Source organism: Aminiphilus circumscriptus DSM 16581, from assembly GCF_000526375.1.
Lineage (GTDB): Bacteria > Synergistota > Synergistia > Synergistales > Aminiphilaceae > Aminiphilus > Aminiphilus circumscriptus.
Genome location: NZ_JAFY01000007.1, coordinates 976717 through 1023183, shown reverse-complemented (window position 1 = coordinate 1023183; position 46467 = coordinate 976717). Strand labels below are relative to the sequence as shown.

Below are 46467 nucleotides of genomic sequence, written 5' to 3'. Positions count from 1 at the left end.
GACCCCATAAGCCGAGAGGTGAAAGGGAGCGATCCGCTTCCGGAGGGACTCGCGGGCTATCAGCTGGTTGGTGGGGTAACGGCCTACCAAGGCGAAGACGGCAAGCCGGCCTGAGAGGGGCGACCGGCCACACTGGAACTGAGATACGGTCCAGACTCCTACGGGAGGCAGCCAGTGGGGAAATATTGGGCAATGGGGGGCAACCCTGACCCAGCGACGCCGCGTGGGAGGAAGAAGTCCCTCGGGATGTAAACCTCCTGTTGTGTGGGAAGAAGCGAGTGACGGTACCACACGAGGAAGCCCCGGCAAAACTAACGTGCCAGCAGCCGCGGTAATACGTAGGGGGCGAGCGTTGTCCGGAATCACTGGGCCGTAAAGGGCACCGCAGGCGGACCGACAGGTCGTTTGTGAAAGGCGAGGGCTCAACCCTTGTTTGCGGACGAAACCGTCGGACTGGAGTACCGGAGAGGGAAGTGGAATTCCCGGTGTAAGCGGTGAAATGCGTAGATATCGGGAGGAACACCAGCTGGCGAAGGCGGCTTCCTGGCCGGATACTGACGCTCAAGTGCGAAAGCTGGGGGGAGCGAACGGGATTAGATACCCGGTAGTCCCAGCCGTAAACGATGAATGCTAGTGTGGGTGCCGTCGGGCATCCGTGCCGGAGTTAACGCGATAAGCATTCCGCCTGGGGGAGTACGGTCGCAAGACTGAAACTCAAAGGAATTGACGGGGGCCCGCCACAAGCGGTGGAGCACGTGGTTTAATTCGATGCAAACCGAAGAACCTTACCTGGGTTTGACATGCACGTAGTACGGAACTGAAAGGTGAAGGACCCTCATTTCGGTGAGGGAGCGTGCCACAGGTGCTGCATGGCTGTCGTCAGCTCGTGTCGTGAGATGTTGGGTTAAGTCCCGCAACGAGCGCAACCCCTGCGCCGAGTTGCCAACGCTACGGGCGGGAACTCTCGGCGGACTGCCGGCGACAAGCGGAGGAAGGTGGGGATGACGTCAAAGTCATCATGGCCCTTATGTCAGGGCGACACACGTGCTACAATGGGCGGCACAACGGGAAGCGAAGGGGCGACCCCTGAGCGGATCCTAAGAAAGCCGTTCCCAGTTCGGATTGGAGTCTGCAAACCCGACTCCATGAAGCTGGGAATCGCTAGTAATCGCGGATCAGCCAAGCCCGCGGTGAATACGTTCCCGGGCCTTGTACACACCGCCCGTCACACCACCCGAGTCGGGTGCACCCGAAGCCGGTGGCCTAACCTTTTTTTAAGGGAAGGAGCCGTCGAAGGTGTTGTCTGGTGAGGGGGGTGAAGTCGTAACAAGGTAGCCGTACCGGAAGGTGCGGCTGGATCACCTCCTTTCTAAGGAGCCCCGTATGCACTCTCTGCGCCTTCGGACTTGTAGGGTATAAGAGAACCCGAAGCATCTTGGACAACCGTAGCAGCAGCAAGAGGGAGAGGTATTCAAGGGCACGCGGGGGGATGCCTTGGCGCTTATGGCCGAAGAAGGGCGTGGCAAGCTGCGAAAAGCCGCGGGGAGGAGCAAGCATCCCGAGAACCGCGGATACCCGAATGGGGCAACCCGCCTCGTAGAAGACGAGGCGCTCGCAAGAGGCGGCAAACCCGGTGAAGTGAAACATCTCAGTAACCGGAGGAGAAGAAATCGAAGAGATGCCCGAGTAGTGGTGAGCGAAACGGGCCAGAGCCTAAACCGAGTACGTGCCAAGCCTGCGGGCGTTGCGTAGTCGGGGTCGAGGGACCGAATGCGAAGATGCCGCAGCGTCTTCCCGAAGTGAGCAAGTTCGTTTCTAGCCGAAAGGTGTTGGGAAAGCCTGCCGCAGAGAGTGAAAGCCTCGTAGGCGAAAGGAACGGACCTTCGGAAGTCGGATCCCGAGTAGGGCGGAGCACGTGAAATTCCGTCTGAATCAGGGGGGCCCATCCTCCAAGGCTAAATACCATAAGCGACCGATAGTGGAGCAGTACCGAGAGGGAAAGGTGAAAAGCACCCCTGGCGGGGAGTGAAAGAGACCTGAAACCGCGTGCCTACAAGCAATCGGAGCGGCGCAAGCCGTGACGGTGTGCCTCTTGGAAAATGAGCCGGCGAGTTTTTTTTCGTGGCGAGGTTAAGGACTAGGAGGTCCGGAGCCGCAGGGAAACCGAGTCCGAAGAGGGCGTAGAGTCGCGAGGAAAAGACCCGAAGCCCGACGATCTATCCATGGCCAGGTTGAAGATCGGGTAAAACCGATTGGAGGACCGAACCGGTGCCTGTTGAAAAAGTCTCGGATGAGCTGTGGATAGGAGTGAAAAGCTAATCGAGTCGGGTGATAGCTGGTTCTCCCCGAAATGCATTGAGGTGCAGCCTCATGGGCAGAAGGTCACGGGGGTAGAGCACCGGATGGGTGCGGGGGTCGCAGGACCTACCAAATCCAACTGAACTCCGAATACCGTAGACCGGATCCATGGGAGTGAGACTGCGGGTGAGAAGGTCCGTAGTCGAGAGGGAAACAACCCAGACCGACAGCTAAGGCCCCGAATGGCAAGCTAAGTGTGACAAGGATGTGGTGACGCCCAGACAGCCAGGAGGTTGGCTTAGAAGCAGCCATCCTTGAAAGAGTGCGTAATAGCTCACTGGTCGAGCGTTGCCGCGCCGAAAATGTGGGGGGCTAAGCTTGCAGCCGAAGCTTCGGATCGAGATCGGAAGATCTTGGTAGTAGGGGAGCGTTCCGTATGGGGAGAAGTCGAGTCGTGAGGCTTGGTGGACCGTACGGAAGCGAGAATGCCGGCATGAGTAGCGCGAAACATGTGAGAATCATGTTCACCGGAAGCCCAAGGATTCCTGGGGAAGGTTGATCCGCCCAGGGTTAGGCGGGACCTAAGCCGAGGCCGAAAGGCGTAGGCGATGGCCAGCAGGTAGACATTCCTGCCCCGTTTGGTGGCCGTTATTACCGAAGCGGTGACGCAGCAGGCTAGGTGTGCCGGGTGATGGACGTCCCGGTGCAAAGGCGTAGGGAGGATTCGTAGGCAAATCCGCGAGTCCATAATCCTGAGACCTGACGCGGAGCTTCCACGGAAGCGAAGACATTGACGCCCCACTGCCGAGAAAAGCCGCTAGGGAGGACATCGAGCGCCCGTACTGTAAACCGACGCAGGTGGGCTGGCTGAGCAGGCTAAGGTGAACGGGAAAACCCTCGTTAAGGAACTCTGCAAGTTAACCCCGTAACTTCGGGAGAAGGGGTGCCACCCTGGTGAAGAAAAGACTTTTGGAGCTGAGGGTGGCCGCAGAACCCAGGCCCAGGCGACTGTTTACTAAAAACACAGGTCTCTGCATAAGCCGTAAGGCGACGTATAGGGACTGACGCCTGCCCGGTGCTGGAAGGTTAAGGGGAGAGGTCAGCGCAAGCGAAGCTTTGAACCGAAGCCCCAGTAAACGGCGGCCGTAACTATAACGGTCCTAAGGTAGCGAAATTCCTTGTCGGGTAAGTTCCGACCTGCACGAAAGGCGTAACGATCTGGGCGCTGTCTCGACGAGGGACCCGGCGAAATTGTGGTACTGGTAAAGACGCCAGTTACCCGTGGTGGGACGGAAAGACCCCGTGGAGCTTTACTGTAGCCTGATATTGGATTTCGGTAGATCATGCACAGGATAGGTGGGAGGCATTGAAGCGAGGACTTCGGTTTTCGTGGAGCCGACGTTGGGATACCACCCTTGATGTGCTGGGATTCTAACGGCGTCGCGTGAATCCGCGCGCCGGACAGTGTCAGGTGGGCAGTTTGACTGGGGCGGTCGCCTCCCAAAGAGTAACGGAGGCGCGCGAAGGTTACCTCAGGGCGAATGGAAATCGCCCGTTGAGCGCAAGGGTATAAGGTAGCCTGACTGTGAGAGAGACATCTCGAGCAGGAGCGAAAGCTGGTCCTAGTGATCCGGCGGTGCTGTGTGGAAAGGCCGTCGCTCATCGGATAAAAGCTACCCCGGGGATAACAGGCTGATCTCCCCCGAGAGTTCCCATCGACGGGGAGGTTTGGCACCTCGATGTCGGCTCGTCGCATCCTGGGGCTGAAGCAGGTCCCAAGGGTTGGTCTGTTCGCCCATTAAAGCGGTACGTGAGCTGGGTTTAGAACGTCGTGAGACAGTTCGGTCCCTATCCACCATGGGCGTAGGGAATTTGAGGGGAGCTGCTCCTAGTACGAGAGGACCGGAGTGGACGCACCGCTAGTGTACCGGTTGTGGCGCCAGCTGCATAAGCCGGGTAGCCATGTGCGGAAGGGATAACCGCTGAAGGCATCTAAGCGGGAAGCCCACCCCAAGATGAGATTCCCCACTGGAGAGCCAGGTAAGGCGGCCTGAAGACGACAGGGTAGATAGGCCGGAGATGTAAGCGGTGAGAGCCGTTGAGTCGACCGGTACTAATCCGCCGAGGCCTCTTCCTCTTGAAATGCTGCGCAGGTTGTTGAGATGTTTCGGGTGCAAGAATTGGTTTCTGGTGGTCATGGCGGAGGGGACACACCCGGCTCCATGCCGAACCCGGAAGTTAAGCCTTCCAGCGCCGATGGTACTGCGGGGGGTACCCGTGGGAGAGTAGGTCACTGCCAGAAACCTAATTTTGAGTGGAGGGCCGGTAGCTCAGGTGGCTAGAGCACACGGCTGATAACCGTGAGGTCAGTGGTTCGAATCCACTCCGGCCCACCAGATTTGGTTGCCTTCGGAGCTGTCTCCGAAGGCAATTTTTTTTAATTTCCCTCCGCTAGGTGGCTTGCGCCGTCTGTCCATTTCTTGAATTATATGCTGTTTGGAGAGAGCGACACTGTGCAATCGCAAAACCCCATCTATTCATGAGGCGAATAACGTGCAATATCTTTGGTAGTGTCACGTATCTTTCGCAAAATGGAGAGGAGTGACTCTTTCCAAAACAGGAAGCAACTAGATGGGGGCACGGTCCGGTCCGATGGAAAGGCACCACTGCTGGCGTAGAACAGAGAGAGGTCGTTTCAGAAGAGGGAAGGCAGGAAGGGACGGCTGCTTTTGGCCGCCCCTTCCTGCCTTCCCTCTTTCTTGCGCCCGAATCTCTTCGCCACCTTCAGCAATGGTCTCCGGGACGGTTGGACATATTCGAGGGAGAAAACGCCTTCTTCCTGAGATGGATCACGAGGTGGAACGGCATGCTGCCGCGGGAGAAGCGGCAAGCTCCTTGTCTAGGCGCCGTGCAAGGGTCGTCAGAATCCATGTCAAGGGAAGTGCCTCTCCCGGGGAGAAAATCCCGCGGGTCTGTCGTACGGAAAGACCCGAAAGCGTGGTGACGGTGCCCTCCCGTTCTGTCCAATGTGCAAGGGGAAGCACGTGGGTGGCTTCTGCGAGGCTGGCGCTGTCGTGTGTGACTGCAAGTGCGAGGAGATCTGTCTTCGCGAGTTCCTTTGGTGAGAGTTCCGCTTCGTCGAGAGTTGTTCCGACGAACAGAAGTTGTTTCATCTCTCCCCTGGCGAGAGCGGCTTTGATCTCCGCCACGGAGACGGCGCCGGGGGCGTAGGTCAGAGCTGCGTGGACGTTCGTCCTTTCGTTGAGGAAGAGGTACCGTTTTTGTTCCAGTTTATGCAGCAGTGCGAGAAGACCTGCGAGACATGCCTCGACTCCGTAGGCGTTCTCTCCGATGAGGGTGACCAGGGATTTGCCTTCGGCAAGGATACGGGCCGCGTGCTCGAGAGTTTCCACCGAAACTCCCGTAAGCGCTGCGGTTTTTCCCGGTGTGGCGTCGTCGAGATCGCTTCCCGGTGTTTCACCTTTCGCGACGAGAAGCGCCCGAAGAAGTCCCTTGAAAAGCGCATCCGTTCGTTTTTCCCTCGGTGTCATCCGAAGAGCCTCACCTTTGAGAAGGGTGTTTTCACCGTTTCCCACCACGAGAACGCGGGCGTTCCTTTTTCTCTGGGCAAGGCGGATCCAGGAGGTGAAAACGGGATGGGTGAATTCCGTATCGGTTTCGACAAGAAGATAGGTGTCCGCGTTGCGGATCTCGTCGTAGGACGCGAGAGAGAATGCGTCAGGAATGGTCTTGGTTTGCATCTGTGCCGAGCGAAGTGCGTCGGCGCCGACAACGCCGAGGACGGTTCCGGGAAGCGCCTCCGCGGCAAAGCGATCGAGAAGACGATATTCTTCGTTGGAAAGATCGCCTCCGACGAGGATCGCTGTTTTTTCTCCGGCTTCCGCACCCTTGCGAAGCCTGGATGCCAGGTCGTCCAGAAGCGCTCCCCACGGTACAGGAGTTCCCCGAAGCATGGGCTCCTCGACACGGTTCGTCCAGTGACGTTCGAGATCGAAGCGTCCCTGGGCACAGCTGTTTCCGAAAGTGTGGGAAAGCGGATTGTCCAGGTCGGTGGTGACGCGGACGACCCTGCTCTGCGCTGCGTCGAGGTTCAGCGTGATGTCACACGCCACGGGACAGGCGCCGCAGGCGGTGGGGACGAGCCGAGGCTTTTCCGAGTGGGGTTTTCTGGGGGCTCGTTTTTCAAGCAACGCACCCACTGGGCAGAGTTGGACGCAGAGCCCGCAGGACGTACAGGCCGAGGTGTCCACGCTTTTCCAGTATTCCGTGTCGATGCTTCCCTCGAAGCCTCGGCGGGTGAAGTCGATGGCGTGGAAGCCCGCGATCTCGTCGCAGGTGCGGACACAACGCCCACAGAGAATGCACTTGTCCATGTTGCGCACGTAGTAGGTGTTGACCTCTTCTTCCTTGGAGATGTGCTCCCCGGCGACGCGGCCTGGCTGGACTTCGTAGTCGATGCCGTATTGCCGGAGCTTGCACTCGAAGAGATCGGGACAGCCGCATTCCATGCAGCGGGCAGCATCCCGAAAGAGTTGTTCCTCTGTGAGGCCGTGATTGTACTCCTCATAGGGGGTCTGGAGGCGGACGGCCGCTTCGTCATGACGGGCGTGTTCCCTGGGTGCTCTTGTCACGTGGGCGAAATCCGCCGTCGTCAGATCCGTTCTGACCACGTCGTATTCGAAGGGTCGTTTTGCCTTGCCAGTGGTAAGAGAGGCATGCACCGATTCCGCCGCCCAGTGGCCGTTGCCGATGGCGGCGATGGCGATGTCTGGACCGTGCTGCAGGTCGCCGCAGACGAAGACTCCAGGAAGGGGTGTGGCGTAATCCTCGTTGGAGATGATACCCCTTCCGTCGTGGATGTTCTTCGGCAGGGATGCAAGATCGGGAGCCTGGCCGATGGCAGCGATGACCGTATCCACCTCCAGGGTGAAGGTGTCGCCGGTGGGGACGGGACGCCTTCGCCCCGATGCATCGGGCTCCCCAAGGATCATGCGCTCGCAGAGGAGGCGTTCCACTTTGCCAGCTCCCTCCACAGCCGTTGGTGCCGCGAGGAAGAGGAATTCCACGCCTTCCTCCATGGCTTCCGCGATTTCCGTCTCCTCCGCAGGCATTTCATCCCTGGTTCGTCGGTAGACCACATAGACCTTGTCCGCTCCGGAGCGTTTCGCGCAGCGGGAGGCATCCATGGCGGTGTTACCGCCGCCCACCACGGCTACCCGCTTGCCCACCTGGACTGGTTTTCCCGTGTTGACGGAGTAGAGGAAATCGATGCCGCCAAGTACACCCGGCAGCTTCTCGCCGGGGCAGCGCAGAGGTGAGGAACGCCAACACCCCATGGCGAGGACCACCGCATCGTGTTCGTCCCGGAGTTGTTCCAGGGTGATGTCCTTGCCGAGTGCCGTCTCGGTCCTCGCCTCGACACCGTGCGCGAGAATCCAGTTGATTTCCGCCTGTAAAATGTCCTGGGGCAGGCGATAATCGGGGATGCCATAGCGCATCATTCCCCCGAGGAGCGGTTCCTTGTCAAAGATGGTCACCGCATATCCCTTGAGGCGCAGGAAATAGGCCGCGGAAAGTCCCGCAGGTCCGCCGCCAACGACGGCCACGGAACGTCCGTTCTCCTCGATGGAGGGAATGCCGCCGAGATCCCCCTCGGCGAGGCAGGAGTCCGCCACGAAGCGCTTGATCTCCCTGATTGAAACGGGTTCCTCGTCCACGAGGTTTCGTCGGCATTTCTCCTGGCAGGGAGCGGGGCAAACCCGGCCGATGGAGGCAGGAAGCGTGACGTTCCTGTGAAGGACCTCCAGGGATTCCGCGTATTTCCCCTGGGCGGCGAGGTTGACGTAGGCCTGGACATCACCTCTTGCAGGGCAGGCGAGTGCGCAAGGGGGGCGACAGTCTCCCACGTGGTCCGAAAAGAGGAGTTCCAGCCCGAGCTTGCGTGCCTTGCGGACCCGGTCTGTGTCGGTCCGGACGACCATGTTGGGGGTAATGGTGGTGGCGCAGGCTCGAGAAAGCGCCCGCGCGCCCTGGATGTCCACGAGGCAGATGGAGCAGCCTCCGTGGAGAGAAAGATGAGGATCGTAACAAAGTGTGGGAATTTCGATACCGCACTCCGCGCAGAGATCCAAAAGACGCTGTCCCGGCTTTCCGTAGACGTCGCGTCCGTTGAGGATGACTTTTACAGTTCGTTCGCTCATGACTGCACGAACCTCCTTATTCCACGGTAATGGCTTTGACGGGACAGGCGCTGATGCACTGGCCGCACCGGACGCAGGTCTCGTCGTCAATTACATGGGGCTGCTTCACCGAGCCACTGATGGCCTTTACGGGACAGATGCGGGCACATTTGGTGCATCCGATGCATGTAGTGGGGTTGATGGTGTAGTGGATGAGAGACGTGCAGGCCTTGGCGGGGCACTTTCTGTCGAGGATGTGCGTCTCGTATTCGGTTCGGAAATATTTCAGCGTGGTGAGGACCGGGTTCGGCGCGGTTTGGCCGAGCCCGCAGAGGGAACCGTCCTTGATCTGGGCGCAGAGTTCCTCCAGCAGGTCCAGATCTTCCATTTTCCCCTCGCCTTTGCTGATGCGTTCCAGAATCTCGAGCATGCGCTTCGTTCCGATGCGGCAGAAGGGGCACTTGCCGCAGGATTCCCGCTGGGTGAAGGAAAGAAAGAATTTCGCCACGTCCACCACGCAGGTCGATTCGTCCATGACGATCATGCCACCGGAGCCCATGATGGCCCCCGTCGCATTGATGGATTCGTAATCGACCGGCGTGTCGAGCAGCGCCGCGGGAATGCATCCTCCGGAGGGTCCTCCCATCTGTACGGCCTTGAAGGATTTCCCCCCGGGAATACCGCCTCCCACGTCGAAGATAACCTCCCGGAGCGGCATGCCCATGGGAACTTCCACCAAGCCGCCCTTGGCGATCTTTCCGGCCAGGGCAAAGACCTTTGTTCCGCGGCTCTTGCCGATGCCGTGGCGATTGAAGGCGCCGGCTCCGTTCTGGATGATCCAGGCGACGTTCGCGAGCGTCTCCACGTTGTTGATGTTCGTCGGTTTTCCCCAGACGCCGCTCTGGGCGGGGAAGGGAGGTCTCGGGCGCGGTGTGCCGCGCTTGCCCTCGATGGAGGCGATGAGGGCCGTTTCCTCGCCGCAGACGAAGGCTCCCGCGCCTTCCTTGATGTACATGTCGAAAGAGAAGTCTTTCCCGAGGATACGCTCGCCGAGGAAGCCTCGCTCCCGAGCCTGCTCGAGGGCGATGTTCAAATGCTTGATCGCCAGAGGATATTCGGCGCGACAGTAGATGATTCCGTGGGTCGCTCCGATGGCGTAGGCGCAAATGGCCATTCCCTCGAGAACGCTGTGAGGGTCACTTTCCAGTACCGACCGGTCCATGAAGGCACCGGGGTCTCCCTCGTCGGCGTTGCAGACCACGTATTTGTCACTGCCCTGAGCAGCTCGGGCGAATTTCCACTTGAGTCCCGTGGGAAAACCGGCGCCGCCCCGTCCCCGGAGACCGCTGTCGAGGATCTCCTGGATCACCTGTTCCGGGGCCATGCTGTCGAGGACTTTCTTGAGCGCTTCGTACCCTCCGGCTGCGATATATTCGTCGATCTTCTCGGGGTCGATACGTCCGCAGTTCCGAAGGACGACCCTGACCTGCTTCTCCACCATGGTATTTTCGGGGGCTGCTTCGCTCGTGGAGAAGATCAGTCCCTCGGTAAGGACTTTCCCCTGGTCCACATGGTCTTGCACGATCTGCTCCGCGAATTCCGGAGTCACCTTTCCATAGAGGGAACGCACACCCTCCCGCTCGATTTCCACGAGCGGTTCGGAAAAACAGAGCCCAACGCAGCCGACCTGCTTGAGGACGACATCGTTCCTTCCGTCGAGCAGGGCAGAGAGCTTGTCAAAGACGGGACGGGCTCCCGCAGCGACGCCGCAGCTCGCCATACCCACCTTCACGATGGTCTTCGTCATGATTCGATATCCTCCTCTGTCCTAGGACTTGGCCCGATAGGTTTCGAGAACGTCCACGGCCTTCTCCGGCGTAAGGCGTCCGTGCACTTCATTCCCGACCATCATGACGGGCGCGAGGCTGCAGCAGCCGAGACACGCGACGAACTGGAGCGTGAACAGCCCGTCCTCGGTGGTTTCACCCTCTTTGACGTGAAGATACCGCTGGAGCTGTTCGCCGATAAGGAGCGAACCTTGGACGTGACATGCCGTTCCACGGCAGAGACGGACCACGTAGCGTCCCTCCGGCTGAAGACGGAACATGGCGTAAAAAGTTGCGACGCCGAACAATTCCGCTGCGGGAATATCGAGTTTCGCCGAGGCGTAGCGGATCGCCTCTTCAGGAAGATATCCGAGTTCCTTCTGGATCTCCGCAAGCAACGGGATGGTATTGCCCCGTTTCCCCCTGTGCCGCTCCACGATGGGATCGAGCCGCGCAGCAGTGCCTGCTTCCACTGATGCTGCCGTCGTCATACAAGTCCCTCCCTGTGTTTTGTGCTATACTTCAAAAAAGCGGGTGCACGGCGTGCCAACTGAGAAAGCGCACACTGCACCGAAGCCCATTATAGACAAGAAACGGTCATTCTCGCACAGTCTGGGAAAGACATTCTTCTCATGTGATGTGGAGGAAGATCTTTCTCTTTTGGGTGAATTTCGGAAAAAATAGGTTTTTGCTGTGAACGCAGTGCTTTTCGACGGCCCGCGCGCCCATTCCTTCGGAGAGATCCGCTGTTCCGGACGGAGCACGGACGTGAACGACCTGAGAGGAGGAACCCGGAGTGTCCGTGAAAGTGTATTCCACTCCAACGTGCCCCTGGTGTACGAAAGTGAAGGAATTTCTCCAGTCCAACGGCGTCGCCTACGAGGACATCGATGTCAGCAAGGATCGGGAGGCGGCCATGGAGATGGTGAAAAACACCAAGCAGATGGGTGTTCCCGTGACGGTCATAGGGGACCGTTATATTGTCGGGTTTGACAAGGATTCGCTCCTGGAGGCTCTTCGGGGCGCGGGATTGCTCGCCTGACCGAGGTCCGACAGCAAAGGAGAGTGATGAGCGTGCTTTGTACGTTGAAACTCGATGGAATGCGTTTTCATGCATTTCACGGCTCGCTCGAAGTGGAGCGGGAGCTGGGGCAGGTGCTGGAAGTTTCGCTGTGCATCAGCTACGATGTCCCTCTGGCGGACCTGGGAAAGCCGGACAGCGTCTATGCCTACGCGGAAATCTACGAGACGGTCCAGAAGGTGGTCATGGGAACAAAGTTCGAGACGATGGAAGGACTGACGTTCGCCATCGCGAAGAAACTCCTCGACGAGTACGCGGAGACGGAAATGGTGGAGACTTCGGTGAAGCGGGGGCAGCTCTATGTGCCGGGTGTCCTTTCCTCCTCCGAGGTAACGCTCATGGTGACGCGGGAGGATCTCCTCGAAGAATAGGAACGGGGTGAGACCATGGATGACGAACGGCTCTTGCACCTCGCCTACGGTTCGGCCTATGCACGGTGGAGGGATGCCTTTGACGGAATGGAATCCGCCTGTGTTGCGACGGAAGCGCGTCTGCGCGAAGGCGCGGAGAGAGAGGAATCCGGTTTTGGCTGGCTCCGCCTTCCCTATGCGGACCAGGCGGAGCGCCGTGACGCTTCGCGATGGCTTGCGTCCTTCGAAGCGGTGGTACAGATCGGTATCGGCGGATCCGCTCTGGGGACGTTCATGTTGGCGGGAGCACTTCTGCATCCGTTCCATAACGAGTTGCCGCGGGAGAAAAGAGGAGGGCCTCGCCTTTATGTGGCGGACAATGTGGATCCCGGAGGACTTCAGGCCATCTGGGACGTGATTGATCCGGCCGAGACGGCGTTCGTCGTCGCCAGCAAGTCCGGGAGCACCGCGGAGACCATGGCGAATTTCCTGTGGTTCTACGAGCGCCTGCGGAATCGACTGGGCGAGGAGGCTGCGCTGGCACGGATTCTGGTGCTCACGGATCCCGAAAAGGGGACGCTCCGTTCCTTTGTGGCGGAAACACGCTGTCGGGCTCTTCCGGTGCCTCCCTCCGTGGGAGGACGTTTTTCCGTGCTCTCCTGCGTCGGGCTTGCCGCTGCGGAGGCGGTGGGCATCGATACGGAATCTCTTCTCGCGGGGGCGCGGGCTATGGATGCCCGCATTGTCGGTGCCTCTGGCCTCACCGACAACCCGTCGTGGATTTTGGCGGCACTGTACGTGCTTGCCTTTCGGAACGGACGAAATATGGCGGTTTTCATGCCCTACGCGGACGGCCTGCGTGATTTTTCTGAATGGTTTGCGCAACTCTGGGGGGAAAGTTTGGGGAAGGCGAACCAGGGAAGCACTCCCGTGCGTGCTCTCGGTGCCATCGACCAGCACTCCCAGCTCCAGCTGTATATGTCCGGTCCGGACGACAAGCTGTACACGCTCGTCGATGTGGAGTGCCACCGTCCCGGACTTGCCATTCCCGCAGGAGATGCGAGGAGCCTTGCGCCTCTTGCGTACTTGGAGGGGAAGGATTTCGGGGAGATGCTCCGCATCGAGGCGAGGGCAACGGCGTCGGCTCTCATCAAGGCCGGGCGACCGCTTCTGTGGCTTCAGATCCCTGTGCTCGACGCCTATCGTCTTGGAGCTCTGATCTTTCTCTTCGAACATGTTACCGCCTGTTCCGGATTTCTCCTCGGCCTTGATCCCTTCGATCAACCGGGAGTGGAGCAGGGGAAGCGGTACATTTACGGCCTCATGGGACGGAACGGATTCGAGGGTGAGACAACCCAGGTGGAACGGTACGAAGCGATCATGACGTCCAGAGTGTGGATGTAGTGGCGGAAGAGGCGTGAAAAAAGGGATCGTCGCGGACCCTGGTCCGCCGCGGTCCCTTTTTCCTTGAGGGGAGTGGGGGTGTTCCATGCAGGAATTGTTGTGTCGCCTTGTGGCGGAGTGTCGCGACGCATGTTCCTCCGGCGGTGTCGCCTCATACATTCCGGAACTTGCAAAGGCAGATCCTCGCATGCTGGGTGTGTCTGTCCTCACGACAGAGAGAACGTTTTTCCAGGGGGGTGACGCCTCTTTTCCCTTCACCATGCAGTCCATTTCCAAATTGATCTCTTTGGCTCTCGCCATCGAGGAACTGGGAGAGGATCACGTTTTCGAGAGGGTCGGCATGGACCCCACGGCGGATCCCTTCAACTCCATCATGCGCCTCGAAATGGTGAGGCCTCATCGTCCTCAGAATCCGCTCATCAACGCGGGAGCACTGGTGATTCTCTCGCTGCTTCCCTACAGAGACAGCAAAACCCGGATTGCGGTGGTACTCGCTTGGGCGAGAAGACTCCTCGGAAACAACGCCATCACCGTGCACGAGCCCACCTATATTTCGGAAAAGAATACGAGCGACAGAAATCGCTCTCTCGCCTTCTTCCTCCGCAGTGTGGGGAGCCTGAAAGGAGACGTGGAGGATCTTCTGGACACCTATTTCCGCCAGTGCAGCATGTCGGTGACGACCAAGGAGCTGGCTTTTCTCGGAATGGTCCTCGCCCTGGACGGAATCGACCCCTTCTCGGGGGAGCGCCTGCTGCGCCGCGCCACGGCGCGCGTGCTCCGGGCATTGATGGCGACCTGTGGTCTCTACGACGGCTCCGGGGAGTTTGCCGTTCGGGTGGGCATCCCAGCGAAGAGCGGTGTTGGGGGTGGGATCGTCGCTGCGGTTCCCGGACGGATGGGTATCGGCGTATTCGGCCCGGCCCTTGACGGAAAGGGGAATTCCGTGGGAGGCATGGCAGTGCTCGAACACCTCTCGGCACGGGGGAATCTCAGGGTTCTTTAGGAAAGGAGGCGTCGGAAGATGGCGCATGCGTTGCTGTCCGTCGAGGATGTTTATGTCGAGAAGGATGGATCGCCGATTCTTCGGGGGGTGACGCTTCAGGTCCGCCCTGGGGAGATCGTCGGAGTTCTCGGCAGAAACGGTGCGGGAAAGTCGAGCCTGGCCTATGCCATCATGGGAATAGGGCGATATCGTCCCTCCAGGGGGCAGATCCGGTTCAACGGAGAGGACATTTTACCCCTTTCTGTGACGGATCGTGCCCGGAGGGGTATTTCCTTGGCTTGGCAGCATCCTGCCCGGTACGAAGGGATTTCCGTTCGGGATTATCTGCGTCTTTCCTCGCAGCGCGTCACCGAGGGAATGATGGAGGACGCGCTCTCCAGAGTGATGCTCGATCCTCCTTATCTGGATCGGATGGTGGACAAGAGTCTCTCCGGAGGTGAACGAAAGCGCATCGAACTCGCGTCCATCTTCCTGATGCATCCAAGGCTTTCGGTTCTGGACGAGCCTGATTCGGGAGTGGATCTCCTTGCACTTGGGGAGATCATGACGCTTTTCAGAACCCTTTCCGAGGGGGGGAACTCGGTGCTCATCATCACGCATCGGGAGGATGTCGCCGCAGCCTGCGACAGGTCCTACCTCATGTGTGGAGGGAGAATGATTCTCGAGGGGAGCGCCGAAGCGGTGAAGCGTTATTTCCTCTCGCAGTGTTCTCCCTGCACGGAGCTCGAACCCGAGATCGTGAAAGAGGTGTGTTGACCATGGCCTTCGATGCAGCGTCGGAATACGCCACGCTGGTTTCCATCGCGTCCGAGACGGGAGGACACGGGGCCTCCGTGGGGAGTGCCGACGCGGTTTATGTGGTGGTCCATGCGAACAAGATCCTCGCGTCCCATCCCCTGCCTGGGGTTACCATCGACGCAACGGAGAAAGAGGATGGCATCGAGGCCTTCATTGCCGTGGACGACGGAGTGGTTCTGTCGAAGCAGGTGCATCTCTGTTTTGGGCATCTCGGAACGGAGGGGCGGCAGGTTATCACGAGTCATGTCTCCATCGGTGCCCGGGCCAGGGCGACCTTCCTCGCCCATTGCATTTTCCCCAATGCGGTGGAGTTTCTTCACGCCATGGAGGGAGACATCGTCGTCGGAGAAGGGGCGGAGTTCGCCTACAACGAAGTCCATGTCCACGGCCCGGAGGGGCGGATCTCGGTGAAACCCGTCAGCCGGGTCGTGCTTCACGATCGGGCACTCTACCGGGGAGATTTTACCCTCGTAGAAGGACGTGTGGGCGATCTGGACATCCTCATCGACGTGGACGCCCGTGGCGAGGGAAGCCGGGTGGAACTCACCTCCAAGGTCTACGGCAAAAACGACGACCAGTGTCGTGTGCAGGATTTCGTCCGTCTCAACGGCGCGGGAAGTACCGCCCTGGTAAAGGCCAAGGTGGTGCTCCGGGACGCAAGCTCGGGGATGTTTCACGGCTTAGTGGAAGGAGCCGCCGCAGGTGCCCGGGGGCACGTGGACTGTACGGAAGTCATCCAGGGGGCGGCGAAGGCGGAGGCATCCCCAGTCGTGCGGGTAACGCACCCCGAGGCGGAAGTGACCCACGAGGCCGCCATCGGGAGAATAGCCGACGACAAGATAGAGGGGCTCATGGCCAAGGGGCTCGACGAAGCTCAGGCGGTGGACGTCATCGTCTCGGGGTTGCTTCGTTAGGGTTAAAAAAAGAAGAAGGAACGAGGGAGAAACGAAGCGACGGAGCCGGAGTGCCTTCAGGAGCGCTCCGGCTCGTTGCTTACGCCGGTTCCGTTATTGTCCGCCAGGATGACACCCTCGTTGCTCTCTCCGTTCATGTAGACGGAGAAATGCCCCTTGTAGATGCGGATGGCATCGTGGGGTCCCAGTTCGAAGGGCATACTGTCAAACCAGCTTTCGTCGAAGATGTTTCGCTTCTCTCCGTCGTAGACGGGCATGTAGAGGACGTTGTCCACTTCCAAGTCCGAGAAGAAATGAGTTCCGTAGGAGAGTTCCGGCATGTACCCCAGTTTGGGAATGCCGAGTTCGACAATACAGCAACAGTTCGTCAGTTCATGGTACTGCACGGGAACGCCCAGTTCAGGATTGCTCGATCCCACGCGCCCTGGCGCGACGAAGATAAACCGGCTTCCGGAAAGCTGCTGGTTCACTCTTCCCACACTCCTCGCCACGGCGAAGAAATTTTCCGCCACGGCATAGACCCGATGATCCACGTAGACGAGGTAGGGAACATCGGGGATGGCGCCGTTAGTGACCATACGGTCCGCCTTGAGGATGACCCGTCGATCCGGCGTTTCGGGAATGTCCGTGCAGGGCTCGCTCTGGGCCTGCCACAAGGGGCGGGACTGGAGGAGTTCGAGGTGGTCCTCCTCCGGTTCGTAGGCGAACTCCACGTCTGCGGGAACGCCCATGGCTTGCTCCAGGAGGGCGAGAGTTTTCTTCATGCGGCTGAAGAAACGAGGGTATTTCCGGGGGAATTCCTCGAAGGTGAGGCATATCTTCGAGAAGCCCTCGGAAAGCTCCGAAAGGGGGCAGAGCGCAAAAAACGTTCCTCCGTATGGGTCCGGGTGGTACACTTGGGCATAGATGCTCAGGTCCCTATGGAACGGATAAATCTGCTTCCAGCACTTCTTCACGTCCAGCGTGGTCAGGTCGTCGGGGTGTTCCCGATCCACGACCTGAAAGTGCTCTTGAGCGTGGCGCATGATCTTGTACGGATTCTGTCCTTCGGGACGTAGATTCGGATTCGTGAGCGAATAAGTTCTGGCGTATCCTCTTTTGGTGCTCATGGTGCCGAGACCGAAGACCAGGCGCACCACTCCGTCCTCAACGCGAAGGCGGGTGGACCAGCGCCGGAAATTCTTCGAGTAGGCCACGCCTCCCGTGGTGGGGTAGAAATAACGGCCACGCCATTTCCCGGCCATGCGCATGACGATGATCCCCATCGCGTCCTCTCCCAGTCCGTGTTTTTCCCGATAACTCACGGCTTTCTGAAAGAATGTTCGTGCGTAAATGCGCTTGATGCTGGTCGTGACGGCGTTCATCCGCACATCGAGATCGCTGGTGACGTTTCCGAAGAACGTGCTGAGATATTTTCCCGCGAAGGAGTGAATGACCGAATCCTCAAGAATGCTGCTGCTGCGAACCACGAGGGGATCCTCGACCTTCGCGAGAAAGGTACGGAGGGCGAGGATGGCCTGTTCGGGCAATGGTGTGGCGAGAAAAAGCTTTTCGGTCTCCTCCGGGTGGAGGAGCGCCATCGAAGGCGAAAAATCAGGGATCTGTCGGAGAAAATCATAGAACGTGTTCACGGAGAGAAACAGGGAACGGGGCAACGCAGTTCTTGCAAGCGCCTCGTCACCGCTGTTGCGGAGTGTGTGAATGGCATAGAGCAGAGAACGCCCTTTGCCTCCCACATGGCCCTCGCCGACAACGAGGGGGGCGAATTCCGGATCACTGAGGGGATCCCACGCGAAGTATCGTTTTGTTGTCTTTTCCGTGCTGCTCATGGCGTCGTCCTTTCAGAACCGTCGCTGATGCGCCCTGATGGAACCCTTACGCTTTTTCCATCGCGTTTCTCTTGATAAAGAAAGAACGTCGTGCCCGCGAAAAAGTCGAGTGGATGTTGGGAGCGAGTCGAAAAAAGCCCGGAGAGACTCCCGCTCATGGCGAGGGATTTTCGATGATGACGCCGATCTCCTCCTCGCCGTCGAGAAAGACGTCGAAATTTCCCTTGTAGATGCGAATGGACGGATGATCCCCCAGCGCGTAGGGAGCCGTATCGAACCATGTTTTCGCGTAGATGTTGCCGCTCGCTCCGTCGAAGACGGGGAGATAGAGAATGTTGTCCACGTCAAGATCAAGGAAGAAGTGTGTTCCGTAGGAAAGCTCCGGAGTCATGCCGCGACTGGGAATTCCCAACTCCACAAGGCATCCGCAGTTGGAGATTTCGTTGTAGAGCGTGGGAACGCCGAGTGCCGGATTTGTGCTTCCCCATCGGCCGGGGCCGACAAGAATGTAGCGCTCTCCCTCGAGTTTCGCGTTGATCGCACCAATTCCCCGAGCGACTTCGTAGAAGTCCGCCTGTTGTCCGTAGATGTCTGGATCCACGTACACGAGATGGCTGACGTGCCGCAGAAGGCCGTTGGCGACCATGCGATTTCCCCGGAGAATGAGATGATTTTCCGGAATGTAGGGGGGGATGACGACGCGCCCCAGGTCCTCGAACGTTGAAAGTGGGCGGAGCTGGACCAGGGTGAGTTCTCCCGGATCCGATTCGTAGACCATCTCCATGTCCGCAGGCAATCCCATTTCCTGCTCGAAGAGGGCGAGAAGACGGCGGGTAGTCCTGAAAAGAGCGCCGCAGCGCCTGGGAAAATCCGCGAAGGTGAAGGCCGGGCGCGGAGTGTCCATGCCTCTGATGTCCGTGTGCAGCCAGTGGAACATATTCCCGTCGTACCATTCGATGAACGCCGGAGCGAACTTGTGATGTTTCATGATTTCCGCCAAGGCGAATTCCACGCGCCCCGTGAGGAAAAAACCGTGTTCCAGATCCACGTAGTCGAACTCTTCCTGGGAATGAGCGAAAATATCGCCCGGACGATTTCCTTCTGCGCGGAGATTCGGGTTCGTCAGGTAGAACGTCCGGGCGAAAACGCGGTCCACCGTGCGTGTTCCGAGGCCGAAACAGACGCGCATCACTCCGTCGTCCTTGTTGATTCTGGGGGAAGGGCGCCGGAAGACCTTGGAGTAGGCCGTGGCGGCGAATTCGGGATAGTACCAGGAACCGCGGCGCCTGCCGACGATGGGCTGAATGAGGACGGCCATTTTTTCGCGATGCGGTTCGATGCCATGTTTCCTCTGGTATTCCCGTGCCGAAGGATTGAAGGTGGAGGCGAAGACTTGTTTGATCGCACGCTCGATGCGTTTGAGCCGATACTCGGGAGAACCGGTGTTGCCGAAAAAGCGCGTGGCGTATTTCCCTGCGAAGGAAAGAATCGTGTCGTCCTCGAGAATGGAGGAAGAACGCACGGCAATGGGAACGGGGATGCGCTCGGAGATGGCGGCAAGCACGGGAGCGAGTGCCGGAGGAAGAAGTGCGTTCTCGAACTGTTCGAGGATGTCGTTGTAGTCGTCGCTTTGATCGACGAGTTCCCTCAGGTTGTTCATGGCCAGGAACTCGTCGAAGATTTCCGTGGAGACAACGTAGGTCAGCTCGGGAAATCCGACGAGCGATCGTACCTCCTCCGCTCCTTCCAGAGCGGCGTGGGCAAAGGCAAGCCCGCGGGCCTTGCCTCCCACCGCGCCATCTCCGATGAGCCACCCGCGCTGCCGGTAGAAGGGTTTGGGGTCGAATCTGTTGAAGGATTCCGCGCTCGTCATGATTTCCTCCTTAGTCGTTCTGTGTCCACATGTCGTTCGCCTGAAAGTGCGTCAGGGCATGAAGGATGTTGCTGCGCAGAGAGGGCTGTTCGCCGCAGAGACGTTCCACAAGCTTTTTCACTCCGGCCCGGCGGCTCTTCCCGGCGAAGGGGCAGCTCATGTCGAGAGGGTTCAGGCCGAGGCGCAGCACCTCCCGGGCGATGCGCGCTTCCTCCACGAAGACAAGGGGGCGGATGACCGTGATGCCCGTCCTGCTGTGCCACAGCTTCGGTTTGAAGCAACGGAATCGTCCTCCTTCCAGAAGGTTCAGGAAGACCGTCTCTACCACATCGTCCAGATGGTGACCGAGGGCCAGAAGATTACACGCTTCCTCCCTGGCTGCGGTGTTAAGCAAGCCCCGGCGAAGATGGGCGCAGAAGCTGCAGGGGGAACGCTCCTCCCTGGTGCGGATGATGCCGAAGATATCGTGTTCGACGAGGCGGAAGGGGATCTCAAGCCTTTTGCAGAGCGATGCAAGTGCGCCTGTGTCCAGGACCTCGCCCGTCGGGTTGACGGTGCAGGCTTTGAGCGAGAAGGAGACGGGGCTCCGTTGCCGCAGATGATGGAGGGCCAGCAGAAGGATCAGGCTGTCCTTTCCCCCGGAGAGGCCGACGAGAATACGGTCTCCCTCGGAAATCATGGAGTGGGTCGCGACGGCCTGTCCGACCAGGGAGCGGATCTTCTGCGAAAGATGCGGTTCCTCCTTCGGGGTTTCCAAGGAGTGGATCGCCTCCGCCGGAGTGGGAGCGCATGTCGGCACGTGGTTCCACCTCACAAAAAGAAGCGTGGTTGTGTCCATGAGACTTGAGACCTATACTAGATCCGGTCGGCAAGGATGCGGCAGACCGGAGGAGGTGCTTTCTTGGCGGAGCAGGAAGTGCTGAGTCATAAATTACAGGAAGTTCTCGATCATGTCGATAAGTCCTTGAACTATAGCATAGAGAGCGTGAGTATGATTCACGAGGAATCGCTGACACGCTATCAGGAGTTGCTCCAGGACCTGGACAGGGTGCAGCGGGACATTGAGGACGTGATCAAGGCCAATGACGAGGCGAACGCGGCGTACCGCATGGCGAGAAACCGTCTCGCCGAGGCGGCCGTCCGCAAAGATGAAGAGCGGCAGCGGAATGCCTACGACGAAGCGGAGCGGCTCATGCGGCTCAAGGGAAGTTTCGAGGAGCGGGAACGGATGCTCCGCGCTCGCCGGGAGGAATTGCAGCGAGATGTGAAGCACATGGAGAGCATCCTTCACCGGAGCGTGGAGATGATCCAGAAGATCCGTGTCGCCATGGAGATCATCCATTCCCGCATGGAGGATATGCAGGATGTCACGCAGAGCCTGGACGCAAAATCCCTCATGCTCGCGCTGCAGTTCGTCGAACGGGATCGCCTGCGCCTCGCCAGGGACATTCACGATGGTCCGGCGCAGCAGTTTTCCGGGGTGCTTCTCCTACTCGAGATGGCCCAGCGCCTTGAGGATCTCGGCGAGAAGAGCCGTGCGGCGGAAGAACTGGCGAAGGCGAGGAACACGCTGGGAGAGTCCCTGGGAGACATGAGAACGCTCCTGTGGCAATTGCGCCCCGTCGGCATCGGGGAAGGCCTGCGGGTTGTCCTGCAGCGATTCACCGATCAGGTGAAGGGGCGTTATGCCGTTTCCTGTGTGCTCCGCATGGAAGGAAACGATGCCCGCGTCGGCCAGCTCATCGCGGCCAATGCATTCCGGATTGTCCAGGAGGCGGTGTCGAACGCGGTGCTCAAGGGAAGAGCACGAAACATTGCTGTTTCCTGCAGCGTCGGAAATGATGTTTTGCGCCTCAAGATCGTCGACGACGGCTGTGGCTTCGATGTGGAGGCGGTTCTCGGAAAGGTCCGGAACCGCGAATGCTATGGTCTCGAGAACATGCAGGAACGTGCCCGCCTTGCGGGAGGCACGTTCCGGATCGAAAGCGAGCCGGAACGGGGAACGAAGGTGACTGTGGAGCTGCCGCTGTGGGGGGGGAACGACGATGGAAAAAATCCGCATAGTGCTTGCCGATGATCACAGGCTTTTTCGTGATGGTATGCGCCGTCTCCTGGAACTCGAGCCAGATCTCGAAATCGTCGGCGAAGCAGGTGACGGTATTGAGGCGGTGCGCGTCATCCGGGACGTGCAGCCCGACATCGTGCTTCTGGACGTCTCCATGCCCAAGTTGAGCGGTATCGACGTGGTCCGGGAACTCCGCAGCGTCCAGGAGATGAAGAAGGATCCCAAATTCGTGGCCATCACCGCCCATGACGACGAGGAATATCTCCGTTCCCTCTCGGCGGTGGGTGTGCACGGATATGTGCTCAAGTCCTCGGGAATGATGGAGCTGCTCTCGGCGGTCCGCTCCGTCGCCAGGGGCGAGCCCTACGTGGACCAGAAAGTGGCGGGGCGACTTCTCACGTCCTTTCATGCCCGGCGAGAGGAGGCGGACATCCTCGCCGATCTGACTCCCAAGGAGAAGGAAGTGCTCTATTGGGTCTCCCAGGGAATGAGCAACCAGGATGTGGCGAATCGGATGGTTCTTTCCGAGAAGACCGTCAAAAATCATGTGAGCCACGTTCTCCGGAAGCTCGATCTTCGTGACAGAACCCAGGCGGCGGTGCTGGCCTGGAAGCTCGGGCTCGCCCAGGCGGACCCGAGAGCCTTTGCCGTTGCAAGGGAGGCCCATGCGGGAGGAGAGGAATAGAACGGGCACCGCTGTCCCCCGACGGAGCCTTGTCCTGCGAGGATATCTCCAGAAGCGTTTTCGGAAGAGAGGGAGTGCACCTTGCCTCTTCCGCTGTGGGAAAAAGGCGGTCCCCCTTTGGAGCGGCATATCGCTCGCAAGGGGGACCGCCTTCGTTTTCGGGTCGTATCGGCGGATGACGGAAAAGGAGGAGACACTCCCTCGTCTGCAGAGGGGATGCCGCCGGTCTGCACTGTGGAGCAGGATCAGCTCGCGGCCTGTTGGTTTCCCGTGAGTGCCCCCAGTGTGCTTGCCAGCCAGGAATATTGCTGGTTGAGCTTTGCCAGGGTTACCTCCATCTGGCTGTACTGGTCGAAGAGACCGCGCTGTTTGATGGAAAGCTGTTGTTCGAATCTGCTGATGCGGTTGTCAATGTTGGTGATCTGCGAGTTCAGATGGCTGATCTGGCTGGCAACGCGTCCCTTGATGGTGACGGCGGAGCCGACGGCGATCTGGGAGCTGTCCACGAGGTTGCCGAAGTAGGTGTCCAGGTTGGTCATGGCGGCGGTGAGCAGGTTACCCACATAGGCAGACGTGTCCTGGACGTGGTGCGTCGCGTCCAGGGGATTCGACACGTCGATGCCGAGCTTCTTCAGGACACCGTCCGGATCCTGGAGGGTGATGTTCGCATCGATGTCCGTGCTCGCGATGGAGAGCACGTTGTCGATGATGGTGCTCCTGGCGCTGATGCGATTGCCGGACGCCTCGTCCTTGGCGAGGTTGATCTTGGCGTTGACGTCCGCCAGGGTGTCCGTGGCCTTGACGGTGATTCGGGCCTGCTTTCCGCCGACGCCGATGAGGAAGTCGCCTCCGGTGAAGTCCGTCTTCAGTTGATTGAGCGGCGTGGTGGAGCTGCCCAGGGCATCTGTCATCCACTGATCCATGAAAGGCAGGGAGCCCGGCGTGGCCGCGGCCATGAAGGCCTCCTTGTCGAAGACCAGCTTGCCGCTTTTGCCGTAATCCGTCTTTTCGGTGGAGATGCCGATCTGGGAGAGCTGCTTCAACGGGCCCAGGATGTTCAACGGGTCCGTCACGAGACGGCGGAGCTGGGACTTGGTCTGCCAGAGCAGGGAATCGCCGTGGAGAAGGCCGAATTTCTTGTAGAAATCGTCGCTCCGCTTGGGATCATCCTTGGCGAGGCTGTTCACCGCGGACTCCTCGGAGAGGCGGACGTTGATCCACTCCATGGCGTCGTTGTAGGCCGCGACGAATTCCTCGATGGATTTGACGGCCTTTTCCATGTCCGACACCACGTCCAGTGTAACTTTTCCCGGTCCCTGCAGGTTGAGGGTGACGCCGCCGATGAGATCGTCGATGGTGTTGCTGGAACGGGTCACCCGGACCCCTTCGACGAGAAGTTCCGCGTTCTGGGCGGCGGTGTAGTGGTCGGCGTCGTTGAGGTTGAGGCCGAGGGCGGCGATGATGTCGTCCCCCGTGCCGGGCTCCAGGAAGAAAACGTTCTGGTCCACCTTCGGGTTGCCCAGAGTCACCGTGAGGGCGGTTCCGTCCGCCGGGCCGGCGATCCAGGTGATCTCTCCCGTTCCGGCGTTGTACGTATAGTCGGTTCCCTCCTCATAAGTAGTGGAACCGTTGGTGATGGAGATGGACGACGGAAAAATTCCAGAGGATGGGAGCGTCAGGGTGTTCGTGGCGGCTTTAGTGATATTTTCCGTTCCGGAATACGTGACGTCATACTCGACGCCTGCGGGAGGAGTGTTTCCCCCAACGAGCCAGGTGATCTTCCCTGTGGACTGGTTATAGGTGAAGTCTGTGCCGGATTGGTACGTGACAGCGCCGTATTGGAGTTTAAGGATATCGGGAAAGGCGCCACCGGATGTCCGGAAAGGAATCTCGTCTACACTGCCGGAGCTGCTCCGGGTGAGTTTCCCTTCCGTAATGAGAGTCGTGTTCGTGCCGCTCTCTGCGCTGGAGAGGACGAGGCGGTTGTCGATAAGCTTTGAGGTGACACCCACGCTCGCTCCGCTCGCCGAATCGGTGGCCCGGGCGATCATCTGGTTGATCGTCCGCAAGCTGTCCGACGCAGCGACGCTGATCTCCGCCACCTTGTCCCCCACGCGGATGGAGAAGGTTCCCGTCAGGCCGAGCGCCTTGGAGGCGCTGTCGAAGCGCGTGCCGATACGGGTCTCCGCCACGGCTTTCTGGAGCACTTCGATGTTCCACCTGCCGATGTAGGCCTCTGTGCTGGCCGTGGCGGTGAGGATGGACGAGTTCGACACGCCCGGAGTGAGCGACGTGATTTCCGCCAGCTTCATCTTGTACGTGGAAGGCTGCTTCAGGATCGTGAGAGCGTTCCGTGTACCCTTCAGAACGGCGGAAAACTCCTCGTAGAGTTTCACCTTGAGGCGCAGGGTGTCCTGCTGAGTCTCCCAGAGTTCCACGGGTTTGCGCGCTTTTTCCATGATCTTGTCGATCATGTCTCCCCAACTGATGCCCGAGCTGACTCCTGGGATGGAAAAGAGCGGTTCTTTGTAATCTGCCATCGTGTTGTCCCTCCCCGGAAACGGCCTCGTCGATGTTTTTTCTCATGGGGGAGGCCGGAATACCCCCTATCATCCCTTGTATCGGTTACGGCGGGTCGGCTCTTGATTCGGGCGCGGGCGTTTTTCATGTCGTTTTCCCGATGTCGTTCCGTTCGCAAACTCTCGTTATTTCGGGCATGCACGCGTATTCCCGGTGCAGACATCGGTGAAAAGCCTCGGCCGTTTCCCCGAGAGGAAGTGTTTGTCTCGCGGACAAGGGTTTTCGGTTCCTTGTGGTAGAATAGTCCGCATGTCATCATGGGACATGCGGTGCGCGGAACAGACCGCCTGTTTCATGATGTATCGTGCAGGAACGAACGGAAGTTCGAGGGCGGTGTCGTCTGAGGAGGGGTGGCTTTGCGAATCTACGTGGATGACCAGGAGTGGACGGAGCAGACGTTCCCCGAAGAAAAGGACGCGCTCTGGAGAGAGATCGCCCAGCGGATCGGCCGCGAGGGACGTGTTCCCTGTGAGGTTCGGGTCGACGGGGAACTTCTTGACCAGGAAGCGTTCGCGTCTCTTTCGGGTGGCAACGAAGTGCGTATTCGGACCGAATCACTTCGGGAACTTCTGCGGGATTCTCTGGAACAGGCGAAACATTATGTTCCCGCGCTCGTAGGCGGACTTGGCGCCATTGCCGACAGGTTCGAAGCCGAAAAACCCCAGGAGGCACTCACGCTGCTCCATCAAGCGTCGGAGGGAGTGGAATGGCTGTTCAAGGTTCTCGAGAACACCCGCATGCTTTCCGGCATCGAAGAAGGGGAGATTGGCGACGGGGATTTCGCCGCGTCGAGGAATACCCTTGCACGCACGCTTCAGGCTGTCGTGACTGCCCTCGAAGAGGGGCGCTATTTTGAAACGGCCTACAAGATTCGGGAGGAGCTACTTCCGGTGGTGACGCACATGGGGACTTACGTCGACTCCATGTCTCAACTTGTGGGGAATCGTGTGCAATAGCATGGCGGAAGAAAGGGATTTCCTTCGGTGACCGTACGGAAGGGGATTGCCCTCTTTCTGGGGCTGACGGCGGCGATGAGCGCTGCCGTGCTTTTTGCCACGGCGGACAGAACGACTCTCCACCTTCTCCTCGGGGCGAAGAAGGAAGGCCTCCTCCTTGCCCTGGCGGTGGTTCTCGTGGCGTGGAGCTGTGATACACTGCGATTCTGTTGCTTCGCCAAGGCGGCGGGGGAGCGGGTTCCTCTCAAACTGGGACTCTCGCTCACGTGGCTCAATTATTTCGGTTCCGCCATCACGCCCATGCAGGGCGGCGGGGGCCCTTCCAAATGTACGTGCTCTACAAGAGAGGTGTTCCCATCGGGAAATGCGTGGCCATAACGCTCACGAGGACTCTGATCACTCTTTTCCTGCTGGGGTTCTTCGCTCCTCTGGCGCTGATCTTGCGCCCCGAGTTTTTCAGGGGACGGATTTTTATCAAGGGCGTGTTCACCTGGGTTCTCTTTTTTGTGATCTGTTCGTGGGTGCTGGTGATCTGCAGTATTCTCTATCCGAAGGTCATCAAGCGCCTCGGCAGTTGGGTCACCCTCGTTCTCAACCGCCTGGGCTTCCTCAAGAAGCGGTACAATCTCTCCATCGTCCGGCGCATCTACAAGGAGATCGACAATTACCGCGAGAACTTCCGCCTGTTCTTCTTCGGTGGGCTGCCCCACTTCATTCTCGGCATCGTTTTCTCCTGTCTGCACCTTCTCTGCCTCTTCTCCGTGCTGCCCTGCCTCATCTGGGCAGTGAGGCTTCCCGTGCATTACTTCGAAGCTCTCATGGTGCAGGCGCTTTTCATGTTCGTGCTCTATTTTGTTCCCACGCCTGGGGCGAGCGGTGTTGCGGAAGGCGGGGGTGCGGCAATCTTCAAATTGCTTGTGCCGTTGAACCTGGCGGGTGTCATGGCGATTTCCTGGCGTTTCTACACGGAATACCTGGCGATCTTTATGGGAGGTATCGTGGCGGTCAAGTTCCTGGGCTGGGGCATCACCGAGAAAATCCTGAACGAAAGCACGCGGGAAAAAGAGGAGACAAGCGAAGAGAATGCGGAAGCCCAGTGACGTCTCTGTGCGTGCGTCCCTCGGAGCGTTAGCGTTTCGCCTTCGCGGCGGAGCGTGGAGTCTTGCCTACATGGTTTTGCTCGGCCTGGCTCGCCCCACGCTCCCAAGTCTTTTGGCGGGGCTGGTTCTTGTGTTTTTTGGGCAGATGCTCCGCTTTTGGGGGGTAGGGTGCATTGTCCGCTACCGCGGAGAAAAAGTGGGTGCGGAGCGGCTGGTCACATGGGGGCCCTTTGCCTTTGTCAGGAACCCGCTGTATTTGGGCAACGGCCTGATCGGCCTCGGGTGGGCACTCGCAGGCAACACCCATGTTGGCGTTGTCTTTTTCCTCCTCCTTTTTTCCCTACTCTACATTTTGTTGATCATCCCTCACGAGGAGTGTTTTTTGGAGGACCGTTTCGGCGTCGCTTTTGCGGCGTATCGGGCAAAAACGGGCATGCTCCTGCCGAAGCGAATCCCTTCCCGGGAAGAGCTGCAGGGAACGTTCGATGTCTCCGTTCTCTGGCGGAGCGAGCGCCATTCTCTGTATGTCACTGTCCTAGGGAGCGCTCTCATCCTCTCGCGTCTCTGGTGGTAACGTCTTCGATCTCCGTCGGGCATTCAGGCGGAATCGCATCGCTCCTCAACAACAGACCACGAAAGTGCCTCGGATGGCGCACTCCGGCTGAGGTCTATCGGGAGCTGGCTCCACCTCCGTTGCGTTTGACTTGACAATCCAAGCCGGAAAAGTTCCTTTGTTCTCGATTCGGCGCGGAATCGGTGCTCGTCGGGGCATCACGCGGAGGCGATTCGTGCCGGAATAGGGGTAGGAGCGGTCTTTCCTTCCCCGGCGGTTCGTCGGGAATTCGGGTCAGATCGCTCCCATCACATGGGCAAAAAGACGTTGCCACGTCTCGTTGTACACGGTACCCGCCGGGAGCGGATTTGCGGCGACACCCTCTCGTACCGCTGTTTGGGCCACCGCTTCGGCGATGCGTGGAGCCACTTCGTCGGAGAAGACGTTCGGAAGAATGTGCTGTGGAGTAAGTCGCCTGCGATCCACCGCCGTCGCCAGGGTTTCCGCGGCGGCGAGAAACATGCCGGGGGTGAAGGTAGTGGCCCGCACGTCCAGGGCTCCCCGCATGATGCCCGGAAAAGCGTGAAGGTTGAGCATCGGATTGGCGTTTTCCCTCAAAAGTCCCGTTGCCACGACGGCGGCTCCGGCGGCTCGGGCGGCCTCGACGTCGATTTCCGGCTCCGGGAGCGCGAGGGCGAAGACGATGCTCCGGTTGTTCATGGAGGACACCGCTTCCTGGGAAATGACTCCGCCCCGGGAGGCGCCGATGAGGACATCCGCCCCTCTGAGAGCTGCCTCGATACCTCCCTTTCTTCCCTCGGGATTTGTTTTTTTCGAGAGTTCTTCCTGGATGTGGTTCATGTTCGGGTTATCCGGTCCGAGAATACCTCGGCTGTTCAGCACGGTGATGTTTTTTGCGCCAGCGGTGAAAAGTAGTTCTGCGGTGGCGATGCCCGCCGCGCCGGAGCCGCAGATAACAATGGAGATCTCGGACAGCCTTTTGTCGACGATCTCCAGTGCGTTCCACAGTCCCGCGAGGACCACCACGGCGGTTCCCTGCTGGTCATCGCAGAAGACGGGAATGTCGAGCCGGTTCTGCAGTTCCCGGACCACGGTGAACGTATTCGGGCTGGAGATGTCCTCGATGTTGATGCCTCCGAAGTTTGGAGCGAGCATCATGGCCAGGTGGACAATATCCTCCGCGTTTCTGGGCGAGTTGACGCAAAGCGGAATGGCGTTCACGTCGCCGAAAAGCTTGAAGAGCAGGCATTTCCCCTCGATGACGGGCATGCCTGCCTCGGGGCCCACGTCGCCAAGGCCGAGGATGGCCGTGCCGTCGGAAATGACTGCCACACGGTTGCCTTTTCCGGTGTATTCAAAGCATTTCTCGACGTTTTCCTGGATAGCCAATGCGGGGGCGACGCTTCCCGGCACATAGGCGAGGGCGAGGTCTTCCTCCGAATGAATGTTGATCGTAGGGTAGATCTTGATCTTTCCTTTTGCTTTTCTGTGCAATTCCAGAGAGCGCATGCGGTCGAGGGGCATGAGTGATCCTCCTTATGAACGTACTTTTAGTGATGTGTGGAACACCATTCCGCAAGGACCTGGCCGATCTGTCGGGCGGCCTGCTTCAGGACGGGGACTTCCTGGGTCAGGGCGATGCGGATGAACCCTTTTCCGTTGAAGCCGAAAGCGCTGCCGGGAACGACTGCGACGCTCGCCCGCTCGATGCAGAAACGAGCGAATGCCACATCGTCGCCTCCTCCGGGAACGTTCGTCCAGATGAACATACTCCCCCGGGGAGGGGTCACGTTCCACCCCAGGGAAGCGGCACCCTCCACGAAGGCATTTCTTCGCTCCTGATACATGGTCCGGACACCGGCGATGATGGTGTCCCTGTCGGGGTGGGTGAGGGCGCAGATGGCCGCGCGCTGGGTAGGATGGAAAAGGCCGAAGTCCATGTTGCCCTTGAGTCTGGTCAGCGCACCGACCACGTCGGCGTTGCCGAGAATATAGCCGAGGCGGATGCCTGCGAGGTTGAACGTTTTGGATACGGAGTTGAATTCCACGGCCACGTCCTTCGCCCCGGGGACTTGCAGGATGCTCGGTGCGCTCTCGCCGTCGAAGGTGAGTTCGCTGTAGGCATTGTCGTAGACCAGGACGATGTCATGGGCTCTGCAGAACGCCACGGCCTCTTCCAGAACCTCCAGAGAAGCGACGACGCCGAGAGGGTTGTTCGGAAAATTGAGCAGCAGAAATCGCGCATTCCGGGCGACATCGGAGGTGACGTCGGAAAAGTCGGGAAGAAATCCCCGCTCTTTCCGGAGAGGAAGAGCGTGTCCCGTTCCATCCACGAGAGTGGGCAGATAGTGGTAGATGGGGTATCCCGGGTCCGGAAGAATACAGGAGTCACCGTGCTCCATGAGGGCAAGCGGCAGATGGGCGAGCCCCTCCTGGGTTCCCCAAAGGGGAAGAATCTCCCGGCAGGGGTCCGCGTCCACGCCGAACCGTTCGGCGTACCAATCGCTGATGGCTTTCGGAAGGTCGGCGAGAATGAAAGGATAGCGGTAGGCTTCATCCTGCCGGCAGGCGGCCACGATCTCCTGAAGGATCGGCGGAGCCGGTGTTCTGTTCGGACTGCCCTCGCCGAGATTGATTACCGTTTCGTTCCGCGCTCTTTTTTCCGAGCAGCATCTGTTGATCATGCTGAAGATGCCTTCGTTCCCTTGCCTGGCTCGTTGGGCGATGTAGGTCATTTCCGTTCTCTCACTTTCTTTTTTCGTGACTTTGACTTTGTTGTGTTGAGGCGTTTTTTGTCGTGTCTGAGTGTTCGTGCGGTGTGGCGGTTCTCCACACGGAGGAGATTACTTGAACAGAGGCAGGATCCGCTTGAACAGGTCTGTTCCGGATTTACCCACGAGTTGGTAGACGATGGTCTCCACGGGAACGACGAGGGCGCCGCACTGGCGCATCGCGTCGAGCGCGAGCTGGTGATGTTCGGGATTTCTGCTCCCCGTCGCGTCCGCGGCGACGGCCACATCGAACCCCCGCTCCAGGAGTTCCATGGTGGTGGAAAGAACGCAAATATGGGTCTCGATGCCGCAGAGGACGATTTGGGGGCGGTTCATCGAGTCCAGCAGCTCCAGAAATCCTTCTTCGCCGCAGCAGGAGAAACTGGTTTTCTCGAAGGTGCGGTGAGAGGTGGCGGAGGTGACGATGGCCTTCAGCGTCGGAAGAGTGTCTCCCAATCCTTTGGGGTATTGTTCGGTGAGGAGTGTGGGAATGGACAGGTGCTTCATCGCCTCGGCGAGGCGATGAAGGCTCCCTCGGAGCGTTTCGCCGTTTGCAATGGCAGGAAAGAGCTTCTCCTGCACGTCTATGAGAAGGAACATGGTTTTTTCGGGAGTGAACACGCATGGTTTCACGGCTGAAATCCCTCCTTGGCGGCGAGGGGGAGTGTCCCCCCCCGAATACTTGGGGTGTCGTCTTCCTCCGAGAATGCGTTCCATTATAGTATAGATTCGACCGCGTTGTTTTGCCCAAAGAAATCCGAAAATGTACGAATTTCCGGCGCGGTGGCGCTGTCCGAATTCCTGTGTTATGCTCTTTCGGGCTGTTATCGGCTCAGTGGTGGGAGGTGAGGAATATGCTTCGCAATCGTTCCGAAAAGGAAGAAGAAAGGGAGAGAATGACTGTCGGTGATGTGCTCCGTGCCATGGAGGAGGGGCATCCCGAATACATTGCCACAATGCTGGATCAGGTACAGGACTGGATGGTCGCCGTCCTGTCCAGTCAGGAGATCGTTCCTAACGAGGACGACTTTACGGGACTCGGGGAACGACGTTTTCAGGGGGATCCGGAGAATCTCATGGGGCAGCTCGAATGGGTGAGTGCCTATGCGGATCTGCTTCCCGCACCGGCGCACAAGAAGCGGTCCGAGGCGGTAGTGATCGCCATCGGACCGATTGACGTGGACGAGGGGCTTCGCATCGCCGTCGATCACGCGGCTCTTTTCGCCAGGGATGCCTGCAAACGTGTCTGGGTAGTCTGCGACAACTGGATTGTCGGAGATGCGCTTCGCTATCTTCAGCACGTGACGGTGCTGTACGAGATGGGCATTCACGTCCGTTTCCTCCTGGTGACGCCCTGGGGGTGGACCGAAATTCCCTTGGGTGGTACGGTCCGGGAAAAAGGATATTTCCCCTGGCGAGGAGAAGGACGCTCTCCGCAGAATCATTCCCGAGGGACGACCGGCGAGGACGCGGGTTCCTGACGGGAGAGCGGTTTCGCCCGGAAGCGATGCTGCGGCGGAGCCTCCCGTTTTTGTGGAAGCGTCGTTGAGAAAGACCGGAGTGGAGACAAAAGAAGGGGGCCGTGAGGCCCCCTTCACTCTTTACGTTTGTTCTGAGGTGGCGGAAATCTTCGCAGCGGTTCAGAGAGCGCTGCGGGAATGCAAAAAAGAGGTTCCCCGAAGGGAACCTCAGTCACCGCAGAGTTTCTACGCGGACGAAATCACCCGCCGCTGATCATGTGAATGATCTGTACTCTGGAGCCGTCCTGGATAAGCGTCTCGGCGAAGCGATCCCTCGGGATCGGTACGTCGTCGATCCACACGGCGAGCATGGGGAACGTAAACCGCTTTTCCGCAATGACATCCTGTACCGTCAGATGCGGGCGCCAGGGGAAAGTGTCTCCGTTCACGGTGATCATCGGGGGTTCACTCTCCTCGCTTTTTCCGTGGAAAATACTGGTCTAACAGTAGTCGTCCTCGGGTGTGCTGTATTTCTCCACGATGGCAACGAGCTCGGGCAGATCCATGCCGAGTTCCTTGAGTTTCGCCAGCGTGGGAATGCCCTTCTTGTTCCAGCCGCGCCGTTTGTAAACCGTGTCCTTCAGCACCTGCCACACACCGCGGCGGTGTTCCTGGAGTTTCTTGATCTTCTCTTCCGTGGAGAGTCCCTCCGGATCGATGCCCGTCTCCTCGAGGAGCTTGGCGTCATGATACTCCTTCCGGGCGTCCCATTCGTCCGGGAAAACCGGAGCGAGAGCGCGATCGGGAATATTGTGCACGGCATTCCCTTTCTGCATGCGAACCTGGAAGAGGCGCTGGAAGTTGTAGACCCGCTCGGACATGGAGATGAGGTCTTCCTTCGTGATGCTCTGCCCTGTGACGGCGTTGAAGATGTCCACGTAGTTCTGCACGTGTTCGGGAACACGGGCCGCTTCCTGAGGCTTGTACCTGGTATGGTTATCCTCGGGCTCGATGTCGTTCCAGGGGAGCTTGCAGAGTCCTGCCAGGGAGAACCAGGTGCGAAAGTTGGGGAAGTAGTGGAGCGCCTCGGCCTTGTCCTCGAAGGAAGGGATCTGCTTGTTCACCATGTCCATGAAGATGAGCCACGCCTCGTCGTGCTGCGGTCCTTTGAGGGTGAGGAAATAGCCGCCCCACTGGGCGATGGATTCCTTGCACATGTACTGGGAGGTCTCGATGCCCTGCCCTTCCATGGCGATTTTCTCCATGATCTCTCTGGGTGCGCCGTACTTCTCGGCGAAGATGGACTTCATCTTGCGGCTTCCCTTGCCCACGGCGAGGGCGAAATCGTCCTTGCCTTCGGCCATGCGATGAATGAGTTCCATCAAGGCGTCCTTGTTGCCGAAGTGAAGATCGAGTCCGTTGGTCTTCTTCGTGTCCAGGAACCCCAGTTCGAAGCACTCGCAGACGAAGGCGAGGGAGGTCCCCAGGGAGATGGTGTCCATGGCGTAATGGTCGGCGTAGAAATTCGCCTCGACAGTCCACTCCGGATCGTAGACACCCACGTTGCTGCCAAGTCCCGCGGCAGTCTCGTACTCAGGACCGTCCACGATGACCTTTTGTCCCTTCAGGGGGCCGGTCTTGAGTTCGAAACCGTCCACGGCTTTTGCGCAGGCCAGGGAACAGCCATACCAGCATCCGTCGGGCATGTTCTGGGTGAAGAGGGCTTTGTATTTCTCGGAATGGATGCGGGCGCGGTTCCCCTCGGGGTCGACGGGATGCTGACCGAACTTGAAGTTGTGTGTGGGGAGGATGTTGTATTCGTCCATGATCTCGTTCAGGTGGGCGGTGCCGATGCTGCGCATCTTGCACTGTACGTCGTCGAAATCGTGGATTTCTTTGTGGAGCTTTACGCCTACTTTCTGTAGAACGTCCATGTCCACGGGGTTATTCTCCGTCCCCTTGACGTTGCTGTACTTTACGACCAGAGCGACAATCTTCTTGTCCCGGAGAACCGTGCCGCCGCCGCCGCGCCCGTACTGCTTCAGGCGGGGAGCCTTTCGCCGCACGTCGTAGAAACTGGCGTTGACGCAGCCGAGGAAGGTTGTCTCCGCGGCCTTGCCCATGCAGATGACGGAGATATTCCGCTTGTCCGCCTCGTCCTTGGCGAAGTAGTCGTGGAGTGTCTCACTGACGGTGTAGGCGTTGACGTCCCTGAGGGGGGATTCGAAGATCTGGATTTTTCCCTCGTCGCCGTCGATGTAGACGATGATGTCCCGGTCGGCCTTGCCCTGAATTTCGAGTGCGTCGAAGCCGGAGAACTTGAGCAGGGGGCCGAAATAGCCGCCGGAATTGCTGTCGTAGCTCTGCTCCGAAAGGGGCGAGATGAAGGCCGAATAGGACTTGCCAGACCCGGGATACTGAGTGATACCGCAGAGGGGGCCACCCGCCACAACCCATTCGTTCTCAGGATCGTTCCACTTGGTGTCCTCCGTGACGGCGTCCCAGAGGAGTTTTAGGTCGAAGCCGCGTCCGCCCGTGAATTTGGCGATCATCTCGTCGGAAACGTCCTTGATGCGCATTTCCGGCGTTCCAACGTTGAGGTAGAGTGTCTTGCGCGTATATCCCCGATCGATTCGCGTCGGGGTGTAGGACCATTCCTTGAGAAGGTTCATCTTTTCCATATTTCCGTGTCCCTCCTTCTTCAATCCCCGAGCGATCACTCGTTCACCAGTTCGAGGGCTCCGGCGGGGCATTTCTTCGCGCAGAGACCGCAGGCGATGCACTTGAACGGTTCCGTCTGGACGGATGCCTCGAAGAACATGCTCAGGGTCGGGCAGAAACCGACGCACATAAGACAGGATGTGCATTTCTTCTTGTCCACCTGAACCACGCCGTTCTTGTCGCGATAGAGCGCTTCCGTGGGGCAGACAGCCATGCACGTGCCGCACTGGTTGCAGACGTTAAGGTGCTGTTTCCCGTCCTTCTCCGTCACTTTGATCCGGGCGAGCTTTGGATCATCCTTCTTGAAATACGTGGTGGAACAGACCTTTATGCACTCTCCGCAATTGACGCATTTCTCCGCATACGTCTTCAGCCACCGCAAAAGAAACCCCCCTTTGAGACATGGCAATGCCTCTTCTACTCGTCTTCCACCTGCTTTTGCTCTCGTATGCGCACTGTGTGCAACATACTTCTCCGCAAAATCTTCCCTACATAGTACAAGATTGCATGCCGTGGTGCAAGAGACAAGGGGAATCGTCCGCGCATATGTGAACGTTGCGAGAAAAGGAGCGGTATTCTTGTGTAGTTCGGATTTTTTGTGGTGTCCATGCGGCGGCTGGTTTCGGAAGAAAGAGTCCATCACAACAGGGGAGGCTTGCGCTCTTTTCCCCGGGATAAAAGGACGGACGCACAGAAAGAAAAACCACGAGGGAAGAGGTTGTGTCGGAACAGGGAATGTCTCGCTGTCTTGGGGCGGTGCTCCCGCAGAGGATCATTGACGCTCCGCGTTCTTCGGTGTTACAATGCCTCCGGCTCGGGGCGTAGCGCAGCCTGGCTAGCGCGCCTGGTTCGGGACTAGGAGGCCGGAGGTTCAAATCCTCTCGCCCCGACCAACTTGAGATGGCGAAACGAGAGCGGCTTGCCCGCCTCGAAGAGGTTTCGAACGGGGAGGATTTTCACCGCGAAGCGGTTGGAATTCTCCCCGTTCGGTGTGTTTCGTGCGGTCCTTGTTCCGCCTTTCTTGGGCTCTTCGCCGCAACGGCGCTTTGTGTTCGGAATGTCTCGGGGGTTGTGCGTGGGAAAACGCTCCCGGGGACATGGCGCTTCGTATTCGTTCGCTCCTTCCCGTTCGCCTGCACCGTCTCGCTCGACGCCGCGAAGGCTCTTCTTTACCCCCACTTCATTCCGTTGTTTTTCGCCTCTTCCTCTTCTCTTCATAGAAGCAGAAATGTCTTGTCTCCTCGCTCCGAAGCAGTGTTTTCCAGGCGCCGGAGGAGACTCCAGGAGAAAGCGAAAGGATCACACGAGTTTTTCGAGCTGTCGTGCCGCCACCTGGACTGGATCCCAGACGGGGGAGAAGGGAGGCGAGTAGGCAAGGTCGAGATCGACCATGGCCTGTACGGTCAATCCCGCGGAGAGTGCCGTGGCCACGACGTCGATGCGTTTTGCCGCGCCGGCTCCTCCCGTGATCTGTCCTCCGAGTAGTTTTCCCGTTCCCTTCTCCGCGAGGAGTTTCACCGTTACGGGCTCCGCGTCCGGATAATAGGAGGCCTTCGTCTCCGCCGAGATGGTGGCTGTCGCGACGGGGAGCTTCAGTGAGGTCGCCTCCTCTTCGGAAAGTCCCGTGCGCCCGATCTCGCAGGAGCAGATGCGGCAGACGGCGGTGCCTACCGTGCCGGGGAAGGTGGCGTCGCCTCCGGCGATGGAGATGCCCGCCACGCGGCCCGTCTTGTTCGCGATGGTCCCCAGGGCGATGTGGGTGGGCCTGCCGCTCACGAGATGCCGCACCTCCGCGCAGTCCCCCGCGGCCCAGACACCCGGAAGGAGAGTGCGCATCCGCTCGTCGGCGCGGATGGCGTTTCGCACCCCGAGGGGGATGCCCGCTTCCGCCGCCAGTTTCGAGTTGGGGCGGACTCCTAGGGCGAGGATCACCAGGTCGGTCTGAAGGAGCCGGCGGTCCGTGACCACCGCGCCGACGCGGGTTCCCTCCGATTCAAACCCCGTCAGTGATTCTCCGAGAAAAAGACGTATTCCCGTTTTTCCCAACGCTTTCGCCACGGAATCCGCCATGTCCGGATCCAGGGTCTTCATGACCTGGGGGGCCCGTTCCACCACGGTCACCTCCATCCCGAGGTGACATCGGAGCGCCTCGGCCATTTCCAGGCCGATGTAGCCGCTTCCGACGACGACCGCCCGCCGCGGACGCGTCTCCTCGAGAAAACGCTTGAGGCGCAAGGCGTTTTCGAGGGTGTTGACGATGAAGATCCCCCGATTCTCTTTTCCGGGGACATCGGGGAGGATCGGTTCTGTTCCCGTGGCGAGGAGAAGGGCGTCGAAGGCGAGCTCGCCCGGCTCGCCGGTGGGGACGGAACGAAACCGCACCGTGCGGCGGTCGAGGTCAAGGGCTTCCACCTCCGTCAGGACTCTTGCGTCGATGTCGTGCTCTTCCTGGAATTCCCTGGGGGATCTCGCGATGAGACGCCGGTCGTCGGCGACGAGGCCTCCGATGTAGGAGGGAATGCCGCATGCGGCATAGGACGTGTGCGGTCCCCGTTCGAAGACCACAATATCCATATCCTTGCGCAGGCGCCGTACCTGCGATGCCGCGGACATCCCCGCCGCATTGCCTCCTACCACGACGAGCCGCTGCCTTGCCATGGAGACACACCTCCCTCGGGGTCCGCTTCCGCCGGTTTGTTCCGGTGAAAAGACGGTGGAACCATTCTACGTCATTTCGGAGCGAGGTGGGTATCTTGGCGGAGGAAGGGGTGTCTCCGTCATGTATAATGACAAAGGTTTCCTCACCCCCAGTGTCGTGTGGAGAAGGAGGAGTGTCCGTGTTCCGAGGACGAAGCCGTACCGTCGTCATGCTGTTCGTTCTGGCAGCCCTGGGTCTCGCGGGTGCCGCAGCCGTCTTTGCCGAAGAAGTCTCCCGGATCTCCGCCGCGGAGGAAGTCCGCCCCGCCTCCAGGATTCTCTTCGAGAATTTTCTCAGAGAACTCACTCCGGAAAAGCTCACCATGATCGTCGATGAGGAGCCGGATGCGACGGGAAGAATCCGCCGCCTCTATCTCGACATGCAGGGGCCTCGGATCGGTGGTGTGCGGGTGGAGTACATGCGGGTGGAGGCTCTGGATGTGCAGTGCAACCCCGTGGAGGAATGGACCCGGGAGACGGAGACGCCCATCGAGGTGCGGAGTGTCCTGAGGGCCTACACGGAAGCGGCCATCACGGAAAAAGACATCAACGACGATCTTATCAGAAAGCAGATCGGCGAGGACGACGCGAACTGGAAGAAACTGTCCCTCGATTTCAGCCCTGAAGGGCTCTATGCGAGGGGATATTACCACGTGAAGTTTCTCTTCTCCCTGGACATTCTCATCGAACTTCGGGGAAAGCTGGGCATCCGCGAGGGGAAGCAGATCTGGCTCGAGGAGTACAGTTTCAAGCTCAATCGGGTGGATGTACCGGATTTCCTTGCCGACAGGGCGGTGGCACAGCTTCAACCCATTCTCGACCTGGGGCGCTTTCTCTTTCCCGTGCGTCTGGATACGCTTGTCATGGACGACGAGAAGGTACACCTCGCCGGAAGGGTGTTGCCCCAGCGCTTCGAGGGCGTCGTTTACACCTACGGGGAATAGGAAAACCCGAGCCCCAGGGTGAGAGGGTGCCGCCGGGACATCGAGGCGCCGGCCCCCGGAGAAAATAGAAAGGAATTCGCCTTTTTCGCCCACGGAAGGAGACCGAAACGTGCCGGTCCGGGGGCGGATGTGCGCTGTCCTCACGGCTTCCCCGGTGTCCACGAAGATGAAACGACCGTTGTGGATGGTTGGTGACGCGGTGTGACATTTTTCGCGGAGCTTTTGGGCGAGGCGTGTTTTTCGTCGGGTTTTCGACAATGGTTCGACAGTTCTTGGACTCTTCTGCGAGGGAGGCGGTACTGTGTGAAAATGCGAAGCCGGGAAATGCACTCTTTCGGAAAAAGCACCAGAGGTGTCGGAGGCGGGGATTCCGCTGACGAACGCCGTGCACGGCCTTTTCGAGGTACTCTTTTTCTCTGCGTTCTGCTGGGAAGCGTTTTCTTTTCTCCTCTGAACTTTCTCGATGGTTCCGTTTCTTTCTTCCGAGGTGATGTGCTCCGCGTTGTCGAGACGGCGGAGGCGGCGGAGTTTCCTTGGATTGAGCACGAGGTCTGTTCCGGCGACAGCCTTGAGAGCCTGGGTGCCCGGTATGGTGTGGATGCTCGGGCGATTCTCCGCGCCAACGAGCTGACGGACGGTGTCTCCCTCGGCGAGGGGGATCTGGTGCTCGTTCCGAAAACACAGGTGGACATTCCAGCGACCTTGGCGGAGGTTCGCTCGCGGCGCAAAGCCCCGGACGGCGAAGAAACGTCTGTCAGCGCCGAGGGCCGGGGCGACCGGGACGAGGAGGGACGGCTCATTTCCGCGAGAGCAATCTCCTCTCGGTTGCCCCGGGAGGCGGCGCTTCCTTCACCGTCGGTGCTGCGCCCTCTCGCTCCGAGTTGGGGTGTGGATCGCGACGGCCTGGAACTGGAGCGGCGCCGGAGGACGACCTATGCCTGGCCCCTTGACGGCGGCGAGGTCAGTTCGCCCTTCGGCTGGCGCCGGGGGCGCAACGGAAAGAAATATTTCCACGACGGCATGGACATCCGCTCTCCCCGAGGGACGCCCATCTTCGCTGCACGGGACGGGACGGTCATTCGCACGGGGAGCCATGGCGGTTATGGAAAAACCGTCACCGTCGACCATGGAGGCGGTGTGCTCACGTCGTACAGCCACTGTCAGGAGATTCTCGTCCGCAAGGGCGATACGGTCCGTCAGGGGCAGAAGATCGCCACCGTGGGGCGGACGGGGCGTACGACGGGTTTCCATCTGCATTTCCGCGTCATTGTGAACGGAAAGGTCAAGGATCCGGCGGACTTTTTGCCGAGCCGCTGAACCGGGCGGTACGACAGTTGACTTTCGGTTTCAGGGACGCGATCAAGATCGAGGAGAAACGTATGCTTTCCCGACGGAAGAAGACCTTGGAAGAACTGTTGCGCTGGGTGGAGAAGGAGCTTCCGGGGGAGGTGGCGGTCCATCGGGTGCTTCCTCCCCGGCAGGCCGTGACGGCTCCGTTCGATTCCCTGGACCCGCGTCTCGTGGCGGCGCTCGCGGAGCGCGGCGTGACGTCGCTTTTCACCCATCAACAGAGGGCGGTGGAGCTCGCCCGTTCCGGAAGGAACGTGGCGGTGGTGACGCCTACCGCCTCGGGAAAGAGCCTGTGCTACACCATTCCGGTTGTGCAGGGCATTCTCGAGGATCCCGCCGCAAGGGCGCTCTATCTCTTTCCCACCAAGGCCCTGAGTCAGGATCAGATGGCGGAGCTCTATGCCCTGATCGAGAAGACCGGTGCGGACATCCGCACCTTCACCTACGACGGGGACACGCCCTCGGCGGCGCGGCAGAAGATCCGCACAGCGGGACACGTGGTGATCACCAATCCCGACATGCTTCACACGGGTATCCTTCCTCACCATACGAAATGGGTGAAGCTCTTCGAGAACCTCCGGTACGTGGTGCTCGACGAGCTTCATACCTATCGGGGCGTCTTCGGATCTCATCTGGCGAACATCCTGCGGCGCCTGAAGCGGATTTGCGCCTTCTACGGCTCGAAGCCGGTGTTCATCTGCTGTTCCGCCACGATCCGCAACCCCGGCGAGCTCGCTGAGGCGCTCCTTGAAGAGCCCGTGACGCTCGTTGCGGAGAACGGGGCGCCCCGGGGAGAAAAGCATGTTCTGGTCTACAACCCTCCGCTCGTGAACCGTCAGTTGGGCATCCGCCGCTCGGCGCTCCTCGAGGCGTCCCGCATCGCCGCGGAGGCCCTCGCGAGCCACATTCCCACCATTGTCTTCACCCGGAGCCGCATCAACGTGGAGCTTCTGCTCACCTACATCAGACAGGGTCTCGTCGCGTGCGGCGGATCTCCCGATATCGTGGCGGGATACCGCGGCGGCTATCTTCCCTCGGAGCGGCGGACCATCGAGAAGGGACTCCGGGACGGCACCATCCTTGGTGTGGTGAGCACCAACGCGTTGGAACTGGGCGTCGATATTGGCTCTCTGTCACTGGCGCTTCTGCACGGTTACCCCGGAGGTATCGCTGCGGCATGGCAGCAGATGGGCAGGGCCGGGCGGCGGAGCGGGCTCTCCGCGGCGATCCTTGTGGCGTCCTCCTTTCCGCTGGATCAGTTTCTGGCGAACCAGCCGGACTATCTTTTCAACGCGTCACCAGAACATGCCCGCATCAACCCGGACAATCTCTACATCCTGGTGAACCACGTGAAGTGCGCCGCCTTCGAGAAACCCTTCGCCCAAGGGGAGAACCTGGGCACCGCCGAGACGGGGGATGTGCTGAACTACCTGGAGGAACAGGGAGTGCTCCATTCTGCGGAGGGGCGCTATTTCTGGCAGGAGGCCTCCTTTCCCGCGGAGAACGTGTCGCTCCGGAGCGCCACCAGTGAAAACTACGTCATCCTTGACGTGACGCATCCGGAACGTCCGGTGGTCCTGGGAGAGGTGGATCGCCCGAGCGCACCCATGCTCATCCATCCCGAGGCGGTCTATTTCCACGCCGGTCAGCCCTATCAGGTGATGGAACTCGACCAGGAGGGAATGCGCTGCCTCGTGAAACGCGTGGATGCGGACTACTACACCGATGCGGACATGGCGGTGCGCCTGCAGCTGCTCGACGTGTTCGATTCTGCGGGGAGCTGGGGATGGGGAGAGGTGCTCCTCGCCTCCCGCCCGACGGTCTATAAGAAAATCCGCCTCGGCACCCACGAGAACGTGGGTTACGGATATGTGCACCTGGGGGAGGAGCAGATGCACACCACGGGCATGTGGCTTCTTTTCGGAGAGGACGTACTGCCCTCGGGATGGAGCGACGATCTCCGCAGCAGTGTCCTGGCGGGAACGGCTCATCTCTTGCGGAGCACGGCGCCGCTCTTTCTCATGTGCGACCGCACGGACATCTCCGTGCACAGCCACGTGCGGGATCCCCACTGGGAACGGGGAGCGATCTATCTGGTGGATAACGTTCCCGGGGGCGTTGGTCTCGCCGAGACGGCCTTCACCATGCGGGGGCATCTGATCCGCGCCGCGAAGGAGGCTCTCGCGGGATGTCCCTGCGAGAGGGGATGCCCCGGATGCATCGGCATCTTTTCCGGAGAATCGGAAAATGTGAAGGCGTCGGTGCGGGAGCTTCTGGGAATGCTGGGGCGTTCCTCCGCATGAGCGACCTCCGGAACCGCCTGGAGCGGTTTTTCGGTCCCGCTCCGGAACGGAAGAGGGAGCAGCGACAGGACCGGGCATACGGAGAGCCAGGGGAAGAGCGGGGGCAAAACGGGACGCCCGACGCCGTTTCCCCGCATCGCCGGGAGAAGGGGGCTGCGGTCGGAGAGTTCCTCGGGGTGCGGGGATTGCCCGAGGGGAAGTGGCTCCGCCGCGGTGTCTATCTGGTGGAATCCCGTCACTCTCTCGAAGAGCCCCATGGGACGGTTCTCCTGAGGGGCCTCGGGGAGAGCGGCGTCGCTCTTTCCTGCTGGGGTGGAGGAAGCGCTCCGGTCTTCTTCGACCTGGAGACCACCGGGCTCGCGGGCGGAACGGGAACGTACGCGTTTCTCGCGGGAGTGGGACGCCTCGAAGAGGACGATTTCGTGGTGCGCCAACTTTTTCTCGCGTCTCCCGCCTTCGAGTCGGAGTGGCTGGAGATGCTCGAGGAACTGCTTGCGGAGGGAACATCCCTCGTCTCCTACAATGGCCGCGCCTATGACGTGCCCCTGCTGCAGACGCGCTTTGCCCTCGCGCGGCGCACCTCGTTTCTCGAAGAGCTGCCCCATCTCGATCTCCTGCGTCTTTCCCGGGGCGTCTGGAAGGGTGATCTGGAGTCCTTCCGCCTCGTCGAGGTGGAGAAACATGTTCTCCGGTTTGTCCGGGGAGAGAAGGACGTGCCGGGGGCTCTCGTTCCGGAACTCTATGGGACCTACCTCCGCAGTGGAAATGCGGCGATGCTCGACGGGGTGTTTCTGCACAACCGCTGGGACATCCTCTCTCTTGCGGCGCTCCAGTCTCTGCTTGGTCGCATTGTCTCCGGAGGAGGAGCGGAGGCGAGGGACTGTCTGCGTGCGGGCAGACTCTGGGCCCTGGCGGGAGAGATGGGAAAGGCGTCGCACTTCTGGAGGAAGGCCGGGGAGGATCCGACGCAGCGGAGCGAGGCATTTCGCTGTCTTGCCCAGGCGGCGGCGCGCCGCAAGGAATGGCCCGCTGCGGAGGAATTCTGGAGGGCGTCGCTGTCGGGCGGCGGTCTTTCTCTGGTGCCGCTCGTCGAGCTGTCGAAGATCTGGGAACATCGGCTTCGGGACGTGGACAAGGCGCTCGTCTTCGCGGAAGAGGCGCTGCGACTTTTCCTCGGCCATCGGGCTTATCTTCCAGGGCCGCTTTGGGAGAGGCAGCGGATGGATCTACGCAAGCGCGTGGAGCGTCTTCGGCGCCGGGTGGCGCAACAAGGGCTGCAACAGGAGCGCTGAGTCTCCTCGAAGGTTTTCTGACGCAGTCTTTCCCCTCTTGGGCGTGTTTTTCCGAAAACGCAGGAGGAGCGTTCTCAGACGCTCCTCCTGCGTTTTCGGAGTACATCTTCAAGCCCACAGGACGTGCCTCCCTCCGCTCTTCCTTTTTCCGCAGGTGTTCTTGCGGGTCTCCTCAGTTCGCCCTCTTCCGCCGGAGGGCGCAGGTTGCTGCCAGGAGTGGCAGCCCGGAGAACAGGAGCAGGAGTGGCATGCTCCTGTCCGTTTTTTCGCCCGAAATGGCACATCCGCCAAGGAGGGAATCCGTGAAATCGTAGTCCTCGGTGATGCCCGCCCCGATGACCACCGCCACTTCAACGATGCCGTTTCCTTTATAGCCGTCCAGGTCGTAGGGGCCGCCGTCCTCGATGTCGCAGATCATGCGGATGTCCGAGACGCCACGGCTGCTCGCGAAGGTGCGGAAGCGCACGAAGCGCTGAAGTGTCCTATCGTAGATGCGGATCGCCCCGAGCATGTGGTCCGTGAAGAATGTGGTCCATCCCCGGCCGTCCTCGATGCCTATGGTGAAGGGGGTGTATCCCTTGATGAGGAACCACTGGTATCTTGGATCCACGTAGGCGTCGTAGTTCGTGTCGGCGAGGAGGTAGGCGTAACGAAGGTCTTCGACCATGGCCGAGTCCTCAATGAGCCTGGAGTAGGTTTCAGGCATGACGCCTATGGTGATCACCCCTGTTCCGGAGAAGAAATCCACGTAGTCCTTGAGGTTGCGGAGGTACATGTCTGCCCTGGCCACACCGGGAACGCTCCAGAGTACAAAGGCGAGCAGCCCGGCAATCCATTGTCCGTACCATTTCCCACGTTGTTCCCCCATGAAAGGTCCCTCCTCGAAATAGTTCCTCTCCGAAGCCGTATAGAGCCGTCTTGCAATGCCTCCGCATCAGCATCGGAGGGAATGTCGGAGCCGAATAGCGACGAACTCCGGCAGTTTGCGCGACGTACCGTCGTCTCGTACACTTTATCTCCGGAATTTCCGCGGTGACGAACCGGAACGTGCAGGAAAAATGCGCGGTGTCGTGTTCGGCGTAGGACGTCCGGGCCGCTGCATTGTCTTCGTATTCTACCGTTTCCGCCGGTATCGTGCACCGGGCAATGTCGCACATGACATTGCCCGAGCGTCTTCGGGGAATTTCCTTGCGAAGAATTTCGGAACATGTACAATATCCCCACGGAGAGGGAGCGTTCTTCCTCTTCTCTATTTTTGTGTCCGAAAGGGAGGTAGAAAGTTGGAAATCAAACCCGTCAAGAAGGTAAAAAAAATGAAGCTCTTCGGGTTCAACAATCTCACGAAGACCCTGAGCTTCAACTTCTATGACATCTGTTATGCAAAGACCCCTCAGCATCGAAGAGACTACATCGCCTACATCGACGAAGAGTACAACGCACAGCGTCTTACCGATATCCTCACGGAAGTGGCCAACATCATCGGCGCGAACATTCTCAATATCGCCAGCCAGGATTACGACCCCCAGGGCGCGAGCGTGACCATGCTCATCTCCGAGGAAAAGGTGGAGGCCCCAGGCGTGGAAGGTGTTCACGACGAAGAGGGAGAAGTGTCCGGACCGCTTCCCGACGCGGTGGTGGCCCACCTGGACAAAAGCCACATCACTGTGCACACTTATCCTGAGAGTCACCCCTATCAGGGAATCAGCACATTCCGGGCGGACATTGACGTTTCCACCTGCGGGCGAATCTCGCCGCTGAAGGCACTCAATTTTCTCATCGGCTCTTTCGGCCCGGACATTGCCGTTCTGGACTATCGGGTTCGTGGATTCACCAGGGCGCTCGACGGAGAAAAACTCTTCATCGATCACAAGATAAATTCCATCCAGAACTACATCGCCAGCGACACCCGCGACCTGTACCAGATGATCGACATCAACGTGTACCAGGAGAATTTTTTCCACACGAAGATGATCCTCAAGGAGTTCGACCTCGACAACTATCTCTTCGGAACGGGGAAGAAGGACCTGCTTCCCCGGGAGAAGAAGCGCATCAAACAGGCTTTGAAGAAGGAGATGTACGAGATCTTCTCCGGGCGGAACATCGCCAACGTGTGACGGCGTGGCGAGCGACGCTTGTGCATGGAAGGGGAGAACGCTCCTGTCCGCTTCCGGCGAACTTTTGCGGCAACGGTGCGACGACGAGCGCTTCATGGCTCTTGCCCTGAAGGAGGCCCATCGGGCTTTCGCCCGGGGAGATGTTCCGGTGGGTGCCGTGGTCGTTCTGGGCGGAGATGTCGTCGCGGAAGGACGAAATTGTCGCGTGGCCGAGTCCGATCCCCTCGGGCACGCGGAGCTGGTGGCGCTTCGGCGGGCCGCGTCGGCCCTCGATACGTGGCGCCTGGACGGATGTACCCTCTATGTCACTCTGGAGCCCTGTCCCATGTGCGCTGGAGCCCTCCTGCAGACACGAGTGGGGGAACTGGTGTTCGGCGCGGACGATCCCCGGGGGGGGGCCGTGGGATCCCTCTACGATTTCTCCCGGGACATGCGATTTCCTTGGAAGTGTCGGGTGCGGAAGGGCGTTTTAAAAGAGGAGTGCGCGGCCCTTCTTTCCCGGTTTTTCCGTTCCCGGCGCGGGTGCTGAAATATCGGTTCGCTCTTCTCGTGTGGATGCGATTCGCCGCATTTCGGCAGACGGGGCTTGAAGGTGACCCCGGACTTGTGTATAATGCCCTTCGTTCGACGGTGAAGGAACTGGTTTGGGAACTGCGGAATCGAAATCCGGAGAGGTGGCCGAGTGGTCGAAGGCGGGCGACTCGAAATCGTCTAGGCGGTGCTGAGCCGTCTCGTGGGTTCAAATCCCACTCTCTCCGCCATCGACTGCCTGCTTGTGCGCAGTTTCAACAAAGGAATATCCGTCGAGCCGTTTTGTGCGGAGAGGTGGCTGAGTGGTCGAAGGCGCTCGCCTGGAGAGCGAGTAGGCGCTCACAAAAGTGCCTCGCGGGTTCAAATCCCGCCCTCTCCGCCATTTTTTGTCTGGTTTCGGCCCCCGGAGGGGGCTTCAGTCCCGTGCGGCGAAGACCCGTGAACCCCGCCAGGTCCGGAAGGAAGCAACGGTAAGCGGAATTCTTCGGGTGCCACGGGGGTGCTGGAGCCTCCTCAGGGGGTCGATGTGTCGTGAAGGAGTGATGACCGTGTCGGACGAGGATCGCCTCCGTGAAGCGACCGTGTCCTGCCTTTCTCTTCGCGTTTTTCCTCCTCCGTCCGCCCGCGTCTTCGCGCTCCCCTTCTATGTGGTCCCTGTGGAGATCTTTACAAGAGGTATGTTTATTCGGCCCTCCTATGTGCGGGGCGTTGTCCTCGTGGACGGCCTTTCCACCGTCGCCACGTTGCT

At 59.6% G+C, this 46467-nt stretch carries 35 protein-coding genes, 4 tRNA genes, 3 rRNA genes and 1 other RNA gene (1 of these 43 only partly in view); 28 read left to right on the top strand and 15 right to left on the bottom strand.

The annotated features are described in order from the left end of the window. From K349_RS0115780 to K349_RS0115765, 4 genes are all read left to right on the top strand, one after another. A 16S ribosomal RNA gene (locus K349_RS0115780) occupies positions 1-1369 on the top strand; the annotation flags it as partial. A gap of 91 nt (positions 1370-1460) precedes the next feature. Next, positions 1461-4435 (top strand): 23S ribosomal RNA (locus K349_RS0115775). Between the two features lie 49 nt (positions 4436-4484). Continuing rightward, positions 4485-4600 (top strand): 5S ribosomal RNA (gene rrf / locus K349_RS0115770). 17 nt (positions 4601-4617) lie between these two features. After that, a tRNA-Ile gene (locus K349_RS0115765) sits at positions 4618-4694 on the top strand. A gap of 453 nt (positions 4695-5147) precedes the next feature. Here the strand turns inward: K349_RS0115765 and K349_RS0115755 are convergent. The 3 genes from K349_RS0115755 to nuoE are packed head-to-tail and all read right to left on the bottom strand — an operon-like array spanning position 5148 to position 10815. Beyond that, positions 5148-8519: an FAD-dependent oxidoreductase gene (locus tag K349_RS0115755; protein ID WP_029166697.1), complete on the bottom strand. Its 3372-nt coding sequence runs from the start codon at positions 8517-8519 to the stop codon at positions 5148-5150. A gap of 16 nt (positions 8520-8535) precedes the next feature. Continuing rightward, positions 8536-10305, bottom strand: a complete 1770-nt coding sequence (locus tag K349_RS0115750; RefSeq protein WP_029166696.1) for an NADH-quinone oxidoreductase subunit NuoF — start codon at positions 10303-10305, stop codon at positions 8536-8538. A 21-nt stretch (positions 10306-10326) separates the two neighbouring features. Next, positions 10327-10815: an NADH-quinone oxidoreductase subunit NuoE gene (gene nuoE, locus K349_RS0115745; protein ID WP_029166695.1), complete on the bottom strand. Its 489-nt coding sequence runs from the start codon at positions 10813-10815 to the stop codon at positions 10327-10329. A 305-nt stretch (positions 10816-11120) separates the two neighbouring features. Between nuoE and K349_RS0115735 the strand changes: the two genes are divergently transcribed. From K349_RS0115735 to K349_RS0115710, 6 genes are all read left to right on the top strand, one after another. Then, complete coding sequence (locus tag K349_RS0115735) at positions 11121-11366, top strand: glutaredoxin domain-containing protein (RefSeq protein ID WP_029166693.1); 246 nt, start codon at positions 11121-11123, stop codon at positions 11364-11366. Between the two features lie 32 nt (positions 11367-11398). After that, the gene (locus K349_RS17525) at positions 11399-11776 is read left to right on the top strand and encodes a dihydroneopterin aldolase (RefSeq protein WP_029166692.1); all 378 of its coding nucleotides are present in this window, start codon (positions 11399-11401) and stop codon (positions 11774-11776) included. 15 nt (positions 11777-11791) lie between these two features. Beyond that, entirely contained in the window at positions 11792-13159 is a 1368-nt protein-coding gene (locus tag K349_RS0115725; protein WP_029166691.1) for a hypothetical protein, read from the top strand. Between the two features lie 85 nt (positions 13160-13244). Further along, on the top strand, positions 13245-14162 hold the full coding sequence (glsA, locus tag K349_RS0115720) for a glutaminase A (protein WP_029166690.1): 918 nt from the start codon (positions 13245-13247) through the stop codon (positions 14160-14162). A gap of 18 nt (positions 14163-14180) precedes the next feature. Continuing rightward, positions 14181-14918 carry an ABC transporter ATP-binding protein gene (locus K349_RS0115715; RefSeq protein WP_029166689.1) on the top strand — a complete coding sequence of 246 codons (738 nt, stop codon included), beginning with the start codon at positions 14181-14183 and terminating at the stop codon, positions 14916-14918. Between the two features lie 2 nt (positions 14919-14920). After that, entirely contained in the window at positions 14921-15874 is a 954-nt protein-coding gene (locus tag K349_RS0115710) for a SufB/SufD family protein (protein WP_029166688.1), read from the top strand. A gap of 56 nt (positions 15875-15930) precedes the next feature. Here K349_RS0115710 and K349_RS0115705 read toward each other — a convergent pair whose 3' ends face one another. The 3 genes from K349_RS0115705 to K349_RS0115695 form a co-directional block, all read right to left on the bottom strand. Further along, positions 15931-17703, bottom strand: coding sequence for a PEP/pyruvate-binding domain-containing protein (locus K349_RS0115705; RefSeq protein ID WP_029166687.1), 1773 nt, complete (start codon positions 17701-17703; stop codon positions 15931-15933). 154 nt (positions 17704-17857) lie between these two features. After that, on the bottom strand, positions 17858-19576 hold the full coding sequence (locus tag K349_RS0115700; RefSeq protein ID WP_029166686.1) for a PEP/pyruvate-binding domain-containing protein: 1719 nt from the start codon (positions 19574-19576) through the stop codon (positions 17858-17860). Between the two features lie 10 nt (positions 19577-19586). Then, entirely contained in the window at positions 19587-20333 is a 747-nt protein-coding gene (locus K349_RS0115695; RefSeq protein ID WP_029166685.1) for a tRNA 2-thiocytidine biosynthesis TtcA family protein, read from the bottom strand. A 144-nt stretch (positions 20334-20477) separates the two neighbouring features. On the opposite strand from K349_RS0115695, the gene K349_RS0115690 reads away from it, so the two are divergent. Both K349_RS0115690 and K349_RS0115685 read left to right on the top strand, forming a co-directional pair. Then, positions 20478-21653 (top strand): sensor histidine kinase, encoded by a 1176-nt coding sequence (locus tag K349_RS0115690; RefSeq protein WP_029166684.1) that lies wholly within the window; start codon positions 20478-20480, stop codon positions 21651-21653. Beyond that, entirely contained in the window at positions 21622-22326 is a 705-nt protein-coding gene (locus K349_RS0115685) for a response regulator (protein WP_029166683.1), read from the top strand. Before K349_RS0115690 ends, K349_RS0115685 begins: the two co-directional genes overlap by 32 nt. A 245-nt stretch (positions 22327-22571) precedes the next feature. On the opposite strand, the gene fliD is transcribed toward K349_RS0115685, so the two are convergent. Beyond that, positions 22572-24866: a flagellar filament capping protein FliD gene (gene fliD, locus K349_RS17520; protein WP_029166682.1), complete on the bottom strand. Its 2295-nt coding sequence runs from the start codon at positions 24864-24866 to the stop codon at positions 22572-22574. Positions 24867-25262: 396 nt separating this feature from the next. Between fliD and K349_RS0115675 the strand changes: the two genes are divergently transcribed. From K349_RS0115675 to K349_RS0115665, 4 genes are read left to right on the top strand one after another with little or no spacing between them, the layout of a single operon-like run. Further along, positions 25263-25862, top strand: a complete 600-nt coding sequence (locus K349_RS0115675) for a hypothetical protein (RefSeq protein WP_029166681.1) — start codon at positions 25263-25265, stop codon at positions 25860-25862. 27 nt (positions 25863-25889) lie between these two features. After that, on the top strand, positions 25890-26240 hold the full coding sequence (locus K349_RS19810) for a hypothetical protein (protein WP_245588079.1): 351 nt from the start codon (positions 25890-25892) through the stop codon (positions 26238-26240). Further along, entirely contained in the window at positions 26189-26962 is a 774-nt protein-coding gene (locus K349_RS17515; RefSeq protein ID WP_245588078.1) for a lysylphosphatidylglycerol synthase transmembrane domain-containing protein, read from the top strand. The genes K349_RS19810 and K349_RS17515 overlap by 52 nt, the downstream gene beginning before the upstream one ends. Beyond that, complete coding sequence (locus tag K349_RS0115665) at positions 26946-27536, top strand: methyltransferase family protein (protein WP_029166680.1); 591 nt, start codon at positions 26946-26948, stop codon at positions 27534-27536. Before K349_RS17515 ends, K349_RS0115665 begins: the two co-directional genes overlap by 17 nt. A 273-nt stretch (positions 27537-27809) precedes the next feature. On the opposite strand, the gene K349_RS0115660 is transcribed toward K349_RS0115665, so the two are convergent. The 3 genes from K349_RS0115660 to K349_RS0115650 form a co-directional block, all read right to left on the bottom strand. Continuing rightward, entirely contained in the window at positions 27810-29060 is a 1251-nt protein-coding gene (locus K349_RS0115660) for an NAD(P)-dependent malic enzyme (RefSeq protein WP_029166679.1), read from the bottom strand. A 26-nt stretch (positions 29061-29086) separates the two neighbouring features. Then, complete coding sequence (locus tag K349_RS0115655; protein ID WP_034265835.1) at positions 29087-30271, bottom strand: aminotransferase class I/II-fold pyridoxal phosphate-dependent enzyme; 1185 nt, start codon at positions 30269-30271, stop codon at positions 29087-29089. A gap of 108 nt (positions 30272-30379) precedes the next feature. After that, entirely contained in the window at positions 30380-30940 is a 561-nt protein-coding gene (locus tag K349_RS0115650; protein ID WP_029166677.1) for an isochorismatase family protein, read from the bottom strand. Positions 30941-31203: 263 nt separating this feature from the next. Between K349_RS0115650 and K349_RS0115645 the strand changes: the two genes are divergently transcribed. Continuing rightward, positions 31204-31788, top strand: coding sequence for a hypothetical protein (locus K349_RS0115645; RefSeq protein WP_157367418.1), 585 nt, complete (start codon positions 31204-31206; stop codon positions 31786-31788). Positions 31789-32027: 239 nt separating this feature from the next. On the opposite strand, the gene thiS is transcribed toward K349_RS0115645, so the two are convergent. From thiS to K349_RS0115625, 3 genes are read right to left on the bottom strand one after another with little or no spacing between them, the layout of a single operon-like run. Then, positions 32028-32225, bottom strand: a complete 198-nt coding sequence (thiS, locus tag K349_RS0115635) for a sulfur carrier protein ThiS (protein WP_029166674.1) — start codon at positions 32223-32225, stop codon at positions 32028-32030. Positions 32226-32267: 42 nt separating this feature from the next. Further along, positions 32268-34448 carry an aldehyde ferredoxin oxidoreductase family protein gene (locus K349_RS0115630; protein ID WP_029166673.1) on the bottom strand — a complete coding sequence of 727 codons (2181 nt, stop codon included), beginning with the start codon at positions 34446-34448 and terminating at the stop codon, positions 32268-32270. Positions 34449-34483: 35 nt separating this feature from the next. Beyond that, entirely contained in the window at positions 34484-34870 is a 387-nt protein-coding gene (locus K349_RS0115625; RefSeq protein WP_029166672.1) for a 4Fe-4S binding protein, read from the bottom strand. Positions 34871-35303: 433 nt separating this feature from the next. Here K349_RS0115625 and K349_RS0115620 point away from each other — a divergent pair. Beyond that, a tRNA-Pro gene (locus K349_RS0115620) sits at positions 35304-35381 on the top strand. A gap of 406 nt (positions 35382-35787) precedes the next feature. Here the strand turns inward: K349_RS0115620 and K349_RS0115610 are convergent. Continuing rightward, positions 35788-37146: an FAD-dependent oxidoreductase gene (locus K349_RS0115610; protein WP_029166671.1), complete on the bottom strand. Its 1359-nt coding sequence runs from the start codon at positions 37144-37146 to the stop codon at positions 35788-35790. Between the two features lie 179 nt (positions 37147-37325). Between K349_RS0115610 and K349_RS0115605 the strand changes: the two genes are divergently transcribed. The 4 genes from K349_RS0115605 to K349_RS18935 all read left to right on the top strand — a co-directional run bounded on the left by K349_RS0115605 (position 37326) and on the right by K349_RS18935 (position 43074). Then, positions 37326-38129, top strand: a complete 804-nt coding sequence (locus tag K349_RS0115605) for an LmeA family phospholipid-binding protein (RefSeq protein ID WP_029166670.1) — start codon at positions 37326-37328, stop codon at positions 38127-38129. 309 nt (positions 38130-38438) lie between these two features. Further along, the gene (locus tag K349_RS18315; protein WP_245588096.1) at positions 38439-39446 is read left to right on the top strand and encodes a LysM peptidoglycan-binding domain-containing M23 family metallopeptidase; all 1008 of its coding nucleotides are present in this window, start codon (positions 38439-38441) and stop codon (positions 39444-39446) included. A 62-nt stretch (positions 39447-39508) separates the two neighbouring features. Continuing rightward, entirely contained in the window at positions 39509-41782 is a 2274-nt protein-coding gene (locus K349_RS0115590; RefSeq protein WP_029166668.1) for a DEAD/DEAH box helicase, read from the top strand. Next, entirely contained in the window at positions 41779-43074 is a 1296-nt protein-coding gene (locus K349_RS18935) for a ribonuclease H-like domain-containing protein (protein WP_169731369.1), read from the top strand. Before K349_RS0115590 ends, K349_RS18935 begins: the two co-directional genes overlap by 4 nt. A 172-nt stretch (positions 43075-43246) precedes the next feature. Here K349_RS18935 and K349_RS0115580 read toward each other — a convergent pair whose 3' ends face one another. Beyond that, positions 43247-43942 (bottom strand): hypothetical protein, encoded by a 696-nt coding sequence (locus tag K349_RS0115580; protein ID WP_029166666.1) that lies wholly within the window; start codon positions 43940-43942, stop codon positions 43247-43249. A gap of 412 nt (positions 43943-44354) precedes the next feature. Between K349_RS0115580 and speD the strand changes: the two genes are divergently transcribed. The 6 genes from speD to K349_RS0115555 all read left to right on the top strand — a co-directional run. Continuing rightward, complete coding sequence (gene speD, locus K349_RS0115575; RefSeq protein ID WP_034266429.1) at positions 44355-45188, top strand: adenosylmethionine decarboxylase; 834 nt, start codon at positions 44355-44357, stop codon at positions 45186-45188. 4 nt (positions 45189-45192) lie between these two features. Then, a complete protein-coding gene (gene tadA, locus K349_RS0115570; RefSeq protein WP_274703396.1) occupies positions 45193-45717 on the top strand; it encodes a tRNA adenosine(34) deaminase TadA in 525 nt (174 codons plus the stop codon). Between the two features lie 139 nt (positions 45718-45856). After that, positions 45857-45949: transfer RNA gene (locus K349_RS0115565), tRNA-Ser, on the top strand. 58 nt (positions 45950-46007) lie between these two features. Further along, positions 46008-46101: transfer RNA gene (locus tag K349_RS0115560), tRNA-Ser, on the top strand. A gap of 30 nt (positions 46102-46131) precedes the next feature. Further along, an RNA gene (ffs, locus tag K349_RS18930) (signal recognition particle sRNA small type) lies at positions 46132-46231 on the top strand. Between the two features lie 165 nt (positions 46232-46396). Continuing rightward, positions 46397-46467 carry the beginning of a hypothetical protein gene (locus tag K349_RS0115555; RefSeq protein ID WP_157367417.1) on the top strand. 319 nt of this gene lie beyond the right edge of the window, so only the first 71 of its 390 coding nucleotides appear in the window; the start codon lies at positions 46397-46399; its stop codon lies off the right edge, out of view.

Bases quoted from the DNA above. Each gene is read 5' to 3' on its own strand.
- K349_RS0115755 (WP_029166697.1), bottom strand. From the start codon at position 8,519: ATGAGCGAACGAACTGTAAAAGTCATCCTCAACGGACGCGACGTCTAC.
- K349_RS0115750 (WP_029166696.1), bottom strand. From the start codon at position 10,305: ATGACGAAGACCATCGTGAAGGTGGGTATGGCGAGCTGCGGCGTCGCT.
- nuoE (WP_029166695.1), bottom strand. From the start codon at position 10,815: ATGACGACGGCAGCATCAGTGGAAGCAGGCACTGCTGCGCGGCTCGAT.
- K349_RS0115725 (WP_029166691.1), top strand. From the start codon at position 11,792: ATGGATGACGAACGGCTCTTGCACCTCGCCTACGGTTCGGCCTATGCA.
- glsA (WP_029166690.1), top strand. From the start codon at position 13,245: ATGCAGGAATTGTTGTGTCGCCTTGTGGCGGAGTGTCGCGACGCATGT.
- K349_RS0115715 (WP_029166689.1), top strand. From the start codon at position 14,181: ATGGCGCATGCGTTGCTGTCCGTCGAGGATGTTTATGTCGAGAAGGAT.
- K349_RS0115710 (WP_029166688.1), top strand. From the start codon at position 14,921: ATGGCCTTCGATGCAGCGTCGGAATACGCCACGCTGGTTTCCATCGCG.
- K349_RS0115705 (WP_029166687.1), bottom strand. From the start codon at position 17,703: ATGAGCAGCACGGAAAAGACAACAAAACGATACTTCGCGTGGGATCCC.
- K349_RS0115700 (WP_029166686.1), bottom strand. From the start codon at position 19,576: ATGACGAGCGCGGAATCCTTCAACAGATTCGACCCCAAACCCTTCTAC.
- K349_RS0115685 (WP_029166683.1), top strand. From the start codon at position 21,622: ATGGAAAAAATCCGCATAGTGCTTGCCGATGATCACAGGCTTTTTCGT.
- fliD (WP_029166682.1), bottom strand. From the start codon at position 24,866: ATGGCAGATTACAAAGAACCGCTCTTTTCCATCCCAGGAGTCAGCTCG.
- K349_RS17515 (WP_245588078.1), top strand. From the start codon at position 26,189: ATGTACGTGCTCTACAAGAGAGGTGTTCCCATCGGGAAATGCGTGGCC.
- K349_RS0115665 (WP_029166680.1), top strand. From the start codon at position 26,946: ATGCGGAAGCCCAGTGACGTCTCTGTGCGTGCGTCCCTCGGAGCGTTA.
- K349_RS0115660 (WP_029166679.1), bottom strand. From the start codon at position 29,060: ATGCCCCTCGACCGCATGCGCTCTCTGGAATTGCACAGAAAAGCAAAA.
- K349_RS0115655 (WP_034265835.1), bottom strand. From the start codon at position 30,271: ATGACCTACATCGCCCAACGAGCCAGGCAAGGGAACGAAGGCATCTTC.
- K349_RS0115645 (WP_157367418.1), top strand. From the start codon at position 31,204: ATGACTGTCGGTGATGTGCTCCGTGCCATGGAGGAGGGGCATCCCGAA.
- thiS (WP_029166674.1), bottom strand. From the start codon at position 32,225: ATGATCACCGTGAACGGAGACACTTTCCCCTGGCGCCCGCATCTGACG.
- K349_RS0115630 (WP_029166673.1), bottom strand. From the start codon at position 34,448: ATGGAAAAGATGAACCTTCTCAAGGAATGGTCCTACACCCCGACGCGA.
- K349_RS0115610 (WP_029166671.1), bottom strand. From the start codon at position 37,146: ATGGCAAGGCAGCGGCTCGTCGTGGTAGGAGGCAATGCGGCGGGGATG.
- K349_RS18315 (WP_245588096.1), top strand. From the start codon at position 38,439: ATGCGAAGCCGGGAAATGCACTCTTTCGGAAAAAGCACCAGAGGTGTC.
- K349_RS0115590 (WP_029166668.1), top strand. From the start codon at position 39,509: ATGCTTTCCCGACGGAAGAAGACCTTGGAAGAACTGTTGCGCTGGGTG.
- K349_RS18935 (WP_169731369.1), top strand. From the start codon at position 41,779: ATGAGCGACCTCCGGAACCGCCTGGAGCGGTTTTTCGGTCCCGCTCCG.
- K349_RS0115580 (WP_029166666.1), bottom strand. From the start codon at position 43,942: ATGGGGGAACAACGTGGGAAATGGTACGGACAATGGATTGCCGGGCTG.